46 protein-coding genes and 2 tRNA genes (1 of these 48 only partly in view) are annotated in these 52453 nt (G+C 63.8%); 23 read left to right on the top strand and 25 right to left on the bottom strand.

The features are described from left to right. From C4N04_RS24600 to C4N04_RS24585, 4 genes are all read left to right on the top strand, one after another. On the top strand, positions 1-2291 hold a 2291-nt coding region (locus tag C4N04_RS24600; protein WP_158775587.1), incomplete at its 5' end, for a cadherin-like domain-containing protein. 139 nt (positions 2292-2430) lie between these two features. After that, positions 2431-4182 (top strand): type I secretion system permease/ATPase, encoded by a 1752-nt coding sequence (locus C4N04_RS24595; RefSeq protein WP_106797235.1) that lies wholly within the window; start codon positions 2431-2433, stop codon positions 4180-4182. A 15-nt stretch (positions 4183-4197) separates the two neighbouring features. Then, positions 4198-5511 carry an HlyD family type I secretion periplasmic adaptor subunit gene (locus C4N04_RS24590; protein WP_106797234.1) on the top strand — a complete coding sequence of 438 codons (1314 nt, stop codon included), beginning with the start codon at positions 4198-4200 and terminating at the stop codon, positions 5509-5511. Positions 5512-5992: 481 nt separating this feature from the next. After that, on the top strand, positions 5993-6688 hold the full coding sequence (locus C4N04_RS24585) for a class I SAM-dependent methyltransferase (protein ID WP_106797233.1): 696 nt from the start codon (positions 5993-5995) through the stop codon (positions 6686-6688). Between the two features lie 49 nt (positions 6689-6737). Here the strand turns inward: C4N04_RS24585 and C4N04_RS24580 are convergent, their stop codons facing one another. From C4N04_RS24580 to C4N04_RS32250, 9 genes are all read right to left on the bottom strand, one after another. Beyond that, positions 6738-8312, bottom strand: coding sequence for a carboxylesterase family protein (locus tag C4N04_RS24580; RefSeq protein ID WP_106797232.1), 1575 nt, complete (start codon positions 8310-8312; stop codon positions 6738-6740). A 455-nt stretch (positions 8313-8767) separates the two neighbouring features. After that, complete coding sequence (locus C4N04_RS24575; protein WP_086156100.1) at positions 8768-9223, bottom strand: DUF2231 domain-containing protein; 456 nt, start codon at positions 9221-9223, stop codon at positions 8768-8770. Between the two features lie 514 nt (positions 9224-9737). Beyond that, complete coding sequence (locus C4N04_RS24570) at positions 9738-10331, bottom strand: hypothetical protein (RefSeq protein WP_106797231.1); 594 nt, start codon at positions 10329-10331, stop codon at positions 9738-9740. After that, complete coding sequence (locus C4N04_RS24565; protein WP_106797230.1) at positions 10307-10540, bottom strand: helix-turn-helix domain-containing protein; 234 nt, start codon at positions 10538-10540, stop codon at positions 10307-10309. Before C4N04_RS24565 ends, C4N04_RS24570 begins: the two co-directional genes overlap by 25 nt. After that, positions 10537-10827 carry a GcrA family cell cycle regulator gene (locus tag C4N04_RS24560; RefSeq protein WP_106797229.1) on the bottom strand — a complete coding sequence of 97 codons (291 nt, stop codon included), beginning with the start codon at positions 10825-10827 and terminating at the stop codon, positions 10537-10539. Before C4N04_RS24560 ends, C4N04_RS24565 begins: the two co-directional genes overlap by 4 nt. Next, a complete protein-coding gene (locus C4N04_RS24555; RefSeq protein ID WP_106797228.1) occupies positions 10824-11222 on the bottom strand; it encodes a hypothetical protein in 399 nt (132 codons plus the stop codon). The genes C4N04_RS24560 and C4N04_RS24555 overlap by 4 nt, the downstream gene beginning before the upstream one ends. Then, positions 11188-11556, bottom strand: a complete 369-nt coding sequence (locus C4N04_RS24550) for a hypothetical protein (protein ID WP_106797227.1) — start codon at positions 11554-11556, stop codon at positions 11188-11190. The genes C4N04_RS24555 and C4N04_RS24550 overlap by 35 nt, the downstream gene beginning before the upstream one ends. A 24-nt stretch (positions 11557-11580) precedes the next feature. Continuing rightward, positions 11581-11847 carry a hypothetical protein gene (locus tag C4N04_RS24545; RefSeq protein ID WP_106797226.1) on the bottom strand — a complete coding sequence of 89 codons (267 nt, stop codon included), beginning with the start codon at positions 11845-11847 and terminating at the stop codon, positions 11581-11583. Positions 11848-12071: 224 nt separating this feature from the next. Beyond that, complete coding sequence (locus tag C4N04_RS32250) at positions 12072-12305, bottom strand: hypothetical protein (RefSeq protein ID WP_096762549.1); 234 nt, start codon at positions 12303-12305, stop codon at positions 12072-12074. 83 nt (positions 12306-12388) lie between these two features. On the opposite strand from C4N04_RS32250, the gene C4N04_RS24535 reads away from it, so the two are divergent. From C4N04_RS24535 to C4N04_RS24515, 4 genes are all read left to right on the top strand, one after another. After that, positions 12389-13036, top strand: coding sequence for a S24 family peptidase (locus C4N04_RS24535; RefSeq protein WP_009995064.1), 648 nt, complete (start codon positions 12389-12391; stop codon positions 13034-13036). A gap of 794 nt (positions 13037-13830) precedes the next feature. Then, positions 13831-14094, top strand: coding sequence for a hypothetical protein (locus C4N04_RS24525; protein ID WP_009995067.1), 264 nt, complete (start codon positions 13831-13833; stop codon positions 14092-14094). Between the two features lie 255 nt (positions 14095-14349). Beyond that, the gene (locus C4N04_RS24520) at positions 14350-14601 is read left to right on the top strand and encodes a type II toxin-antitoxin system Phd/YefM family antitoxin (protein ID WP_086156438.1); all 252 of its coding nucleotides are present in this window, start codon (positions 14350-14352) and stop codon (positions 14599-14601) included. Continuing rightward, positions 14598-15047: a type II toxin-antitoxin system VapC family toxin gene (locus C4N04_RS24515; RefSeq protein WP_106797225.1), complete on the top strand. Its 450-nt coding sequence runs from the start codon at positions 14598-14600 to the stop codon at positions 15045-15047. Before C4N04_RS24520 ends, C4N04_RS24515 begins: the two co-directional genes overlap by 4 nt. Positions 15048-15060: 13 nt before the next feature. On the opposite strand, the gene C4N04_RS24510 is transcribed toward C4N04_RS24515, so the two are convergent. The 3 genes from C4N04_RS24510 to C4N04_RS24500 form a co-directional block, all read right to left on the bottom strand. Next, on the bottom strand, positions 15061-15300 hold the full coding sequence (locus C4N04_RS24510; protein ID WP_096762552.1) for a DUF982 domain-containing protein: 240 nt from the start codon (positions 15298-15300) through the stop codon (positions 15061-15063). 203 nt (positions 15301-15503) lie between these two features. After that, positions 15504-15962 carry a hypothetical protein gene (locus C4N04_RS24505; RefSeq protein WP_106797224.1) on the bottom strand — a complete coding sequence of 153 codons (459 nt, stop codon included), beginning with the start codon at positions 15960-15962 and terminating at the stop codon, positions 15504-15506. A 725-nt stretch (positions 15963-16687) separates the two neighbouring features. Continuing rightward, a tRNA-Pro gene (locus C4N04_RS24500) sits at positions 16688-16764 on the bottom strand. Positions 16765-17026: 262 nt separating this feature from the next. Here C4N04_RS24500 and C4N04_RS24495 point away from each other — a divergent pair. Together C4N04_RS24495 and C4N04_RS24485 are read left to right on the top strand one after the other, a co-directional pair. After that, on the top strand, positions 17027-17434 hold the full coding sequence (locus tag C4N04_RS24495; RefSeq protein ID WP_106797223.1) for a hypothetical protein: 408 nt from the start codon (positions 17027-17029) through the stop codon (positions 17432-17434). Positions 17435-17797: 363 nt separating this feature from the next. Beyond that, a complete protein-coding gene (locus tag C4N04_RS24485; RefSeq protein ID WP_106797221.1) occupies positions 17798-19729 on the top strand; it encodes an adenylate/guanylate cyclase domain-containing protein in 1932 nt (643 codons plus the stop codon). 140 nt (positions 19730-19869) lie between these two features. Here the strand turns inward: C4N04_RS24485 and C4N04_RS24480 are convergent, their stop codons facing one another. After that, on the bottom strand, positions 19870-22845 hold the full coding sequence (locus C4N04_RS24480; protein ID WP_106797220.1) for an NAD(P)-dependent oxidoreductase: 2976 nt from the start codon (positions 22843-22845) through the stop codon (positions 19870-19872). A 1135-nt stretch (positions 22846-23980) separates the two neighbouring features. Here C4N04_RS24480 and C4N04_RS24475 point away from each other — a divergent pair. After that, positions 23981-24265 carry a GIY-YIG nuclease family protein gene (locus C4N04_RS24475; protein WP_106797219.1) on the top strand — a complete coding sequence of 95 codons (285 nt, stop codon included), beginning with the start codon at positions 23981-23983 and terminating at the stop codon, positions 24263-24265. A gap of 698 nt (positions 24266-24963) precedes the next feature. Here the strand turns inward: C4N04_RS24475 and C4N04_RS24470 are convergent. The 3 genes from C4N04_RS24470 to C4N04_RS24460 all read right to left on the bottom strand — a co-directional run bounded on the left by C4N04_RS24470 (position 24964) and on the right by C4N04_RS24460 (position 29465). Further along, a complete protein-coding gene (locus C4N04_RS24470; RefSeq protein ID WP_106797218.1) occupies positions 24964-28359 on the bottom strand; it encodes an acyl-[ACP]--phospholipid O-acyltransferase in 3396 nt (1131 codons plus the stop codon). Between the two features lie 94 nt (positions 28360-28453). After that, positions 28454-28735: a YiaA/YiaB family inner membrane protein gene (locus C4N04_RS24465; protein ID WP_011424367.1), complete on the bottom strand. Its 282-nt coding sequence runs from the start codon at positions 28733-28735 to the stop codon at positions 28454-28456. Positions 28736-28778: 43 nt separating this feature from the next. Further along, a complete protein-coding gene (locus C4N04_RS24460) occupies positions 28779-29465 on the bottom strand; it encodes a PspA/IM30 family protein (protein WP_106797217.1) in 687 nt (228 codons plus the stop codon). A gap of 111 nt (positions 29466-29576) precedes the next feature. Here C4N04_RS24460 and C4N04_RS24455 point away from each other — a divergent pair, with 111 nt between their 5' ends. Continuing rightward, positions 29577-30191 carry a TetR/AcrR family transcriptional regulator gene (locus tag C4N04_RS24455; protein ID WP_106797216.1) on the top strand — a complete coding sequence of 205 codons (615 nt, stop codon included), beginning with the start codon at positions 29577-29579 and terminating at the stop codon, positions 30189-30191. A gap of 526 nt (positions 30192-30717) precedes the next feature. After that, positions 30718-31497, top strand: a complete 780-nt coding sequence (locus C4N04_RS24450; protein WP_106797215.1) for an SDR family NAD(P)-dependent oxidoreductase — start codon at positions 30718-30720, stop codon at positions 31495-31497. A 211-nt stretch (positions 31498-31708) separates the two neighbouring features. Here C4N04_RS24450 and C4N04_RS24445 read toward each other — a convergent pair whose 3' ends face one another. After that, positions 31709-31963 carry a hypothetical protein gene (locus C4N04_RS24445; protein ID WP_106797214.1) on the bottom strand — a complete coding sequence of 85 codons (255 nt, stop codon included), beginning with the start codon at positions 31961-31963 and terminating at the stop codon, positions 31709-31711. A gap of 31 nt (positions 31964-31994) precedes the next feature. On the opposite strand from C4N04_RS24445, the gene C4N04_RS24440 reads away from it, so the two are divergent. Continuing rightward, positions 31995-32723 (top strand): hypothetical protein, encoded by a 729-nt coding sequence (locus C4N04_RS24440; RefSeq protein WP_106797213.1) that lies wholly within the window; start codon positions 31995-31997, stop codon positions 32721-32723. 13 nt (positions 32724-32736) lie between these two features. Next, entirely contained in the window at positions 32737-33072 is a 336-nt protein-coding gene (locus C4N04_RS24435) for a Rap1a/Tai family immunity protein (RefSeq protein WP_106797212.1), read from the top strand. A gap of 164 nt (positions 33073-33236) precedes the next feature. Here C4N04_RS24435 and C4N04_RS24430 read toward each other — a convergent pair. After that, positions 33237-33311, bottom strand: a tRNA-Gln gene (locus C4N04_RS24430). 165 nt (positions 33312-33476) lie between these two features. Here C4N04_RS24430 and C4N04_RS24425 point away from each other — a divergent pair. From C4N04_RS24425 to C4N04_RS24415, 3 genes are read left to right on the top strand one after another with little or no spacing between them, the layout of a single operon-like run. Further along, positions 33477-34385, top strand: coding sequence for an MBL fold metallo-hydrolase (locus tag C4N04_RS24425; RefSeq protein ID WP_106797243.1), 909 nt, complete (start codon positions 33477-33479; stop codon positions 34383-34385). A gap of 20 nt (positions 34386-34405) precedes the next feature. Further along, complete coding sequence (locus C4N04_RS24420) at positions 34406-34855, top strand: DCC1-like thiol-disulfide oxidoreductase family protein (protein WP_106797211.1); 450 nt, start codon at positions 34406-34408, stop codon at positions 34853-34855. Beyond that, positions 34852-36573: a DUF4166 domain-containing protein gene (locus C4N04_RS24415; protein WP_106797210.1), complete on the top strand. Its 1722-nt coding sequence runs from the start codon at positions 34852-34854 to the stop codon at positions 36571-36573. The genes C4N04_RS24420 and C4N04_RS24415 overlap by 4 nt, the downstream gene beginning before the upstream one ends. Before the next feature lie 568 nt (positions 36574-37141). Here C4N04_RS24415 and C4N04_RS24410 read toward each other — a convergent pair. Further along, complete coding sequence (locus C4N04_RS24410) at positions 37142-38047, bottom strand: DUF1499 domain-containing protein (RefSeq protein WP_009991511.1); 906 nt, start codon at positions 38045-38047, stop codon at positions 37142-37144. A 615-nt stretch (positions 38048-38662) separates the two neighbouring features. On the opposite strand from C4N04_RS24410, the gene C4N04_RS24395 reads away from it, so the two are divergent. Then, positions 38663-39052, top strand: a complete 390-nt coding sequence (locus tag C4N04_RS24395) for a hypothetical protein (protein WP_039618348.1) — start codon at positions 38663-38665, stop codon at positions 39050-39052. A 17-nt stretch (positions 39053-39069) separates the two neighbouring features. Here C4N04_RS24395 and C4N04_RS24390 read toward each other — a convergent pair whose 3' ends face one another. Next, the gene (locus C4N04_RS24390; RefSeq protein WP_039618346.1) at positions 39070-39315 is read right to left on the bottom strand and encodes a hypothetical protein; all 246 of its coding nucleotides are present in this window, start codon (positions 39313-39315) and stop codon (positions 39070-39072) included. Positions 39316-39439: 124 nt separating this feature from the next. Between C4N04_RS24390 and C4N04_RS24385 the strand changes: the two genes are divergently transcribed. Both C4N04_RS24385 and C4N04_RS24375 read left to right on the top strand, forming a co-directional pair. Next, positions 39440-39637, top strand: coding sequence for a hypothetical protein (locus tag C4N04_RS24385; RefSeq protein ID WP_086156433.1), 198 nt, complete (start codon positions 39440-39442; stop codon positions 39635-39637). Positions 39638-40429: 792 nt separating this feature from the next. Next, entirely contained in the window at positions 40430-40705 is a 276-nt protein-coding gene (locus C4N04_RS24375; RefSeq protein WP_096762569.1) for a hypothetical protein, read from the top strand. A 23-nt stretch (positions 40706-40728) separates the two neighbouring features. On the opposite strand, the gene ppdK is transcribed toward C4N04_RS24375, so the two are convergent. Further along, complete coding sequence (gene ppdK / locus C4N04_RS24370; protein WP_096762570.1) at positions 40729-43395, bottom strand: pyruvate, phosphate dikinase; 2667 nt, start codon at positions 43393-43395, stop codon at positions 40729-40731. A 942-nt stretch (positions 43396-44337) separates the two neighbouring features. Between ppdK and C4N04_RS24365 the strand changes: the two genes are divergently transcribed. Continuing rightward, positions 44338-44871: an AAA family ATPase gene (locus tag C4N04_RS24365; RefSeq protein ID WP_096762571.1), complete on the top strand. Its 534-nt coding sequence runs from the start codon at positions 44338-44340 to the stop codon at positions 44869-44871. A 126-nt stretch (positions 44872-44997) separates the two neighbouring features. Continuing rightward, positions 44998-45648: a glutathione S-transferase family protein gene (locus C4N04_RS24360; RefSeq protein WP_096762572.1), complete on the top strand. Its 651-nt coding sequence runs from the start codon at positions 44998-45000 to the stop codon at positions 45646-45648. A 1068-nt stretch (positions 45649-46716) separates the two neighbouring features. Here the strand turns inward: C4N04_RS24360 and C4N04_RS24355 are convergent. The 4 genes from C4N04_RS24355 to C4N04_RS24335 all read right to left on the bottom strand — a co-directional run. Next, a complete protein-coding gene (locus tag C4N04_RS24355; protein WP_096762573.1) occupies positions 46717-50178 on the bottom strand; it encodes a chromosome segregation SMC family protein in 3462 nt (1153 codons plus the stop codon). A 294-nt stretch (positions 50179-50472) separates the two neighbouring features. Next, the gene (locus C4N04_RS24350) at positions 50473-51249 is read right to left on the bottom strand and encodes a DsbA family protein (protein WP_096762574.1); all 777 of its coding nucleotides are present in this window, start codon (positions 51247-51249) and stop codon (positions 50473-50475) included. A 225-nt stretch (positions 51250-51474) separates the two neighbouring features. Continuing rightward, a complete protein-coding gene (locus C4N04_RS24345) occupies positions 51475-51690 on the bottom strand; it encodes a TraY domain-containing protein (RefSeq protein ID WP_106797208.1) in 216 nt (71 codons plus the stop codon). Positions 51691-52242: 552 nt separating this feature from the next. Next, a protein-coding gene (locus tag C4N04_RS24335; protein ID WP_038692305.1) for a DUF721 domain-containing protein crosses the window boundary here: on the bottom strand, positions 52243-52453 show its final stretch. It continues 287 nt past the right edge of the window; only the last 211 of its 498 coding nucleotides appear in the window; its start codon lies beyond the right edge, outside the window — the gene reads right to left on this strand; its stop codon occupies positions 52243-52245.

Genomic DNA, 52453 nt, shown 5'->3' with positions numbered 1-52453 from the left:
AGCTGTCGGTCGCCGGCCTCACCGCCGAGCATGGCGCCCTGGTCGACAACAATAACGGCAGCTGGACATTCACGCCTGATGCCAACTACAACGGCCCGGTCAGTCTCAGCTACTCCGTCACCGACGGCAATGGCGGCAGTGTCCCGGCAAGCCAGAGCTTCACGCTGGCGGCCGTCAACGACGCACCGGTCCTCAGCGGCAATGCGGCGACAATGGCGGCAGGCAGCGAGGACACGGCCTATACGTTCAGCACCGCTGACCTGCTTGCCGGCTTCACCGACGTCGATGGCGATCAGTTGTCGGTCGCCGGTCTCACCGCCGAGCATGGCGCGCTGATCGACAACAATGACGGCACCTGGAGCTTCACGCCTGATGCCAACTACAACGGCCCGGTCAGCCTCAGCTACACCGTCACCGACGGCAATGGCGGCAGTGTGCCGGCAAGCCAGAGCTTCACGCTGACTGCGGTCAACGATGCACCTGTTCTCAGCGGTAATGCGGCAACGCTTTCGGCAGGCACCGAGGACACGCCCTATACCTTCAGCAGCGCCGACCTGCTTGCCGGCTTCACCGACGTCGACGGCGACCAGCTGTCGGTCGCCGGCCTTACCGCCAATCATGGCGCCCTCATCGACAACAATGACGGCACCTGGAGCTTCACACCTGATGCCAACTACAACGGCCCGGTCAGCCTCAGCTACACCGTCACCGACGGCAATGGCGGCAGTGTGCCGGCAAGCCAGAGCTTCACGCTTGATGCGGTCAACGACGCACCCGTCCTCAGCGGCAATGCGGCGACCCTGGTCGCAGGCACCGAGGACACGCCCTACACCTTCAGCAGCGCTGACCTGCTTGCCGGCTTCACCGATGTCGACGGCGACCAGCTGTCGGTCTCCGGCCTCACCGCCGAGCATGGCGCCCTCATCGACAACAATGACGGCACCTGGAGCTTCACGCCCGATGCCAACTACAACGGCCCGGTCAGCCTCAGCTACTCCGTCACCGACGGCAATGGCGGCAGTGTCCCGGCAAGCCAGAGCTTCACGCTGGCGGCCGTCAACGACGCACCGGTCCTCAGCGGCAATGCGGCGACAATGGCGGCAGGCAGCGAGGACACGGCCTATACGTTCAGCACCGCTGACCTGCTTGCCGGCTTCACCGACGTCGATGGCGATCAGTTGTCGGTCGCCGGTCTCACCGCCGAGCATGGCGCGCTGATCGACAACAATGACGGCACCTGGACCTTCACGCCTGATGCCAACTACAACGGCCCGGTCAGCCTCAGCTACACCGTCACCGACGGCAACGGCGGCAATGTCCCGGCAAGCCAGAGCTTCACGCTTGATGCGGTCAATGACGCGCCGACGGCGGTTGTGTTGTCGAACACAGTGACGTCGATGCCCGAAAATGGGGGCGTGATTAAAGTTGCCGATATCGCGGTGACGGATGTCGATTCCGGCAACAACGTGTTGTCGCTGTCTGGAAGTGACGCCGCGTCATTCACGATCCTGAACGGGGCGCTCTACTTCAACGGTGGCGCGGACTTCGAAGCGAAGGCCGGCTACGACGTGACCGTTGATGTGAATGACGCAACGGTTGGCGGCACGCCGGACGCCTCGCATAACTTCCATCTCGGCATCACCGACGTGATCGAAAGCGACAGCGATACGAGCAATGACCACGATACGGACACGGCGACCGCCACGACGACAAATTGGGGCGAAACCAACGGTATCGATACCAAGGTCGGAAATTCGGCTGACAATACAATCAGCGGCGGCAACTCTGGTGATACGCTTTATGGCCAGGCAGGCAACGACACGCTGAATGGCAATAACGGGGTCGATAAGCTCTACGGCCAGGCCGGTAACGACATACTGATTGGAAGCCAAGGCTTGGACACGTTGTACGGCGGCTCCGGCAACGACACGCTCAATGGCAGCGGCGAGCAGGATGACCTTTGGGGTGGCTCCGGCAATGACACCTTTGTGTTTACCTCAGCAGGCGACAGCACGTCCGTCTCCCCGGACACGATCCGTGACTTCCACCATGGGTTTGACAAGATTGATGTGAGCGGGCTCGACGCCTACACGGTCAACCCCAGCATCCCGGGCGATCAAGCCTTCGCCTGGGGTGGAACAACGGTGACGGCCCACGGTGCCTGGTACACGGAAAGCGGCGGCAACACGATCCTTCACTTCGATACCAACGGGGACGCGAATACCGACGAAACGACGATCGTCTTGACAGGCACGAACCTGGGCTTGACGGATTCGGACTTCCTCCTCTGATCAAAAGGGCGGCCAGCTTTCCGGCCATCTCGCCACCGCGGCGGTTTCATCGCGGTGGCGGGCCCACAGCCGATCTTTTCGATCGGCACCACGGAAGCACGGGTAAAAGCCGCCTGCGGTACTTGAAAGAAGAAGTATCATGTTTGCTTTCCTGAACCTCAGTGTTTTCGGCGGTCTTGTTGCCGCGAGCTTCGTCATCAACTTGCTGGCGCTGACCTCGCCGCTGTTCATGCTACAGGTCTACGACCGGGTTCTGGCAAGCGGAAGCGTTCCGACGCTGGTCGGCCTCGGTGTTCTCGCGCTCTGGCTTTACGGTTTTCAGGCGGCGCTCGACATCCTTCGCCAGCGCATCCTGCTGCGCATCGGCGAGCGCTTCGACCGGGACCTGTCCGACCGCGTGCATGCGGCGGTGACGCGCCTGCCGCTCATCGCCCGCATGCCCGGCGACGGCCTGCAGCCGCTGCGCGATCTCGATAATGTGCGCGGTTTCCTGTCGGGCGCCGGCCCGACGGCGCTCTTCGACCTTCCGTGGATCCCGCTCTATCTCGCCATCTGCTTCATCTTCCATTTCTGGCTCGGCATGACGGCGCTTGCCGGGGCGATCGTGCTGGTGTCGCTGACGCTGCTGACGAACATGCTTTCGCAGAAGGCGATCAAGGAGGCGACGGCCCACAACATGGCCCGCAACGGGCTGATGGAAGCCGCTCGCCGCAATGCTGAGGTCGTCCATGCGATGGGTCTTTCGCGCCGGATCGGCGCGCGCTGGCAGAAAGCCAATTCCGATTATCTCAAGGCGAACCGCCGGGCGGGCGATGTCACGGGCGGCCTTGGCGGCCTTGCCAAGGCGCTGCGCGCCATCCTGCAATCGACGATGCTCGGCGTTGGCGCATGGCTGGTCATCGATCAGGTCGCGACGCCCGGCGTGATGATCGCCGCTTCGATCATGATGGGCCGTGCGCTTGCCCCGGTCGATCTCGCCATCGCCAACTGGAAGCCCTTCCTGATGGCGCGGCAGAGCTGGGCCCGGCTGCAGGACATGCTGAAGACGGTGCCGGAACAACCGAGCGCCTTGCCGCTGCCGAAGCCGGTGCGGGAACTGCGCGCCGAAGAGCTCACCATCATTCCTCCTGGCGAACGCAGGCCGAATGTCGCCGGCGTCGGCTTTGTCATGCAGCGCGGAACCGCACTCGGCATCATCGGGCCGTCCGGCTCGGGCAAGTCGAGCCTCGCAAGGGCGCTGGTCGGTGCTTGGGCGCCGGCGGCCGGGAATGTCCGCCTTGACGGGGCGAGCCTCGACCATTGGGACAAGGAGGCGCTTGGCCGCCATATCGGCTATCTGCCGCAGGGCGTCGAACTGTTCGACGGCACCATCGCCGAAAACATCGCCCGTTTCGAGGAGGATCCCGATCCGGAGGCGATCGTGGCAGCGGCGATAGCGGCGGGCGCGCACGAATTGATCCTTTCCTTCGCGAAGGGCTATGAGACCCGCATCGGCGAAGGCGGCTCGGCGCTGTCGGCCGGTCAACGCCAGCGTCTCGGCATCGCCCGGGCGCTTTATGGCGATCCCTTCCTCGTGGTGATGGACGAGCCGAACGCCAACCTCGACGCCGAGGGCGAGGCAGCCGTGGTCAGGGCCATCGTCTCGGTGCGCGAGCGCGGCGGCATCGCGATCGTCGTCGCGCACCGGCCGAGCGCGATCAGCGTCGTCGACAAGGTGCTGATGATGGAGGCTGGCCGCCAGCGCGCCTTCGGACCGAAAGACGAGGTGCTGTCCAAGGTTCTGCAGGTGGCTCCTGCTCCGGCCTCCGCCGCAAGGAGCCGTGCAGAGGCAGGTAACAGGCTCCAGACGAATACGGGGCGCAGACAGCTTGGAACGCTTGAAACAAAATGATGGTGGGGGACATTCATGACCGGGATTGACAGGGACGGCGGCCTTTCCGCTTCCATTCGCCGGCACTTGCTCGCCAGCCTCGTGATCTGTGGCGGCCTTGTCGTCGGCATTGGCGGCTGGGCATCGACGACGAACCTCGCCGGAGCAGCGGTGGCGTCCGGCAGTTTCGTGGTCGACTCCTATGTCAAGAAGGTTCAGCATCCGACCGGCGGCGTGGTTGGCGAAATCCTGGTTCACGAGGGCTCGGAGGTAAAAGCCGGCGACGTGGTGCTCAGGCTCGATGCCACGGCGACGCGCGCCAACCTGGCGATCGTCACACGACGGCTGGATGAATTCCAGGCGCGCCTCGCGCGGCTCGGGGCCGAACGCGACGACCTGCCGGCGATCGTGTTCCCTGACAGCCTGCTCGCTCGGCGCGACGATCCCGAAATTGCCGCGATCCTGCGCGGAGAAAAACGGCTCTTCGCCATCCGCCGCGAGGCATTGCGAAGCAAGACGGCGCAATTGCGCGAACGCATTCTTCAGTACCAGCACGAGATCGAGGGCGTGAAGGCGCAGGAGATCGCCTATAGCGAGGGCATCGAGGTGCTCGACAAGGAAATCGCCTCCCTCACCTCGCTGCGCATGCAGGGTGCGGTGTCGGACCAGCGGCTGAACAGCCTCAAGACCCAGCGCGCCACCTTCGGCGGTGACCGCGGCGAGCAGATCGCCGCTCAGGCGCAGGCTGCCGGCCGCATCACCGAGACGAACCTGCAGATTCTCCAGGTCGATCAGGATCTGAAGGCCGAGGTCGGGCGGGAACTGCGCGATACGCAGGCGCAGATCGGCGAATATGTCGAGCGCAAGATTGCCGCCGAGGACGAGCTGAAGCGCACCGACATCGTCGCTCCGCAGTCCGGCATCGTCCATTCGCTGCAGGCGCATACGATCGGCGGCGTCCTGACGCCCGCCGATCCGATCATGCTGGTCGTGCCGGAAAATGACAGCCTGGCGCTGGAAGTGCGGCTCGCGCCGAAGGACATCGATCAACTGCAGATCGGCCAGAGGGCGGTGCTGCGCATGTCGGCCTTCAACCAGCGCACCACGCCGGAGCTGAACGGCCATGTAAGCCTCATCGCCGCCGACCTCACCACCGACCAGCGCAGCGGGCTTTCCTACTACCTCGTGCGCATAGCGGTGCCGCCGGAAGAACTGCAGAAGCTGGATGGCCTGACGCTGCTACCGGGCATGCCGGCCGAAGCCTTCATCCAGACCAGCGAGCGTACCGCGCTATCCTATCTGGTCAAACCGCTCACCGACCAGATCGCCCGCGCCTTCCGGGATGAGTAGGGTGTCGCAAGGCGCATCTGCCTTGCGGCCTCGCGGCGACCCTCCTGACATGCGACCCACTCCGGCAGCTGAAGGTAGTCGTCTTCCGATCGTCCAGCCCCGCCGGAGCTGATTCAATTCTGATGCAAGGAGCCGCGCAGGAGCATGTCCTTCGAGGCTCCGGCCTGGCCTGCGCGCTTCAGGATGGGGGAGGTTTGAGAGTGCCGCGCCCTCTCTCCGACCTCATCCTGAGGTGCCCCGCAGGGGCCTCGAAGGACGAGGCCGGCCACCGCCGGTTGGCAAATTATTGGGATCATGGTTTGGCTTACGCAAAATCCGCTTTTGGGAGCTACTCAAGCCGCTATCGCACGATGACTTGCCATTTTGCAGCGGCGCTCGCAAAGATGGCACTCTCCACCCCACTACCCGCCTGCCGATTTGGCGAAAACAACGACGCAACATGATCGAAGAGGGTCTTCGGACAATCTCTGGAAAAGCAAATATGGCCGAGAATGATTATGATGCCTTCGCGGCGGCCTATGACGCCGATAATGAAGCGAACGCCTGGAATGCCTATTACGAGCGTCCGGCAATCCTGTCCCTGGTTGGCGAAGTCGCCGGGCTTTCGGTGCTCGATGCGGGATGCGGCGGCGGGGCGCATGCGGCGGCGCTCGTCGAGCGAGGCGCCGTCGTCACCGGGATCGATGCCAGCGCCGGCATGCTCGAGATCGCAGAGCGGCGCCTGGAAGGGCGCGCCCGCCTGTTGTCGGCGGATCTGAACGAGGCCTTGCCGTTCGAAAATCAGGCATTCGGCCTGATCCTCGCCTCGCTTGTCATGCATTATCTGCCGGACTGGTCGAGGCCGCTCGCGGAATTCAACCGGCTGCTGCCGCAAGGCGGCCGGCTGGTCTTTTCCACCCACCACCCCTTCATGGATCACCCGTCGAGCGGCCACGAAAATTATTTCGAGACCTACAGTTTCGACGAGACCTGGCAGTGCGGCGGACAGGAGATCGCCATGCGCTTCTGGCATCGGCCGCTGCATGCCATGTTCGACGCACTGAAATCGGCCGGCTTTCACATCGATACCGTCAGCGAGCCCAAGCCCGATCCTCAAGCTGCCACGCTTTTTCCCAAAGCCTATCAGAGCCTGACGACTGCGCCGCGGTTCCTGTTCTTCTCGGTGGTGAAGGCATGACGATTTGGATGACGGCACTATGCCTGCCTCGCCCTGTGCATCGGGGCCGTCACTTCTTCTCCTCCCAATGGCTTTGCCAGAGGTCGAGCTTCGGCTTCAGCGGATCGGCTCCTACCGTCACGCCGTGATTGGTGAAGTCGATCAACCTGTCGACGGCCGCGTTGTGGTGGGGCCATTTGGGCCGCGAGCCTCCATTGGGGTCACCATTCGCAGCAAACCCCAGCCAGTAAGCACTCGCCAATGTGGCCATGGCCCAGTCGGCTGGCGTCACCTTGTCTTTCACCAGCGCGTTTGGCGCGTCGAAAATATAGGGAATTTCAAAGCCGTGCAGAGCGCCTTTCCATGTCGGATCGTTGCGCAAGGCCTCGGCGACATAGGAAAAACGATACCACCATGTCGGCTGCCCGGTGCGGGCGATCTCGTCAGCGAGGTGGCGGGATGGCTCGACAAGCGTCTTGTCGGCCAGAACCTGCTGCTTCAGCTCATCGAGGCTCTGCTGGCCGGTGGGATCGTAGAGGCTGCGGGCTTCGGCGGTACGGCTTGCGAACAGCGCGAAAAGATCGTCTTTCGTCGCTGCCTGACCGAGACCGAGATCGCGATCATTGGCCCCGATCATGACCGGAACGGGCGCCTGACGGCCTGCCGCAAAAGCCGCCTCCGGGGTTTCGAGCAAAAACCGTCCGTCAATCATCGGGCCTGAGATGCCGATGACGGGCTTGCCTGTCGCCATTCCCGCCAGCACCTCTTCTGCCGATGCCCCTTCGGTCAGCTTTTCCGCAGGCAGCGCCCGAAGGGCGGTGAGAGCGTCGGCATCGCTGCCGTTCATTCCCAAGGAAGCCGCATAGTCCAAGGCGGTTTTTTCTGCTTCCTTCAAAGGTGACAAGGGCGTGATCTCAGCACGCGCGGTCGGCAGGCCCGGTGATTGCAGAATGGCGCCCCGGAAAAGCCCCCGCGACAGTGGCGATATCATATGCGCCATCACCGAGCCGCCACCGGCCGACTCTCCGAATATCGTCACTTTTTTCGGATCACCGCCGAAGGCATCGATATTCTGCCGGACCCATTTCAGGGCGGCCAGCTGATCCATATAACCATAGTTGCCGACCGGCTCGTCAGGGGATTCCTTCATCAGCGCCGGATGGGCAAAATAACCCAATCGCCCCATGCGGTAATTCATGCTGACGAACACGACCTTCCGGGCGGCCAGCTGGGCACCGGGATACTGAACGGTGTTTCCATGGACAAGAGCGCCGCCGTAAATCCAGACCATCACCGGCATCGGTGTCGGCGGCCGCTTGGCGGGGGTCCAGACATTGAGGGTCAAACAATCCTCTGACTTCGGCAGGTCGTCGGTCTGCATGCAGGACGGACCGAAATCGCGGGCATCCCTGATGCCATCCCATGCCTCGATCGGTCTCGGATTGCGCCATCTGAGATCACCAACCGGTGGCGCCGCATAGGGTATGCCTTTGAAGCTGACGACCGTGCCCGACCTCTCACCCTTCAGCATTCCGCTGTCGATCGTCACGATATCGTCCGCCGCACCTGATCGTGGCGCGAACCCCATCTGACAGGATGCGACGACTAAAAGGAGCAGGAACTTGCGACGGCCGTCCATAAACACCGCCACTCTCCACCGCAAAGTTGAGACAGTTTGAGTGCAAAATACTCTGGTAGAGCGGCAACGAAAAGAGTTCGTCCGACCGCAGCGTGACCCCGCGGTTCCTTTTCTTCTCGGCGGTGAAGGTATGACGGGGGAAGCGAAGATACCTCTGTGAACGGCTGCAATCGGCGCCTGATGCGGCTGATCAGAATATTCCGTCAGTGCGGGAACAAGAAGCTCCGCCGATCGTAAGTATGGTGGGCCGTGCGGAGGTGCTGATAACACAGCCATGCACTTCGATACTCTGTGCGGCCCGCCCCCTCTAAAAACGGGGCCCCTCACCCGATCTCCGCCGCACCTATCAACCTTGCCGTAGCCAAAGCAGCGGCGGCATCAGGCGCAGTGTTTGCGTGGGAGCGCGGTGAAAGCAGCAAGCCCCTCAGCCGCTCGGCCGATCACATGCCCTCTGCCTCACCTCAGCGGATGTCGGTCTCTTCGCTGACGCCGACCCGGTGGCGGTAGACCATTTCCCAGCCTTTCCAGCCGTTGAACAAAAGAAGCGCAACGGCGAGCAGAGACAGAACCAGCCCGGTCGGCACGATGAAATCCGGGCCCTGGACGAGCCGGCGCCAGAGGCTGACGGCCTCGATCAGAACGACGACGACATTGCCGATCATGTGGAGCCAGGCATCCCGCAAGGCGCGGATGCGGGCATCCCCCAAAAAATCGGTCAGTCCGGCGAGTGCCGCCAGTGCCGCCATGACGAGGCCGGCTGCGAGCATCCAGTTGGACGCGGCCGGCCAGAACGGATTGTCGGATTGGCTGTGAATGATGTCGGTGACCAGCGTTCCGGCGAAGAAGGCGACCGGGAACGGGATCAACATCGGATGAATCGGATGGCCGGCAATGCTCAACGTGCTTTTCGGGTTCATCTGCTGCCTCCGACGGTTTCAGTTGTGCGCTTTCTAACAACCGAAGGCATCGTCGGTTCCCGGCCTGCCGCGGGTGCGCAGGCGCCCACTCTTTGTCATCCCAGGCATTGGGGAATCTATCGCCGCAGTCGACGATGGGTCCTCGGGTCGAGCCCGAGGACGACGGAGGAGGGGGTGGGCTCCGTGGCAAATCCAGCGGTGGTTGAGGGAATAGCAGCGGCGTCGTTGCGCCTCTTGCCGATGGCCCTTCCCGCGCTCCGCCGTTCCGGACCTTGAGCCCGAAAACCGTGGCCGCAGTCGACAAGCCCGGCCTGGAGATCGGCGAGGGCTGCCCCTCATCCGGCTGCCGCCACCTTCTCCCCGCCCGCGGGGAGAAGGGGACATGCCGCAACCTCTCGGTCTCTCTCCAGCCTCTTGCAAGGCACGTCCCCTCTCCCCGTCAGAACGGGGAGAGGGCTAGGGTGAGGGGCCAATCTGAGGACGACGGAGGGGGTGAGCTCTGCCGCAACAGGCTTCACCCACCCCTTGATTTCCGCAGCGCGATCAGCCCGCGGCGCAGCCACAGCACTTGCTGCGGCGACATGTGGCGCAGATGGTCGTAGTCCATCACCGCGACATTATAGACGGTGCTTCGCACCTGCGGGCCGTCCTCGCAGGCAAGCAGGATCGCCTGCAGCGCCATCATCCGGTTGCTGGCCTTGCGGGCGCGGTCGGCGAGGCTTTCGGTCACCTCGCCTTCATGGCCCTTGACGGCAAAGAGCGATTGGGCCCTCGGGCTCGGGGCCGGGATGCCCGTGGTCTTGTGGTAGCGGGCCATGGCTTCGGCATAGTCGTCGCCGGCCTGGCGTTGTTCGTCGGTGATCACACCGTCGAGGAACATGCGGCCGAGGGTATAGCCGGCATAGGGGCTCCTGACCGTCTCGTCATCAACCGTCCTGTTGAAGCCGTGGATGCGGCGGCGGGCGGCGACCGCGACACTGACATTGTCCTTCTCGGTCTCGAAGGGCTTGATCTTGCCGCAGGGGAAACGCTCGACATTCGCCTTGCGCGGCCGGCCGGCGCCTTTGTTTACCCGCTGTGTCTTCACCTTGGTGGCCTTGCCGCCCATGGAAATTCCTTCCTATCGAATGATGCCGTTCGGAGCGCTGCGGCGACCAGGGCGGTCTCCTTGAAGACGCTGAGTTTCGCCTTGGCGTTTGAAATGTGGGTGTTGACGGTAATCGGCGAGATGCCGAGGATGGCGCCGATCTCGGCGGCGGTCTTGCCTGCCGCCATCCAGCCGATGATTTCGAGCTCGCGCGGGGTGACGGCGCTCATGGCGCCGGCCCGTCGATGGTCGGCACGCGCGGCATCGTCACATGGGCGCCTGAGAGCGTCACCCGCGTCACCCGGTCGGGATGGCGGGTCGGCGCGGACACCTCAGCGTTAGGCGGCCTGGGCGCCAGCTGGCGCGAGGGAAACCGGTCGCGGTTGCGGTGCGCCATGTTGATGACGGTGTTCTTCTTCGAGCCGAACAGCTCAGCGATCTCTCGTGCCGAAAAGCCCGCCTGCCAGAATTTCTGCGCCTCGGCGATCTTGTCTTCGGTCCAGAACAGCTCTCTCATCCCATCGTCTCCTGTGCGTCTCGTGCGGCCCTTGCGATGACCGGGTTGTCGGGAAACATGCTGGCGAGCTGCCGCCTGGCGTTGAGGCTGCCGTTCGCCGCCTGTCTCAGCAGCTGCATCTTGTAGGCCGCGACCTTCGGCTGCGGCGGTTCCGGCCGCACTTCGATCGGCGGCCGGCTTTCCCTTGTCATCACCGCCTGCTGCTGGCGGGCCAGTTCGGCAAAGCTCGCGGCACTGGGGGCGAAGGCGCGGTTGTGATCCCTCACCTTTCCGGCGAGGAACAGCTTGGCGGCGCGCCAGACCGCCTCGGCCGGAATGCCGTCGATGGCGACGAGATAGGCGCGGATCTGCATGTCGGGATCAATGCCGGCGGAGACCGGAAAGCCCGAAAGCATCCCCGCTATGATCGTCACCGGAGAGGAAATCTCGTGCGGCATCGACCAATGTCCTTCTGCCCCTGCTTGCATCACCCGATCCCGCTTCCCTCGCCTTCTCATTGAAATACCAATCCGATTTGATCGCCCGCCAGCCGCGCAGGATCTGCATCTCGGCGGCCTCGACCGGATTGCCGGTCTTCAGATATTCCTTGACCTGGATCTTCGCCGCGTAAGCCGTCAGCGGCTTCTTCAGGGTGCGGCTGCGATGCTCGATGATCGCCGCCGCCAGCTCCTGCCCCAGCACCGGGCTGAGGATCTCCATGATGTCCTTGTCCATCGCTGCCTTTTCCATGCGCATCCCTTTCCGCTCGCCCACTCAGACCGGCAGCCGACGCCGGCCGCCGGCGAAATTGACTGCAGCGCCCGGCCGGGCGGCGGGGCCGGCAAACCGCCGGACCCTGCCGGCGGCGTAATCCTCCTGGGCGGTGTCGCCCTTCTCGGCGCTACGCAGCCGGTGGATCTCCATTTCCACGGCCGGCACCGACAGGCCAAGAATGGCTGAGATTTCGATATAGTCGCGGCCGGTGCGGAAGAGCTCGAGGGCGTTCATGTATGTGCCCTGACAGGCTGGGGCGATGCTCATCGCGTGATCCTCTTTCCCTCGGACACGGCCGGATGCTCCCGGCAAAGAGGGCCTTGGCCGTGCTTCATTTTTCGAGTTCGCTGCTGACAACAGGAGCCGGCTCTGTTGCGGGAGCAAGGCTCCGGTCGTCGTCTCAGGGCTGTTGCCCTATGGCCGCGACGAGTCGCGTCCTGGAGATGCCGGCGTCGCCGAGGGAGGGCAGCGACGCCGGCGACCGATAGCCGTCAGGGAGGAGTGAGGCTGTCGGATCTGGTGATCGGCAAGGAAGAGGGCAAGATCGTCGTCTGCCGCATCTCTTCCGGATTGGTCTGCCGGCCGCAATTTTCGCAATGGCGCTCGATCACCTCGGCGATCGACAGCGCCCTGCCGCAGCTCGGGCAGCCGGTGTAGCGGGCGCCCCGATGATTGGCGAAGCCCGAAAGCCGGGGCCGGTTGTTGATGATATGTGCTTGTGTCATGGCGATAAGGGTACGCAAAATACCTCGCACGTCAAGCGATTTAGGGGATTACATGTACCTTTTTTTAGGGTATAATTTATATCATGTTGAAAGATCAGGAACAATTTGAGCGCGAAGAACGCGCAAAGCGTCTGGTCATGGCCAGGAAGAACGCCGGCTTTGCGGGGCCGAAGGCGATCGTCGATCGGTTCGGCTGGAACGCCAATGTCTACAAGGCGCATGAGTCGGGCCGCAACGGCTTCGGCATCGCCGACGCGAAGAAATATGCCAAGGCCTTCAAGGTCAATCTCAACTGGCTGCAGTTCGGAACCGGCGACGCGCTCGATCCGGAAGAGCGGCCGGTCTCCGTCGCCGACGTGCCGAAGATCTCCTGGGTCAGCGCAGGCCAGCTGACCGAGCAGGCGCCGATCACCGACTTCTCGGAATTCCCGACGGTCGCCGCCCTCGATCTGCCGGACGGCGACTGGATCGCGCTCGAGGTCGAGGGCAATTCGATGAACAAGATCTCGCCGCCGGGCTCGATCATTTTCGTCAACCGCCGCGATAAGCGCCTGGCGCCGAACGCGCTTTATGTCGTCGCCGACGAGACCGGGGCTGCGACCTACAAGCGCTACCGCCCGAACGACAATCCGCCTTTCCAGCCCGCCTCCTACGAGGATGTGCCGCCGCCGGAATTCCAGGGCGCCGTCACCATTATCGGCCGCGTCCGCCGCTCGGTGATCGAGATGTGAGGGTCCCAGCTTTTCTCGAAAAGCATAATTTATCCCGGGACATAGAACTCATAATTCCAGCAAAATGCCAATCTCTTGCGAAAAAGAATCAAGATGACGCCCTTCCTCACACGCCGGCGGAGCTTGGTTCTATATCGTGAGCCTTCCCGTGCTGCTCATCGCTTTCGGCGCCGCGCGGGCGATGCTGCATTGAAGGAGCCGCGAAGATCGAAGCGCATCGGGCGTCTCGCCGGCGCTTCAAATCACCGCGCGCAAAGCCCTGCGGCGCGCTTGCGACACCGGCCCGCCTGGCACCCAGCTTTCGAGCGTAAGCATCGAAACTGAAAGACCGCGACGCGCCTCCGAGCTCGGTCACCGCCGCCGCCCGCGCGTGGTATCCTGATCTCTCTTTCCTCCTTCTCTCTTCCATCTCTTTCCCGTTCCTGAAGGCTGGTGAGGGAGGGTTCCGGCCAAAGCTTCCCCCTACCCCATGAGCAGAGCCCATGAAGCCGGGGGAGCATTGGCCATGTCCTGAAGGCCGGAGCCGGGATGGGACACGTGCCAGAGGGGCCATTCGCTTCGCCCTCGTCCTGATTTTCTGACAGCGCACTTAAGGACTTTCGCTTCCCGCGCCGCTGGGCTTCGTCAGCTCGGGAGTTGCACCCGGTCGCCCAATCACTGCACCCACCCATACGCCTATGATTCGTACCCCGTCAACATGTGAGGTATTTTTTATATCCCGATCTGTTGACGCGTAGAGGTATTATATATACCTTGACCTCACCTGCCATCAGCCAGCATGAGAGGGCAAAGCAATGCAGCATTTCCGCAAGATCGAGACCGAGCAGAGCCTCAGGGACGCCCGCTGGAATGCCGCCCGCGGGCTCGACGACTGCGCCGCCTATATGGCGAACGAAGCCCAGCGCATGGGCGCCCTCGGCTTTGCCTATCTCAGCCGCCCCGAACATTCGGTTCGCGGTCCGTCCTGGCTGCGCGGCGCCACCGCCAGCGTCGAAACGCATTACCGCTATGCCCGCGAGATCATGGGCATCACCGACCGCGATCAGCTCTACGCCTGAGGGAGGACGGAGATGTCGGCCGATTGCATCATCAAGGCCTTTTCCGGCTGCTCCTGCCCGCCCGGTCATTGCGTGGAAAAGCCCGCCACCCCGGCGCCGCTCACCTTCGTCTCCTGGCGGATCCAGGCCCTCACCTGCATCGCCTTCGGCGTCCTCGCAGCGATCGTTTCGGCCGCCTGGATGGGTATTTCCCTTGATTCCAACGTCCGCAAACCTATTATGACCATAAATGGTCACATCAATCGGGAGAGCGTCATGTCGACAATCAGCGTGGCAGAGGCAAAGGCCGGTTTCGCCAGCCTGGTGGACGAAGCCGCAAACGGCGAATTCGTGACGATCACCCGCCATGGCAAACCCGCCGCCGTGCTGGTGTCGGTCGAAGCCGCCGAGGCTGCCATGAAGGCTTTGAACAAACCGCGGCCGAATTTCGGGGATTTCCTGTTGACCTTCCCGGGCGGCGTCGAACTGGAGCGAAACCCCTCAAGAATGAGGGGCATCGATTTGTGACGGCTTACCTTCTCGACACAAATATCATTTCGAAGTTCGCGCCGGGCAAAGCGCCACCGTCCGATCCGGTGCGGAGATGGTTCCACGGACAGGGACAAGCCGAGGCTCTCTTCCTTTCGGCTCTCTCGGTGGCGGAGATCGAGAAGGGAATGCGCAGCCTTCACCGCCGCGGCGGGATCGAGCGGGCAAAGCGGCTTGCGGAATGGCTTGATGTCGTCACCGACACATTCGGGGATCGGATATTGCCGATGGATACCGTCGTCGCGCGGGTCGCCGGCGCTCTGGAAGATGAGGCGGAAAGCAAGGGCTGCCATCCCGGCCTCGGCGATCTCATCATTGCCGCGACGGCGCGGGCCTATGACCTCACCGTCGTCACCGAAAATCTGCGGCATTTCCAGCCGCTTGATGTGCCCGTCGATCTTCCGGCCGCTTTCCGGCCGGCGTGATCGGCTAAACCGTTCATGAACTGAACTTGATGTCGCTCGCCTTGGCCGCCGTTATGAAGGCGCGGCGCACCTGCTCGGGCCCGGCGGCATCGTTGAAGACGTCAAGCACAAGCAACTCGGCAGCCTTGGCCGCTGGCGTCTGCTCCGGCCACTCGCTCAACAGCATATTGCCGGCCTGGACGACGTTATAAACGGTCCTGGTCTTGCCATTAATGGTGATCTTCACCGGTTTGAAGCTTCGCCGCTTGCTCATGGCCCAGTATCTCACACGGAACGCGACTCAACGAATCACTTTGGGACTCGTTCCGGTTGATTCGGAGTGCGGCGCATAAAGCTGATGTCCACTCTCGCCGAGGGCATTGACGGAAATCGGCGAAGATCCCGTTCGTTACGGTGCTTAAACAGAGAATGACGGAATTCACGCACGTGATAGGGCGGGCTATGAAGCGCGGTCTTTTACACGCCTGATCGTCCGAGAAGGGACTCATGTTGCTGCTCGTTTCGATAGCTCGCGCCCAACCCAAACAAACCACCAAGACCCGCAGAGCTAGGCTGGCGATTAAGCGGCGTGTCGTGACCGTTGCGCAGATCGGTTTCGATCGAGAAGCGCTCTGCCTTAGTTTTCGCCAGTAGATGAACGTGGAGTTCGTTGCCGCCCAGGCCTATTGCCCGCAGCACATTAACATGCAAGTGCTCCTCCATCCGCCGCGCGGTGTCGGATGTTTGACCAACGTAAAGCGGGTGAGCGCGACCCTCAGCATCTCTCCGAACCATTAGATAGACCGACGCGTCGCCAACGTGCGACGATAGCAAGGGGAAGACTGTGGTGATCCACCATTGACCCGATCGTCCTTGCCAATAATGGAATCGGTCGCGCGCTGGCGCCGAGAGAAGTCCGAAAATGCCAGTGCTCATTTCAAAGCTCCGACGGTTCGAATCAACCCCTCCTGAAACAATGGTGACAGAACATTAGAGAAACGCAATAAACGGCGTGTTCTGTTCCGATGCTAGATGTAGCAGGCCGGCATTCGCGCCGGCCCACTTCCTACATCAAAAGCTGGATCAGTGTGATCGCAGCGGTAATAAATGCCGGCTCGACTTCAATCTTGAAACCTTTGCCGCGCAGATATGTGATGCGCATGTTCTATCCTCGGAGAACATGCCTGAGCACCCAGGCTGTTAAAGCCTAAGACAGATCTGTCAGTTCAATGGCAATGCGAATGCCGGTCGAAGCGGTGCATACGTTCACCGCGAACGAAGCGCCTGTATCGGAAGCGCGACCGGATTGCTCTCCGGAGATCTCTCGGCTTGCTCCTTGGGGAGTTCGAGTCGGGCCGGGTGGAGTTCACCCGGAAGTTTTTCTGATTCTCTCAGTGCAGTCAACCGTACGCCGTCGGCAAGGGGACTACGCAGATCTCCGCCACGCCCCCAACGGCCTGCGCCCGGCATTAGTTCCCCAATGGTAGACGGAAATGGAGCTCCGCGACGACCGCTTGCAGTTCTTTGTTCGCGGCCGGCATTTTACTTCATCTCTGGCTGCGCAGGGGAAAAGAAGTGGCCATTCATTGCCACCGTCGCTGCCGGATATCCAAGGCTGCATCAGCGAAAACGAAAAACCCCGCCGGAGCGGGGTTTCTAGCTGGTCGGAGTGGAGTGATTCGAACACTCGACCCCCACGTCCCGAACGTGGTGCGCTACCAGACTGCGCTACACTCCGTGACCAGCGGCGCTTCTATAGAACAGCCTATCTGGTTGCACAAGCGCCAAATTTCAAAAATCCGAGGGAATTTTTGACGGGTTGATGACAGGGGCCGGAAGGAGCTGCTGCAGCAAAAAGACACACCCTGGGCAAATTAATCGGAAGTGCGAAAGCGGCAATTTTCTTTTGCCGGGTTCCGCGCTAAAGGGCTCGGCGGGACAGGCGAAACCGCCGCGACGGCGGCTTCGCAGCCACTGCGCCAGAGATCAGGGACGACACAATGAAACTCCGCACCATCACCGCGGCCGGGCTTGCCATTGCGCTTGCCGGATGCACGACCATTCCTTCCGCCGGCAATCCGATCGAGGCCCGCTGGGTCGGCAAATCGGCCGGCATCTTCTTTGCCGCCTACGGGCCGCCGATCAGCGACCGCGAGGAAGGTTCGAGCACTATCTATACCTGGCGCGGCGGCTACAAGACCGTGCGCATTCCGGCCAAATATGCCGAGGGCGCCGACGGCAAGCGCGGCAAGCAGATCGCCGCCGCCCGCACCGCCTATCTGCGCTGCCACGCCGAAATCACCACCAACTCCGACTACACGATCCGCGACATCCGCACCGTCGCCGACATCCCCGGTGTCAACGGCCCGTCCTATTGCGCAGAGTTCCTGGCGCCCGAACAGAAGTAACGGACGGTTCGTATGGGATGAGAGCATGATGCCGAAAAGTGTGAGCGGTTTTCGGACGACATCATGCTCCAACTCTTTAATATAGAACAGGATTCAGATTTTAGGCCAACCGGGCCTAAAATCATCCTGTTCGAGCAGCAGGCGGCCCGAGTGCCGCCTCGAGCCACAATAAGCTCAGCCATCCCCCTTTCCTCGTTTTTGAGCTTGTCCTGTCCGGTTCGACCCGAGATTTGCCGAGGCCGAAGCCAGTTCGTGGCCATTTTCCGCCGCAAGCGGACATGCCGTTTTGGCGATGTGCTGGTTGCGGCGCTTCCTCGGGTGTAGACTGCCGACACTGTTGCATGTTCATGCAAGGCAACGATGATGAGCACCCTCGCACTCGATCGGAAGCTGCTCGCGATCCTGGCGGCGGACATGGTCGGTTACTCCCGGGCGATGGAGGCCGATGAGGCCGGCACCATCAGGCGACTGAAGGCCATCCGCGCCGAACTGATCAATCCCGCCATTTCCGAGCGCCATGGCACCGTCATCAAGCTGATGGGCGACGGCACGCTCGTCGCCTTCGACAGCGTGGTTGATGCAGTTGCCTGCGCCGCGGAGTTTCAGAAGAGCGTGGCGGAACGCAATGCCGACCTGCCCGAAGCTGAGCGTATCGTGTTCCGCGTCGGGATCAATCTCGGCGACGTCGCCCTGGTGGATGGCGATCTCTATGGAGATGGGGTGAATGTCGCCGCGCGGCTGGAGCATTTGGCTGATCCGGGGGGCGTCATGGTGTCGGGCACGGCATATGATCATCTCCAGGGCAAACTCGACTGGCCGCTCGATTTCGCCGGCGAGCAGCAGGTCAGGAACATCAGCCGCCCGGTGCGGATGTATCGGCTGAGGCTCGACGGCAAACGGGCGCATCGCCCGTTTCTCGCAATGAGATCGCGCTCGGCCAAAACGGTTGCGGCGGCGATCGTCGCCTTGGCTCTGGCAGGCGGCGGGGCCGCCTGGTGGTTCCTCCAGCCGGAACCTCTGAGCGGCAAGCCGTCGGTGGCGGTGCTGCCCTTCAACAATTACGGCGGCGACGAAGCGAGCGGGCGTCTGGCCGATGGCCTGACCGAGGACGTCATCACCGACCTCGCACGATTTCCCGAATTCGAGGTGGTGGCGCGCAATTCGACGGAAGCCTATAGAGGCAAGCCGGTGGATGCCCGCCAGGTCGCAAGTGCGCTCCATGTCGGCTTCGTCATGGAAGGCTCGATCCAGCGGCAGAGCGGCCGGGTAAGGATCACGGCGCAGTTGATCGATGCCAAAACCGGCCGCCATCTTTGGTCGGAGAATTGGGACCGGCCCGCTGAGGACGTGTTCGCTGTTCAGACCGAAATCGCAGAGCAGGTCGCCAACCGCCTCGGCGGCGGCATGGGACTGATTCAGGAGGCCGGGCGGGCTGCAGCCAAACGCAAACGGCCTGAAAACCTGAATGCCTATGATTATTATCTTCTCGGTACCGAGAAGATTGAAAATTTCACCAAGGCCGATTTGGAGGAGGCCGTCACCTTTCTCAGCCGCGCCGTCGAGCTGGACCCGGGGCTGGCACGGGGCTGGGTCGAACTTTACCACGCTCATCAAATATTGGGCGTGTTTGGCGTCGATTACGAGGGCAACCGCAAGGCGGCTGCCGATGCGGCCGAACGCGCGGTGCGCCTTGATCCGCGCGATGCTGAAGCCCACGTTGTGTTTGCCATGAGCCTTGCCGACAAGGGCGACATGGGCCGTGCCAAGTCGGAATTCGACACCGCCCTTCGCCTGGCGCCGGGCTCGTCCGAGATCCTGACGTTTTACAGCGGCTTTTCCGCCCGCTTTAACGAGCCGGAACGCGGCGCTCAAATGGTCGACAAGGTCATGCGGCTCGACCCGAACTATCCGATGTGGGCATCCAACTTCTTCGCACCGGCCTATTTCATGGCCGGGCGGCATCAGGACGCGGTGACGATGCTGGATCGTATGACGCCCAACAACTACCAAAGGTGGGCCTGGGTAGTCCGCAGCAGCGCACTTGCGGCACTCGGGCGAACCGATGAGGCCAAAGCTTCAGCCATGGAAGCTCTGAAGCAGCACCCGGACGTGACCGTCGAGAGCATGATCAACGAACCCGGCCTCAGCACAATCGAGCGCAACCGCTTCATAGAGACGATGCCGCTCGCCGGCTTCCCGGCATGCGCCAAGCCCGAGGCGCTGGCGAAACTCGCCAAACCCGTGCGACTGCCGGAATGCGAGGCGGAGAAGACCAACCCTCCCCGCAAACCATAGAATAGCGCTGTGCAACCCGCTTGCGAGCCGCTGGTGGCTGTTGCTGCATAAGACCGGAGTCGTCGCGCCCGGAGGCCAATGGCCTCGAGCACAGAGGCACGGAACGAATGTGTGACGTTGTGCCGAGCCGCCGCTAAAGCTCACCCCTCCGCCGGCCCATAGAGGCCGAGCTGGTCGAACAGCGCCCGCTGCCGGTCGGCGCTTTCAACCAGCAGGCCGGTGTAACGCTCGACGATCTGCGCCTGGTGCCCCCGGTCGGAAACGGCCGAGAGCGCACCGGTGATGGCGGCGATCTTTTCCGAGACCTGGCGCAATTCCTCGAGCAGTTCCGCCTTGCCGCCGGCTTCAGCCACGACCTGTTTCGTCACCTTGCCGATGCCGACCGGGGTGCGGCTGCCGCCGGAGACGTAACCTTCCGGCAGGTCGCCCTTGAGATTGACGACGGATTTGAAGCGGATGACGTCGAAGATCTGGTCGACCGCCTGCTTGGCGCCGGTCACCCGCGACGGGTGGTCGGTGTCGGCGGCGGCATGGGGCAGGAGCTCCAGCCGGCCCTTGTGACGCTCCTCGAGCGGCAGGTAGGGCAGCATCGGGCCGCTGAGCTTGCCGGTCGCGGCATCCCTGAAGAGGTCGGCGTCAATCGCGGCATGGGCGATCTTGCCGGAGGCAAGTGCCGCATCGAGGGCATAGGGATCAACGACTTCGCCGCGGTCGTAATTCACGAGCACTGCGCCGTCCTTCATGGCGCCGAGCACCTGCGCATCGACGGTGCCGGCATTGGAATAGGTGCCGGTCGCGGCGTCCAGGCGGCCGAGGCCGATATGGACGGAGAGCACGTCGGCGCCGGCTGCCGCTTCGAGCGGGCTTGCGGCATAGTCGAAGCCTTCGGCCTCGATCCAGCGCTTGTGATGCTCGCGGGCATAGATCGCCACCTTCATGCCGAAGGCCTTGGCGAGCTTGGCGACTTCGCGGCCGATATTGCCGTAGCCGAGAACGGCAAGCTTGCGGCCCTCGAGCTTTGCCGTCGGGAAATCCTTGAGCTGGCGGCCGGTATCGAAATCGCCGCCGGCGACCATCCGGTGCAGCCGGTCGACCGGCAGGTCGGGCACGACCTTCAGGATCGCCTTGAAAGCCATCTGGGCGGTCGCCCGGCTGTTGATGCCGGGCGTGTTCATCAGGGGCGCATCGCCGCCCTCGCCATTGCCGCCGCCCCAGGAGGCCGAGCCCATATTGCCGGTGCCGGCGCCGATGCGCACGCCGCCGAGCGGGAAGACGGAGGACTTCGGGATAAAGGTCGCCGCCGCGATCAGCGCGTCATACTGGCCCTTGTCGGTCTGCGGCAGGATCTCCGCCTCGGTGCTGAGGTTCGGCTGATAGAAGAAATGGATGCGGCCCTTTTCGAGGCTTGCACGATCACCGATCGGGCCGAGATGGAAGCTGCCGCCCTTCTCCTCGATATAGGCCTTGACCTCGCTGTAATCAGGCTCGCCGTCGGCGCCGAAACGCAGGCCGACGAGATCGGCGATCAGCACCGTATAGGCGCGGTTCGGATCGTCCTTGCGCACGGCGCCATCGGCCTTGGCGGGGGCCTCGAAGGTGACGCCGTGTTTTGCCAGTTCCTCCTCGAGCACGACGATCTTGGCTCTGAGATAGGCATATTGCAGGTTTTCCAGGAGCGCCACGACATCGTCCGGCTCGCGGATGCCGCCGACCCAGGCGCGGTAATCGCCGGGGGTGCCCGGGAAGGCGTTGACGTAGCGGGCGGCGTCGAGGCCGGGCTCATATTCGCCGTTCGGATGGGTGATGCCCTCATAACCGAGCAGCTGCTTGGAACGGGCGATGATGCGGGCGTGGATGCCGGCATCGGTGATGCCGTCGTCCTCGACCTTCAGCAGCGTCACGGCGGCGCCGCGGCGCTCGGCATCGGTGACGGTCAGCGACAGCAGCGGGTGCGACTTGACCCATTCGTCGATCACCGCCCGATTGGCGGCGGATCGGCGGTTGAGCTCGACAACGGAGCCGACCCGGGCTTCCGACTGCAGCAGGCCAAAGGTCGTCTCGGCAAAGGCGAGCGCGCTATAGGTATTGATGACGCCGCCGAGCATGCGGTCTTCGGCCGGATCGTAGAACGGGCCGGCATCGACGGAGCGCTTGGCCGAAAACGGCTGCCGGGGATCGATCGGCGGCGCGATCTTCAGCTGGCGCGGGATCGCCCAGGCCGGATCCTGCTGGTTTTTCTCGATCAGCGCCAGAGCATGCGGGGTGAAGGAGGCGACGAAATAGCCGGAGATGCCGCCGATCGCCTTCTGGAAGGGCATGAACAGGCAGCACTTCGCCATCACGGCGCTGACCAGCTCAGGCTCCCACGGCATGGCGCCGAGCATCGAGGTGGCGTCGAACACCGCATGGCGGTTGGCCGGATCGCCGTCGAGCCAGTTCAAAAGTTCGTGGATTTCGGCGCTGGTATAGGCATTGGCGCCTGTCGTCTCGTGGCCGACGCCGACGAAGATCGACACGCCAAGCGCCGACAGCTCGGCCGCCGTCGGGATCACCCCCTCGGAGGCGGCGAAATGGATGCGGCTCTCGCAGCCCTTTTCGGCGAAGCGCTGCATCTCGATCAGCTGCGTCGCCCAGGACTGGCGGAAGAAGCCGGCGGCCTTGGACGGATCGCTCTCCGGCCGCGGCGTATCGACATAGATGCGCTGGCCGGCGTCGTTGGCATTCATCAGGTGCTGGATGCAGACGGTGAAGCCGCTATGGCCGCCGCCGAGCCCGACCGCCATGCGGTTCGTCTTGGGAAAGCCGAAATAGCGATGGATCGCCCGCATCATGTCGGTGAGGATCTTATCGGCCGGATAGCCACGATGCATGCTGCGGGAAATCTCGGCGGTGGTGAAGCCGCCGATATCGTTGCCCCTGTCGTCGAACTTGCGATAGGTCTTCTCGATCCAGGCGTCGAAGGCGATGCGCCGCAGGCGGCTATCGCCTTCATCCGTCGTCGCATCGGTGATCGGCCCGACGCCGAAAAACGGGTTGGACGGCAGCTTCGGCGCGCCCGACGCAGTCTGTCGAAGGGCGTTCAATCGCTGTTCCTGCATCTGCGCGATATCTGTCATGGCCTGCCTGTCTGTTTGCGGAGCTGAAGTTGCCTTCATGGTGAAGCGACTGCTCGGGCGAGACAACCTCATATGCGCCGCAGGAGAGGCGAAACGCGTCATTGGGGGCCGTATCGTTGATGATGGCGCGTATGGGCAGCGGGACGCGACGCGCTTTCCTGCCTGGAGATCGGCGGTCCTGGGATGACGGAGGATAAGTGGCGCCCGGGACGGCGCGGCAGAGGTGGTGCCGCAAGCTGCATCGCCGGTGCGTCTGGCAACAAAGCCAACCACACCCTCCGTCATCCCAGGGCTTGACCCTGGGATCCACAACCAAGCACGCGGACTTCTATTTCTCCGCATGGAACGCCTTCACTGTTCGCCCGGTGCCTGCCGCATGGATCCCAGGGTCAAGCCCTGGGATGACGGAGGAGAGGTGATGCTTGGATTGACGGTGGAGAGGTGTTGCCGCGTTGGGGGGTGGAGAGGTGGTGCTGGGACCAAAAGCCGCGCCGGACGCGATGAAACGAACCGCGAGCGCGGCGCCGCAAACTGCGTTGTCGGTGCGTCTGGCAACAAAGCCAACTACACACTCCGTCATCCCAGGGCTTGACCCTGGGATCCACAACCAAGCACGCGGACTTCTATTTCTCTGCTGTGGGGCGCCTTCGCGATCCACCTAGTGCCAGCCGCATGGATCCCAGGGTCAAGCCCTGGGATGACGGAGGAGAGGTGGTGCCTGAATGGCGCGGGAGAGGTAGTGCCGCGTTGGGGTGGAGAGGTGGTGCTGGGACCAAAAGCCGCGCCGGACGCGATGAAACGAACCGCGAGCGCGGCGCCGCAAACTGCGTTGTCGGTGCGTCTGGCAACGAAGCCAACTACACACTCCGTCATCCCAGGGCTTGACCCTGGGATCCACAACCAAGCACGCGGACTTCTAATTCTCTGCATGGAACGCCTACGCTTTTCACCTGGTGCCTGCCGCATGGATCCCAGGGTCAAGCCCTGGGATGACGGAGGAGAAGTGGTGCTCGCGATGGAGGGGCAGAGGTGGTGCCGCCGGCTGCATCGCCGGTGCGTCTGGCAACAAGGCCAACCACACTCTCCGTCATCCCAGGGCTTGACCCTGGGATCCACAACCAAGCACTCTGCCGGCATGGCGGGATATGTCTACATCGTCACGAACCAGAAAAACGGCACCCTCTATATCGGCGTGACATCCGATCTGGAGCGCCGCATCTATGAACATCGTGAGGGGCGGACGCCCGGCTTTGCCTGGAAATATGGCTGCACCCGTCTCGTCTGGTATGAGGAGCATTGGGACATCGGCAGTGCGATACAGCGCGAGAAGTCGTTGAAACGCTGGAACCGGCAATGGAAGATTGATCTGGTCGAGTCGCTCAATCCCCTATGGGATGATCTCTATTTGACGCTCTGGTGATGCCGCTTTCGTCTCCTGTCGTGCCCCTCCCATGGATCCCAGGGTCAAGCCCTGGGATGACGGAGGAGAGGTGGTGCTTGGCTTGATGGAGGCGTGGTGCCGGGGTCGACGGAGCAGAGGTGGTGCTGGGACCCACAAGCTGTTCCGGGCGCGATCAAGCGAGTGAGGCGCCGCCAACTGCGTCGTAAGTGCGTTTGGCGACAACGCCAGCCACACTCTCCGTCATCCCAGGGCTTGACCCTGGGATCCACCGCCCAGGACGCGGACTTCTATTCCTCTGCAACGGGGCGCCATCGCGGTCCACTTGGTGCCAGCCGCATGGATCCCAGGGTCAAGCCCTGGGATGACGGAGGAGAGGTGGTGCGTGGATGGCGCGGGAGAGGTAGTGCCGCTTTGGCGGTGGAGAGGTGGTGCTGGGACCACAAGCTGTTCCGGGCGCGATCAAGCGAGTGGGACGCCGCCAACTGCATCGCCGGTGCGTTTGGCGACAACGCCAGCCACACTCTCCGTCATCCCAAGGCTTGACCCTGGGATCCACGACCAAGGACGCGGACTTCTATTATTCTGCAACGGGGCGCCATCTCAGTCCACCCAGTGCCAGCCGCATGGATCCCAGGGTCAAGCCTGGGATGACGGAGGGAGGTGGTGATCCGGTTGACGCAGGAGAGGTGGTGCCCTCCCCTGCATCCCACTCACGCCTACGCCGCCTCCCCCTTCTCGGCCACGCTCTCCGCCAGCTTGCGCGCCGCGACGAAATCGACCTTGCCGGAACCGAGCACCGGCACCTTGCCGATGGTGATCTCTGCCGGGACCATCATGTCCATCGCACCCTTCGACTTGGCAAAGGCGAGGAATTCGGCGCGGGTGGCGGTTTCGGCTTCGGTGAGCAGCACCAGGCGTTCGCCCTTTTTGGGGTCGGGCAGCGAGGAGACGACCGACAGCGCCCCCGGCCAGAGTTCGGCGGCGAGCGTTTCGACGGCGGCGAGCGAGATCATTTCGCCGCCGATCTTGGCGAAGCGCTTGGCGCGGCCGCGGATCTTGACGAAGCCGTCCTCGTCGATGGTGACGATGTCGCCGGTATCGTGCCAGCCATCGGCGAGCGGCTCGAGCACGCCGGGTTTTTCGGCGCGGAGATACCCGGCCATGACATTGGCGCCGCGCACATGCAGCCTGCCGCCCTCATCGATACCGGGCACCGGTTCGAGCTTCCATTCCATGCCCGGCAGGATTTTGCCGACCGTGCCGGAGCGGTTGTACATCGGCGTGTTGATGGAGATGACAGGCGCGGTCTCGGTGACGCCATAGCCTTCCAGGATGCGCAGGCCGAATTTTTCCATATAGGTGTTGCGGGTCGAGGCCTTCACCGGCTCGGCGCCGGAGAAGATATAGCGGATCGAGCGGAAATCGTAAGGATGCGCGGTGCGGGCATAACCGTTGAGGAAGGTGTCGGTGCCGAAGATAATCGTGGCGTTGGAGACATAGATCAGCTCCGGCACGATGCGGTAATGCAGCGGCGACGGATAGAAATAGACCGGCACGCCCGAGATCAGCGGCAGCACGGTGCCGGCCGTCAGCCCGAAGGAATGGAAGACGGGCAGGATGTTGAACACCTTGTCGCCGCTGTGGAAATCGATGCGGGCGGCGGCCTGGGCGGCGTTCGACAGGATGTTGCGGTGGGTCAGCACCACGCCCTTCGGCGTGCCCTCCGAGCCCGAGGTGAAGAGGATGACGGCCGGATCATCCGGCCGGCGTTTCACCAGCGGCCGGCCCTTGCGCAGCAGCCCGCGGATCTTGTCGAGCGCGCCGATCTCGGCTCTCAGATCATCGAGCCAGACGATCGTCACCTGCTTTTGCAATTCCTCGACAACCGCGCCGAGCTTGGCCTGGGCGACGAAGGCGCGCGAGGTCAGCACATGTTTCACCTCGGCAGCCCTACAGGCGGAGAGGATATTGGCGGCCCCCGCGGTGAAGTTCAGCATGGCCGGCACCTTGCCGGCGCTCATGACGCCGAGAATGGTGGCGGCGGCGCCATTGGCATTCGGCAGCAGGACGCCGATGTTTGCCTCCGGGAAACGGTCGCGGAACTTGGCGCCGAGCACGGCGGCACCGGTCAAGAGCTTGCCATAGGTCAGCCGGCCGGTGACTGGATCTTCGACCGCAAGCTTGCCCATGCCGAATTCGTGGCCGGCCCGGATGACGCGTTCGAGCACGGTCGAGGAAGTATCGGCGGTGCGAAACAACAGGTTCGACATCACCTGATAGAGCGCGGCGCCTGCCGCCGTGCGGCGCTTGCGGCCTTTCAGCTCCGGCGCTACTTCGAGCTTCACCGGCTCGAGAATGGTGACCTTGACCTTGGGGAACAGCCGGCGGCGGATCTTGCCGTCGCCGAGATAGGAGAGATAGCTCTTCTCCAGCCCGTCGATCTTGACCGGCACGACCATGGAGCCGGTCTTGTCGGCGACCATGGCGGCGCCGTCATAGACCTTCATCAGCGTGCCGGTCACCGTCAGGCGGCCCTCGGGGAAGATGCCGATCGGGCTGCCGTCCTGCACCACCTTGATCAGCGAGCGCGTCGCCATCGGCTTGGTCGGGTCGAGCGGCAGGAACTTGCACATTTTCAGGAAGGGCCGCACCCACCAGGCCTGGGCGATCTTGTAATCGACGGCGAAGGTCGGCTCCTCCTCGGTGATGGCGAGCGCCAAGGCGCCGTCGAGCAGGCTGACATGGTTCAGTGCAATGATCGGCGCGCGGCCGGCCTTCTTGATATTCTCCAGCCCTTCGACCTCGAGGCGCATGAAGGCGCGGAACAGGATCGAGATGAAATCGCGGAAGGGATTGGTCGGCAGCGTCTTCAGCATCAGCCAGGCGACAGCGAAATTGAGGATGCCGAGGCCGATCAGGATCTGAGGGATGGACGCGCCGAGCGCCTGGATGACGGCGACGAGGCCGAGGCCGACGGTGATGAACAGCGCCGAGAGCACATTGGCGGCACCGATGACGCGGGCGCGGCGGTCCTCATGCGCCCAGGTCTGCAGCGCGGCGAAGGTGGGCACGGCGATGAAGGCGCCTGCGATCGCCATGCCGGCGAGATCGATGGCGACGCGGATGGTGTTTTGACCGGCGAAGAAATCGAGGATCGTCGTTGCATGGGCGGTCGAGGCCAGGCCCCAGAGGTTCCAGGCGAGATCGAGGCTGAATAGGCCGAGCAGCGCCGTGCCGACCGGGGCCGGCAAGAGCACGATGCGGCCGGACGACATCCAGGCGGCAATGGCCGAGCCGACGGCGACGGCAATGGCGAAGACGGTGAGATAGGCCGGCACGACGAGCTCGGAGCCGCCGAGCAGCTCGGTCACCATGGTCGGCAGGATCGACAGCACGAAGGCGCCGACCAGCCAGAACCAGCAGTTCATCAGCGCCGACCGCCACAGCCGCTTGTCCTCGCGGATTTCCCGGACGAGGGTGTAGCTGGAGCGGATGACATTGAGGTCGATCTGCAGATCCGGCGCCTTGGAGCCGGTCGGCGGGATCATCCGGCTGGCCAGCCAGCAGAGCAGCGACAGCCCCATCATCATCGAGCCGAACAGCAGCACATTGTCGCCGCTCGAAAACGCCAGTGCCGCGATGATCGTGCCGGCGAGGATGGCGATGAAGGTCCCGCCCTCGATCCAGGCATTGGCCTTCGGCAGGTCGCGGCGATCGAGATGATCGGGCAGGATGCCGTATTTGATCGGCCCGAACAGCGCCGAGACGGTGCCGAAGCCGAAGAGCGCGACCATCAGCACAAAAATCGAGGAGAAGCCGAGGCCGACGACGGCAAGGGCGGCAATGGCGATCTCGCAGCGTTTCAAGAGTTCGGCGATCTTCGCCTTGTCGTGCTTGTCGGCAAGCTCGCCGCCGAGCGCCGAAAGCAGCAGGAAGGGCACGATGAGGATGACGCCGGCAAGCGTCACCAGCGCAGCGCCTTCGCTCGCCGACATCTTGAAGAGAATGAGGAACACCAGCGTGTTCTTCAGAAAATTGTCGTTGAAGGCCGTGAGGAACTGGGTCCAGAACAGCGGCGCGAATTTCCTAGACGTCATCAGATTGTGTTGCACGGGCTTGGTCCCTCTTTCGGCAGCTCGAGAAGGCCACAGAGTTGTTACCCATTGGTTGAATGCGGCAACAACTCTGCGCTGTGGTTAAGGAAGATCAATCTTCATCGCTACGATTGAATTTGACGAGCAGTTTTTCCGTGCGGGCATCCTCGACCTTGCGGATCAGCTTCTCGGATTCGGCATTGTCGCGCAGCGTCTTGGTGATGTTCACCGTGGTCTGCACCAGCATCAGGATGCCCATGGCGAGATAGCCTTTGCCCCAGAGATCGAGCGGCATCATGTAAAGGCCGAGCGCCAGCATGAAGGCGGCGGCGCCGAAGGAGATGTAGGAGAAGCTGACCCAGCTGGCGGAGTGTTTCTGGAAACTGTCGTTCATAGCAGTGACCCTTCAATTTTTAGGGGTGAATGGATGGATGAAATCAGGCGGCCGGCGTGATGCGGCTCTTCAGCCGGGCAAGCACGTCATCGGCCGATGCGGTGAGCGGCGCGCCGCAGCCGGCATTGGCGAGCTTTTCGATGATGCCGGCCGGCCGCGTGGTGCTTTCCATGTCCTTCAGTGCGGCCGCCGTCAGCTCGTTCTGGCTCTGGCGCAGACGCAGCCGCGCGAGCGTCTCCTCGGCCTCGTCGAGGGTGGCAAGGCCGGGGCCGGCGACGACGACATCGAGCTTCTGCGCCTGCTCGGTGGCCCGCGCCAGCCGCTCGCCGCGCTGCAGCTCCTGCAGCCGCGCCTCGGCCGCGCGCACGATTGATTTCAGCTTGCCGATCGATGTGGTGAACTGGGCCTGCGCCGCCACCGAGGCATCACGCTCGGCCTCGAGAAAGGCGATCGCCTCGGCCGCCTCGCGGGCCAGGCCCTCATTGCCCTTATCCAGCGCCGCGCAGGCGCGGCTCTCGAGATCGGCGATGCGGCCGACGATCGTCTGATGCTGCGCCTTTTCCTGCTCGTTCTGGGCGATGGCGACGGCGACGCTGCGGCGCGCCGACTGGATCGCCTGGGCGGCATCGCGGATCTGCTGGGCCAGCAGCGGCACGGCGTGGCGATCGGCAAAGGCCTGCTCGGCATCATGCGCCCTGCCCCGCAAAAGAATGGAAATCAGTTTGAACATTTCTTGCCTCCGGTTTATGAACGTTGTTCACGAGTGCTGTTATGGCAGAATCATGAACGACGTTCAAGATAAATTTTGAACGTCGTTCAAAAAATCGAAGTGGAATGGTGAATGGCCGGCAGGCGAGAAGAAAAACGCGAGGATTTGAAGGCGCGGCTGATCGAGGCGGCGCGCGAGCGCATCGCCCGCGACGGGCTTGGTAATCTGCGCGCCCGCGACATCACCCAGGACGCCGGCTGCGCGCTCGGCGGCCTCTACACCGTCTTCACCGACCTCGCCGAGCTCGTCATCCACGTCAATTCCTCGACGCTGAAGGCGCTGGAAGCCAGGCTGACGCTTCCCGAAGCCCGAGACAAAAGCCCGACCGACCGCCTGCGCAACCTCGCCCAGGGCTACCTCGCCTTCGCCGTCGAGCACCGCAACCTCTGGAAAGCGCTGTTCGACCACTTCCCCCCCGACACCAGCCCGACGCCGCAATGGCACCTCGACGAACACCTCTTCCTGATGGACGTGATCGCCGAGCCGCTCGCCGAACTGCAGCCCGACATGCCGCCGCAAGACCGCGCCATCCGCGCCCGCACCCTCTTCGGCGCCGTCCACGGCGTGGTCAGCATCAGCCTCGAGGGCCGCTTCGTGGGATTGCCGCTGGAGCGGCTGGCGCGCGAGGTGGACGAGCTGGTGCAGACGATCGCGGCCGGGGCGGAGCGGCGAAGGGAGCGGGAGTGAGGTCGGTAGCGGATCTGACGGCGGGAAGTGTGAGTGCGACCGGCGAGCTGACGGCCGGAAGTAGGCGCGTGAGCGGGGGGGTTTGGCAGCAACGCTCCCCCACCCTCCGTCGTCCTCGGGCTTGACCCGAGGACCCATGCCGGCTGCTTGGGGCCCGCCCCTCATCCGCCTGCCGGCATTGCGGCTCCAGCCGAAGCCTCACCCCACTCTCCGTCATCCTCGGGCTTGACCCGAGGATCCACACGGAGCACTCGACGTGCACACGTTCACGGATAGGATGCCCCCTGCCATTCCCAGTGCCGACGGCCAACACCGCACTCGCAGCATGGATCCTCGGGTCAAGCCCGAGGATGACGGAGTATGTGGGAACCGGCCTGCAAAAACCGCACCCGCACTCTGGCCGGACTCGCTCCACTTCTCGCCTCCATCCAATCCCCCTCCCCACCCTCCGTCACCCCCGGGCTTGACCCAAGCACCCCCACCCAAGCACTCTGCCCCCACCCCGCCGCACGCGAAAGGAACCCCCATGAGCCGCATCTTCATCACCGGTTCCACCGATGGCCTCGGGCTTGCCGCCGCCCGCACCCTCATCAGCCAAGGCCATGACGTCGTCCTCCACGCCCGCTCCCGCGAGCGCGCCGCCGCCATCGCAGAGACATCAGCCGCCGCCCTCGGCCTGGTCATCGGCGATCTCGCCAGCGCCGCCGAGACGCGCTCCATCGCCGAACAGGTCAACGCCATCGGCCGCATGGACGCCGTCATCCACAATGCCGGCATCTACCTCGAGCGCAGCCGCGGCGAAACGCCGGATGGCCACGCCAAGACGCTGGCGGTCAACGTGCTCGCCCCCTATCTCCTCACCGCCTGGATCACCCGCCCCGACCGCCTGATCTATCTCACGAGCGGCATGCACCGCAGCGGCGGCAGCAGCCTTGACGATATCGACTGGAAGCGGCGGCCATGGAACGCCAGCCAGGCCTATTCGGAGAGCAAGCTCTACATCGCCACCCTCGCCGCCACCCTCGCCCGCCACTGGCCGGATGTCCTCAGCAACTCCGTCGACCCCGGCTGGGTGCCGACCAAGATGGGCGGCGGCGGCGCGCCGGATGATCTGGAGATGGGGCATCTCACGCAGACGTGGCTGGCGACGAGCGATGATGGCGCCGCCAAGGTGAGCGGCGGGTACTGGTATCATCGGCAGCGGCGCGAGGCGGCGGCGGAGGTGGGTGATGTCGGGTTTCAGGATGCGTTGGTGGGGAGGCTGGCGGAGCTGACGGAGGTTCGGCTGTTTGCGGAGCGGGGGTAAGGCACGAGACAACTTCGATATTCAGGATGGCAATTCTCATCGAGGCTGCCGAAATCGCAGCGGCCACAAATGCTTCTCGCGGGCGTGAACCGCGTGAGGCCCGACACCGAGTGCAGCCGAAAATCAATGCTACGATAGCGACCTACAAAACGGATCTCGCGCCAAGGAGCTCCACCGCAAATCCGAAAAGACTTCGCATCGGCCCTTTTGTTCATGCCCTGGAAGTCATCCAGGGAATGATAGCAGTCAATACGGCTAAGACGACGGCAATAATGCTGAACACGCCCGCGATCTTTGCCCAGCATAGCATTCTGTCGCTGTCCCGCTTGGCGCGCCGGGCAATTTCTCCCCGAGCTTTCAGCGCTTGAGGGCTATCGTTCATGTAGGCGATTTCAGCGAGCTCGCTGTCTGTGAGCTCGCGCGCCTGATCTTCCATTTGCTTTGAAGTGCCGGTTAAAGTCGCCATTGGTTTCCCCGCCTCGAATCAAGGGTATCATATGGCCAAAAAGAAAAAGACGGTGCTATTGTCCAAGGCCGACGCAATCGCCCGACTCGATACGATGATTCCAATTCTATATCGCAACATCGTCAATGCGATCCGAATTGAAGCGACGATGGAAGCCGGCAATGCGCTTATACAGACGTTACCCGAAAAGGCGCTACCCGGCGCCGACGCCTTCAATACCATCATGCAAAGCTTGGCTTTCGATCTAGCCATGCACCTCGCTCGGCTCTACGACGTCGGGAATCGGAGCAGGCATGCCAACGAGCGGGATGTTGCATCAATCCCGCTTGCGATCCGGTTACTTAGGCAGAAGCGTTGCCAAACAGCTCTCAAAGCCCGAGCCCGCAATTGGCTTGACTCGCATGCCTATGCCGGTATCTTCGAGCGTGATTGTGAGAAGGCGCTCGAACGCGTTTCCGCCAACTATTCCGAAACGTTCAAGGGAAAATTCGGGCGCGGAGGCCTCAAGACCTTGAAGGCTTTCCGCGATATATTCATGGCGCATTCCCTTATGAAGGAACTGGACGCAAAGCCGATGTATAACCATCTCTTCCGTCTTACGGACAGCGCAAAGGCATTCGTTGAGGACGCACGTCTGGCCGTAAGCGGTGGCAATTCCAGCCTAGACGACCAGGAGCGGATCTTCTTGAACAGCGCAAACGAGTTTTGGCGCATGGCCTTACTCGGCGAGCGCTTCGATGAGTGGGCAATGTCCAATTGACCAGGAGGACAGCTTGCAGAGGTTACTATTCCGTGTCGTGACCGGGTTTGCTCTGTGTGTCGGGAAAGTGCAAGCGCAACAGGAAATGCACCCGTCGGCGCTTTATTTGCTCGGGCTTTGCGATGGGAAGGAAGATGCAGCCCTTGCTTACATCGTAGGTTGGGTGGATCGTCAGCAACACGACACCGACCCGCATGGCATCTGCTATCCGAACGGAATGAGACCGCAATGGGCTCGTGATGTGCTGTGCGAGTATATAGCAACTAAAGCGAAAAACCTGACGCTGAATATGAATGCGGATCAGGCCATGTGGTCCGCGATGCACGGCACTTGGCCTTGCAATGAGTGATAGCCAAAACGCCATTGACTCGGTGACGCATGGGACGCTGCCAATGCGGCGAAAGGGAAAATAGTCTCGCGCAGGCCCACCCCGTTCGGGCGTGCAGCGGAAAACCGATGCGGTTAACGCTGGCTAATTTATTTCTACCTGGTTGTTTTATGTAAATGATAGTGTGGCTGGGGCGCCTGGATTCGAACCAGGGGATGGCGGTACCAAAAACCGCTGCCTTACCGCTTGGCTACGCCCCACCAGAGCTTTCGGCGCTAAGCGCCGGCTCAAATCGACGCCTGATTAGCAAAGCTCTCCGTCTGTCACAATGACTAAGTTGCCCCTCGCGCAGATTTATGCGCTGCAGAGTGCCAAGGCCCGTGCTAGGAATGGGCGACGTCATCGGCCGCGAGATCATCGCCTTCATGGAAAGCCCCGCATTCGACCTTGCTTTCGAGCCGGCCTATGGGCGCGCCGTGCCGGTGGCGCCCGGGGTCGAGCGGATCACGGCGGAGAATCCCGGGCCTTTCACCTTTTACGGCACCAACAGCTATATCGTCGGCGCCGCCTCGGTCGCGGTCATCGATCCCGGGCCGGAGGACGAGGCGCATTACCAGGCGCTGATTGCGGCTCTTGCCGGCCGTGAGGTGACGCATATCTTCGTCAGCCACACGCATCGCGACCACTCGCCGCTTGCCCGCCGGCTGCAGGCGGCAACGGGGGCGGTGACGGTGGGCCAGGGGCCGCACCGGCCGGCACGGCCGCTCCGGGATGGCGAGATCAATCCCTTTTCCGAAAGCTCGGATCTTGCCTTCGTGCCGGATATCGCGCTCGGTGACGGTGAGACCCTATCCGGCGATGGCTGGGCGCTGACGGCGGTGCCGACACCGGGGCACACGGCCAATCATGCCGCCTTCGCGCTCGAAGGCCGCGATATCCTGTTCTCGGGCGATCATGTCATGGCCTGGTCGACCTCGATCGTGGCACCCCCGGATGGTTCGATGGCCGATTACATGGCCTCGCTCGAGCGGCTGATGGCGCGCGCCGACCGCCTGCTGCTGCCCGGCCATGGCGGGCCGGTCACGCAGCCCGCCGCCTTCCTGCCAGCGCTGAAGGCGCATCGCCTCAGGCGCGAGCGGGCGATCCTCGAGCGCATCCGGGCGGGCGACCGCACGATTGCCGAGATGGTGAAGGCGATCTATCGCGATACCGATCCGAAGCTGCATGGCGCGGCCGCACTTTCCGTGCTCGCCCATATCGAGGATCTCGTCGAGCGCGGCGAGATCGCCGCGGATGGGCCGCCTTCGCTTGCCGCCACCTACCGGCTGTTGTAAGCGGGAGTGGGGAGATTACCATGACGCGCGCCGCTTACAGCTATCGCAACGATCCCGATGTGCCTGACTTTGCCGATGACCAGCCGCTGATCATCTTTGATGGCGAATGCGTCTTCTGCTCCGGCTGGGTGAAATTCGCGCTGAAGCACGACAGAGAGCGGCGATACCGCTTCCTTGCCGCCCAGACGCCGCTCGGCGCAGCGCTCTACCGGCATTATGGGCTGAATGAGCGCGATTATGAAACCAATATCCTCATCGAGAACGGCCGCGCCTTCTTCAAGTCTGACGGTACGATCCGCATGGTGGCCGGCCTCGGCTTTCCCTATTCGCTGGTGAAGGTCTTCCGCCTGCTGCCGCGCCGCCTTGCCGATGTGCTTTATGAATTCATCGCCCGCAACCGGCTGAAGATCGCCGGCCGGCAGAGCTGCATGGTGCCGACGGCGGAGCAGCGCAGCCGGTTCATCACATGAGCGCCGGCCGGCTCTCGCTGCTGATCATCGGCGGTTACGGCACCTTCGGCGGGCGGCTTGCCCGACTGCTTGGCGATGAACCCAGGCTCAGGCTGTTGATCGCCGGACGCTCGCTCGAAAAGGCGGACGATTTCGTGGCGGAGCTGCGCTCGCCGAGAGGTTGGGCCGGGCGCCTCGGCGGCAACGATCTCGGCGCGTGGCTGCAGGCGGTGGCCTTCGATCGTGACGGCGATCTCGTCGAGCAGCTGACGCGGCTGCGGCCGGATCTCGTCATCGATGCCTCGGGGCCGTTCCAGAGTTTCGGGGAAGACCCCTATAAGGTCGTGCGCGCCTGCATCGGGCTCGATATCGATTATGCCGATCTTGCCGACAGCACCGGCTTCGTCGCCGGCATCAGCGGGCTCGATGCCGAGGCGAAGGCGAAGGGCACCTTTGCGCTCTCCGGCCTCAGCAGCCTGCCGGCGCTCTCCTTCGCAGCACTCGCGGCGATGGCGCCGCAGTTCTCCCGCATCGAAAGCGTGGCGGCGGGCATTGCCCCGTCGGCGCATGTCAAGCTCGGCCTCAATGTCGTCAGGGCGATCGCAAGCTATGCCGGCAAGCCGGTGGCGCTGCTGCGCGAGGGGCAGCCGGCCGCAGGGTCGGGGCTGATCGACGACATGCGGGTGACGATCGCGCCGCCCGGCGTGGCGCCGCTCGCCAGCCGGAATTTCCTGCTGGTCGATGCGCCCGATCTTGCGCTGCTGCCGCAGCACGTTCCCGGCCTGCAATCGACCTTCACCGGCGTCGGCACCGAGCCGCAGGCGCTGCAGCGGCTGCTTGGGCTTGCCGCCCGGCTGGTGCGCCTCCGGCTGCTGCCGTCGCTTAGGCCGTTTTCCAGGGTGCTGCAGGAAGCCAGCCACCGCTTCGCCCTTGGCGCTCATCGCGGCGGCATGTTCGTGCGCGCCGGCGGGCTCGATCGCGAGGGGCGGCGGATCACATCCAGCTGGGACCTGATTGCCGAAGGCGATGACGGGCCGTTCATCCCGGTCATCGGCGTCGAGGCGCTGGTGCGCCGGCTGCTTGAAGGCATCCGGCCCGAGAGTGGCGCGCGGCCGGCGGCGGGGGAGTTGTCGCTTGCGGATTTCGAAGCGGCCTTCCGGCGGTTCAAGATCACCTCGGGCATCCGGCTGCACTACGAGGAGGAGCCGCTGCCGCTCTACCGGCGCATTCTCGGCAGCGCCTTTGAGCAGCTGCCGCCCGCCCTTGCCGCGATCCATGCCGGCGGCACGCGCCTCGCCTCCGGCCGGGCGCGGATCGAGCGCGACGGCGGGCTGCTCGCCCGGCTCGTCGCCGGCGTGATCGGCTTTCCCCCGGCGGGCGAGGATGTGCCGGTCGCGGTGCGCTTTGCCGCCGATGGCGACGGGGAGATCTGGACGCGGTCTTTCGCGGGCAAGACATTCCGCAGCTGGCAGGCGGCGGGCACCGGCCGCGAGCGCCAGCTGCTCGCCGAGGTGTTCGGGCCGTTCCGGGTGCTGCTGGCGCTGGTGCCGGAGGGCGACAGGCTGCGGCTTGTAGTGCGCGGCTGGCGGTTTCTCGGCATCCCGCTGCCGCTATCCCTGGCGCCCGGCGGCGATACTTACGAGGAGGAGCGCGATGGCCGGTTTCATTTTCATGTCGAGATCGGCGGGCGGCTGACCGGGCTGGTGGTGCGGTATTCGGGGTGGTTGGTGCTGGAGTGAGCCCTCTCCAGCCTCATCCTGAGGTGCGTAGCCCACAGGGCGAAGCCTCGAAGGACGGGGCTGGCCACTGGTGCCACCCGCCCTCGTCCTTCGAGGCCCCTGCGGGGCACCTCAGGATGAGGGCTGATCGTTGTGCGTGGCACCTGCCAGCCTCTCTGCGGTGTGCCGTGGCAGCCACGGCGCGCCCTCTCTCCAGCCTGATGGCGCGCCCTCTCTCCAGCCTCATCCTGAGGTGCGTAGCCCATAGGGCGAAGCCTCGAAGGACGGGGCTGGCCACTGGTGCCACCCGCCCTCGTCCTTCGAGGCCCCTGGGGGCACATCAGGATGAGGGCTGATCGTTGTGCGGGCGGCCCTCTCCTCCTTCATTCCTGTGACATCCCTCGGGCAAAGCCCTGAGGACACGGGAATGGAGGAGGTTAGTTGGGTGATATGCAGGAGCGTCGAGTTTGCGGTGCTGGAAGTGGGTTGAGTTTGCCGCACCCTATCCCGGCCCTTCGCTTGGGCTCAGGGCGTTCGCAACTGCAATCGATTCACTGGATCGATTGCTGGCGCTTTGCGCCACCGTTGCTCACCCACCCGCAAGCCCCAGCAGTTCGGCGTCCAGCGCCTTCAAATAATCGCCGGCGATTGCGGCGCTGAAGCCGAGGTCGTGTTGGCCGTAGCGGGAGGCGACGCGGATGTCGACGAAGGTGGTTTCGGCCTCTTCGCGCAGGCGGATGAGGATATCGAAGCGCAGGCCGAGGATCAGCGTGCGGTTGGTCGCCTGCAGCATCACGCCGTTGGCGCCGCGGATCAGCTTGGCGACGTCGTCGTCATAGGGGCGCGGCGTCGGCACGGGGATGATGCCGGGCGCATCGGCGACGGCCTCGTCGCCGGCTGCCGGTTGTGCCGGTCTGTCTTCCGGGTCGCGGTCCGGCTCTGTCGTGCCGGTGCTCCTGACGATGGTAAAGCCGCTCTGCTTGGCGACCTTGCGCACCGCCTCCAGCACCCGGTCGAGCGCGCCCTCATAACGCCGGCCGGTGAGCTCGGGATAGGCGGCGAGCTGCTTTTCGCGGTCCTCCGGTGTCACGAGGTTGCGCTTCAGCCAGATCTGATCGGCCTTCGGGGTCGAGAGCCAGTCCGGGGCCGAGATCGGATCGGTGGAGACGTCGTAGATCGCGGGCAGCGTCATGTAACGCTCGGCGGCAAAGGCGCCGATGCCGAGCGGAAAGGCGGTATAGATCAGCGCGGCGAGCGCGGCCAGCCCGCCTTCGGCCCCCGTCATCCAGAGGCTGCGCAGGCCGACGGCGGCCAGCAGCGCGGCGAGCAGCGCGAAGCCGGCGGCGGTGAACAGCAGCAGCACGAGATAGGGGGTGGCAAGCCCGCCGAAGCGATGGGCGATCAGCACCGCCAGCGCCAGAACCAGGGAAAACGCCCCGAGCAGCCGCGAAACGCGGGCGGCGCTGGAAACGGGACGGTCGTAACGGATGGCCATCAAACTTACCGGTTGCTCGTCAGCGCCGCGCCCTCAACCACGCAAATCGCCATATCCCTGTTTAGAGCATGATGCCGAAAAGTGTGAAGCGGTTTTCGGACGACATCATGCTCTATTTCTTTGATTAAGAGCCTTTCCTGGTTAGATTGAAGCATTCTGCCGGAGCAGGTTTTCGTCAGGGCAGAGGCGATTGGCGATGGGCATACCCCTTGGTACGTCCGAGCCGATCGCCTCTGATCCTGGCGGAAACATGCCCGGCCTTTCAGGTTGGCTGAAACGGGCCGGCTGATCGACCGGCCGGCTTGGCCGTAGAACTGGGCTACGACGCGCGCCGGCCGGTCGACCATCCGACTCCGTTTGAGCCAACAGAATGCTTCAATCTAACCAGGAAAGGCTCTAGATCCGGATTCAGATTTTCGGCCAGCCCGGCCTAAAATGATCCGGATCTGGGCAAGATTCGGCTGAATTGAAACTGTTGTCTCGGAATATCCGATGGAATTCTCCTGACATGGTCGAGCCGATGGCCGGCCCGATTGATCAGCCCTTGCTGATATGTCGAAAACAGGTCATTCTGCCGCGGTTTCATCTCCTGATTTAAAGGCAAGGAGAGGCGGGATGATTTCACCCGAGATAGCAGCAAGGCCGCAGGCGTCTGCGCTTGGCGGGATCGACCACAGCGAACCGATGCTGCCGATGGAGCTCGTCGAGCTCGAACTTTCGCTCGAAGGTTATGCCGACGGCGATGCCGGTTTCTGCGAGGCGGTGCGCCAGGCGGCAGGCCGGGCGGGCGGCGAGCTTCTGTTCGACCTGCCGGCCGCAGGCCTTGTCGCCGATTGCCGGCGCATCGCGGTGCTGCGCATTCCCGATGGCGAAAGCGAGATGCGCGTCGTGCTGGCGCTGCTCGATTATGCCGGCACCGAAATCCGCATGCAGGCGCCCGACGCGGAGACCGCGCATCTGGTGCGCTTCGCCGATGCCTTCGTCGAAGTGCTGGAGCGGATCTGAAGCCTCGAAATGATGACCTACCGCCGCTCGGCCGCGGCCTCCGCCAGGCTGCGGAAGGGAAACTTGCGGCCGCATTCGCATTTCAGCATGAAGCTTTCCTGGTGGTTGGAAGCGCGCTGCACGCCAAAACCGCGCGGCAGCTGATCGACCTTGAAATCCGGATGCTTGCGCTTGGCATCGTCGATCTCCGAGGCCTCGGCAAAGCCTGTGTTGCCGCATTGCGGGCAGCTCAGTTTCTTCGAAAATCGATCGCGAATGGCCATGCTGGTTTCCATGCTTGAGAGGCTTCCTCATACAGAGGAATGCCCTTCATGCCTAGCAAGGTGGGCAGCGAAAGTGGAACCATCTATCCGGCATGCCGTTCCCTTTTTGGAAAAGGAGGCGATCATGCCGAACAGAGATCCGATCCCGACACCGACGACCGACACGCCGCGCGGCCCGACGCCGACACCCGGCATTCCCGACCCCACGCAGCAGAAGCCGCCGCTGACGCCGGCGCAGGACCCGTCCGATACGAAGAACCCGCAGGATCCGCCGCTCGATCCGGCGCTGCTGCCGATCGGCGATCCGGCCGGGGCGGCTTAGCCTCCCCTTCTCCCTCTGGCAGCGCATTTGGCGAAAACTGCCCACCACACTCTCCGTCATCCCAGGCCTTGAGCCTGGGATCCATGCCACTGCCGCTGATGGATGCGGCGTGGATGCTCGGCTCAGGGCCGAGCATGACGGAGCGAGGGGCGGACACACTCGCTCGTCCTTGTGCGGAGTCTCCCTACTTTGGCGGCTTTGACGAAAACGCCAGCCACACCCTCCGTCATCCCAGGCCTTGAGCCTGGGATCCATGCAACTGCTGCCGATGGATGCGGCATGGATGCTCGGCTCAAGGCCGAGCATGACGGAGGTTGGGGCGGATACACTCGCTCGTCCTTGTGCGGAGTCTCCCTACTTTGGCGGCTTTGACGAAAACGCCAGCCACACTCTCCGTCATCCCAGGCCTTGAGCCTGGGATCCATGCAACTGCTGCCGATGGATGCGGCGTGGATGCTCGGCTCAGGGCCGAGCATGACGGAGGGTGGGGGGTTCGCTCGTTCTTGTGCGGAGTCTCCCGACTCTGGCAGCGCAGCTGCCGAAAACGCCAACCACACTCTCCGTCATCCCAGGCCTTGAGCCTGGGATCCATGCGACTGCTGCCGATGGATGCGGCATGGATGCTCGGCTCAAGGCCGAGCATGACGGAGCGTGGGGTGGGCAGAAGAACCATTTATAAGTCGGCATCCCTGTCAGCCATCCGCCAGCGAAACCAGGGGCACGCCCCGCGCCTACAGCTTGACGCCCGCAGCCGAATGGCATTTCCTCAGGGAAAAGCAAGGAATAGCCCCGATGCGCATCGCTCCCCTCATCACGATTGCCACCCTGGCCGCCGGCCTGTCCGCCTGCCAGACGATGACGCCGGAGGAGCGGCGGGCGGCGGATGAGCGGCAGTGCCTGAGTTATGGCTTCCGCCGCGGCTCGGATGGTTTTGCCACCTGCCTGCAGCGCATCGATCTCGACCGGCGGGCTGAATCACGGGCGCAAAGTGCCGAGATGATGAACCGCATGGCCTGGGATCTGAACGGGCCCTATGTCTACCGCGATCGCTGGCGGTATCGTTACTGACCGCCGCAGCCGCCGACGGCTCTTTACCTCGCCGCTGAAATCACCGCCTGCGCCGCCGCGAGCCTCGCGATCGGCACGCGGAACGGCGAGCAGGAGACATAATCGAGGCCGATCGTCTCGCAGAAGCGGATCGAGGCCGGGTCGCCGCCATGTTCGCCGCAGATGCCGAGCTTCATGTCGTTGCGGGTGCGCCGGCCGCGTTCGGCGGCGATGCTGATCAATTCGCCGACCCCGTCGAAATCGAGCGAGATGAACGGGTCGTGCTCGATGATGCCCTTGCGCTGATAGGTGGGGATGAAGGCGGAGGCGTCATCGCGCGAGATGCCGAACGTCGTCTGCGTCAGGTCGTTGGTGCCGAAGGAGAAGAATTCGGCGGCTTCGGCGATCACGTGGGCGCGCAAGGCTGCGCGCGGCAGCTCGATCATCGTGCCGACGAGATAATCGATCTTCATGCCGGCCTCGCGCATGACGTCGCCGGCGACGGCATCGATGCGCGCCTTGACGTAATCGAGCTCCGAGCGCAGGCCGACCAGCGGCACCATGATTTCGGGCACGACCGCCGCCCCCGTCTCATGGGCGGCCGCCACCGCCGCCTCGAAAATGGCGCGCGCCTGCATCTCGACGATTTCGGGATAGGAGATCGCCAGCCGGCAGCCGCGATGGCCGAGCATCGGGTTGAACTCGTGCAGCGCATCGACGCGCTGGCGCAATGCGAGTGGCTCCATGCCCATGGCGAAGGCAACTTCGGCCACCTCGTCATCGGTCTTCGGCAGGAATTCGTGCAGCGGCGGATCGAGCAGGCGGATCGTCACCGGCAGGCCGTGCATGACGGTGAACAGGCCGGTGAAATCCGAGCGCTGCATCGGCAGGAGCTTGTCGAGCGCCAGCCGCCTGCCCTTCTCGTTTTCGGCGAGGATCATCTCGCGCATGACATGGATGCGCTCGCCCTCGAAGAACATGTGCTCGGTGCGGCAAAGGCCGATGCCCTCGGCGCCGAAGGAGCGGGCGGCGCGCGCATCGGCCGGCGTATCGGCATTGGTGCGCACAGTCATGCGGCGGGCGCGGTCGGCCCAGCCCATGATGCGGCCGAAATCGCCGGATAGTTCCGGCTGGATCATCGGCACCTCGCCCTTCAGCACCTGGCCGGCCGAGCCGTCGATGGTGATGATATCGCCCTTCTTCAGCGTCACGCCGATGCCGAGCAGCCGCTCGTTGCGTTGATCGATGCGCATGGTGCCGGCGCCGACAACGCAGGGCGTACCCATGCCGCGGGCAACGACCGCCGCATGGCTGGTCATGCCGCCGCGGGTCGTCAGGATGCCTTCGGCCGCATGCATGCCGTGAATGTCTTCCGGGCTGGTCTCGACCCGCAGCAAGATCACCTTGCGGCCCTCGGCCTCCGCCTCCACCGCCTCTTCGGCGGTGAAAACGATGGCGCCGGTCGCAGCCCCCGGCGAGGCCGGCAGGCCGGTGCCGATCACCTGGCGGGTGACACGCGGATCGATCGTCGGGTGCAGCAGCTGGTCGAGGCTGGAGGGCTCGATGCGCAGCACCGCCTCCTCCTCGGTGATCACGCCCTCATCGACCATGTCGACGGCGATCTTCATCGCCGCCCGGGTCGAACGCTTGCCGGAACGGGTCTGCAGCATCCACAACTTGCCGCGCTCGATGGTGAATTCGATATCCTGCATGTCGCGGTAATGGATCTCGAGCTCGGAACAGATGCGGCTGAGTTCGTGGAAGGCCTCCGGCATCAGCTTTTCCATCGAAGGCTTTTCCGAGCCGGAGGAAATCCGCCCCTCCTCGGTGATGCTTTGCGGCGTGCGGATGCCGGCAACGACATCCTCGCCCTGCGCATTGACGAGGAATTCGCCGTAGAGCGCCTTTTCGCCGGTCGAGGGATTGCGGGTGAAGGCGACGCCGGTCGCAGACGCATTGCCGAGATTGCCGAAGACCATCGCCTGGATGTTGACGGCCGTACCCCAGCCGTCGGGAATATTGTGGAGCTGGCGGTAGGTGACGGCGCGCGCGCTCTTCCAGCTGGAAAAGACCGCGCCGACCGCGCCCCAGAGCTGAACCTCCGGATCCTGCGGGAAGTGCTGCTCCAGCTCCTCCTCGATCAGCCGCTTGTAGAGGGAGACGATGTGCTGCCATTCGGTGGCGCTGATCTCGGTATCGAATTCATGGCCGAGCCTCGCCTTCTCGTCTTCGAGGATTTCCTCGAAGGCGTCGTTGCCGAGGCCCATGACGACATCGGCATACATCTGGATGAAGCGGCGGTAGCTGTCCCAGGCAAAACGCGCGTCGCCGGCATCGTGGCCGAGCGCCTGCACGGTCTCGTCGTTGAGGCCGAGATTGAGCACGGTGTCCATCATGCCCGGCATGGAGACGCGGGCGCCGGAGCGCACCGAAAGCAGCAGCGGCTGACTGACCGAGCCGAAATGCCGGCCGGTGATCGCCTCGATCGCCGCTATGCCGGCGCGAATTTCGGCCTTCAGCCCGTCCTCGATATGGCCGCCATTCTTGTAATAGGTCTCGCAGGCCCGGCTGACGATCGTCAGCCCCGGTGGAACCGGCAGACCGAGCGCGCACATTTCGGCGAGATTGGCGCCCTTGCCGCCCAGAATTTCGTGATCGCGCGCGCCGCCCTCAGCCTGTCCGTCGCCGAACCTATAGACCCACTTGGTCATCTTCCCCCCAACACCACGGAGGGATCAGCGTGATCCCTCAGACTGCCGACAACGCCGAGTAAAAGGCGACGTCCGTCAACAAACTTAGGGACTAGCTTAATCCCTTGGAGTTCAAATGAAAATCGACAAATGCGGCAAAATGTTGCGTTGCACAATAAATCTTGCACGCCGCCAGCGGTCGAGACGATGAGAAGGAAATGAAGAAGGCACAAAAAAAGCTTTGCGGGGCTGCAACATTGCCCCGCAAAGCCTTGTTTCCGTCCGGCCAGGAAAACCGGACGGGGGGTCCCGCAACCCGGAACGGTTCCTGGAACCGCTCCGATCCTTGTTTTCCGCAATGCCTGGAAAGCCGCCTTACGCCCCCGTCATTGCTCAAAACAGCTCCCGGATTCTTGCCCTCTACCCGGAAAGCGCATCGCAAATTTCGACATCCGCAACGCTGAGCGCCCGCCTTTTTCAGCGAAGTAATCAGGTTGCGTTGAAACAACTTCTAATGCAAGTCAGCGAAAAGAGCATCACCCAAATGGGGTACGGGGCGCAAGACAGCCGACCTTTTTTGGTGTTTATCGCCGAAAGCGCGAAAAATGCGCGCGATTTGTTGGCTCGAGGCCCTCAAGGCCGGGCTAATCCTTGTTACCGGTCGGCGGATGCGGCCCGACCAGAGATGTCCTCTTGATTTCGATAGACGGCGACGGAATTGGCCCACTCTCGGTCGTCGCAGGCCTTCGACCTGGAGTCACACCACGGGCGGCGATCTGCATCTTCCGCCGCTTGAGGGGAGACGAAGGTTGGCCGCCTCCCTTTTTATCGGGGTGGCTTCATCTCGGCCTGAGCAGGATGCCGCCGGTGCCGGCCGGCGCTGCCGGCCGTTTCGGAGCGGCGGCAACCATGTTAAGTCAATCGCGCCGTTGCATGAGGACGGCTGTTTCAGAGATCAACGAAATGGGCGTCAGAAACTATCTGATCGAAGGCGTTTCCGGCGCCGGAAAGACTGCGGTGGCCGAAGAGCTGCAGCGGCGCGGTTACCATGTCGTCCATGGCGACCGGGAGCTTGCCTATTGCGGCGATCCGACGACCGGGAAACCGGTGGACGGGCCTGCCGACGAGCGCGTGGCGGACCGCAGCGCATGGGTGCACGCGCATCACATCTGGGATGTCGGGAAGGTCAGAGCCATGATCGTCGATCGGCGCAGCCTCATCTCTTTCTTCTGCGGTGGCTCTCGCAATCTTCCCAGCTTCGTCGATTGGTTCGACGCGGTCTTCGAGCTCGATGTCGATCTCGACACGCTGAAGCGCCGACTTGCCGCAAGGCCCGAAGACGAGTTCGGCGGACGACCGGCCGAACGGGCGCTGATCATGCGATTGCATGCGACGAAAGAGGATGTCCCGAAGCATGCGCTGCGCATCGACGCCACGGCGCCGCTTGCCGTCGTTGTCGACGAGATCCTGTCGAAATGCGGCGAGGCAGAAGGCTGACGCTCGGCGCCGGTAGCGTGCATCGCTTGCGCCCTATGCGAAGCTGCGGCGAGGACTATCTCGAATATCGATGTCGGAATCCCGTCCGGCCGGACGTCTTCAGGACAGACAGCGATGGAGGAAGCGATGACGATTACCATTACCGCCTTTGAACGTTCGCCCGATCGCGGCCGCGGCCTGGCGCGCGACATGCGGATTCGCTGGGCGCTCGAGGAGGTGGGGCAACCTTACGAGGTTCGTCTCGTCTCCTTCAAGGCGATGAAGGAGCCGGCGCATCTGGCGCTCCAGCCTTTCGGGCAGATCCCGACCTATGAGGAAGGCGATCTCACCTTGTTCGAATCCGGCGCGATCGTCCTGCATATCGCCGAGCGTCACGGCGGCCTGCTGCCGGACGAAACCAATGCCCGGGCGCGGGCGATTTCATGGATGTTTGCCGCGCTCAACACCGTCGAGCCGCCGGTCTTCGATCACAGCCTCGCCAGAATCCTCGAACGTGACCAGCCCTGGTACGAGCAGCGCCTGCGCGCGCTCGAGGAGAGCATCCGCAAGCGGCTGCACAGCCTTTCCGCCCGCCTCGGCGATGCCGACTGGCTCGATGGCGCCTTCAGCGCCGGCGACCTCTTGATGGTCACGGTGCTGCTGCGGCTGAAATCATCCAACATCCTGGATGAATACCCGAACCTCGCCGGCTATGTCGCACGCGCCGAAGGGCGCCCGGCCTACCAACGCGCCTTCGCCGCGCAGCTCGCCGTCTTCCAGGCGGCATCGAGTGGATGATCGGGGATCATGCCGGGTCGGTGAACAGTCCCACGGTAGCCGAGTGGCTTGGTTGTGGATCCCAGGGTCAAGCCCTGGGATGACTGAGAGTGTGGTTGGCTTTGCCGCCAGACGCACCGGCGATGCAGCTTGCGGCTCCGCGCTCGGTTGATCGCGCCCGGCGCGGCTCGTGTCTCCTGGCACCACCTCTGCTCCGTCCACTCGGATATTCTCTCCTCGGTCGAGCGGAGCACCACCTCCGCCGTCAATCTGGTACCTCTCTCCTCCGCCACCCAGGCACCACCTCTCCGCCGTCATCCGGGCACCACCTCTCCTCCGTCATCCCAGGGCTTGACCCTGGGATCCATGCGGCTGGCACTAGGTGGACCGCGAAGGCGCCCCACTGCAGAGCAATTAGAAGTCCGCGTGCTTGGTTGTGGATCCCAGGGTCAAGCCCTGGGATGACGGAGAGTGTGGTTGGCGTTCTCGCCAGACGCACTGGCGATGATGTTTGCCTCGCCGCGCTCGCGGCTCGCTTCATTGCGTCCGGCGCATTGTGGTCCCGGTACCACCTCTGCTCCGTCCACCGATACTTCTCCACCGCAAGCCAAGCACTACCTTCTCCACGGCCAACCCAGCACCACCCTTGCACCGTCAGCCCGGCACTACTTCTCCTCAGCCAATCCGGGCACTACCTCTCCGCCGCCATCCGGGCACCACCTCTCCTCCGTCATCCCCGGGCTTGACCCTGGGATCCATGCGGCTGGCGCTGGGCGAACGGCGAAGGCGTCCCACTGCAGAGAAATGGAAGTCCGCGTGTTGGTCGTGGATCCCAGGGTCAAGCCCGGGGATGACGGAGAGTATGGTTGGCTTTGTGGCCAGACGCGCCGGCGATGCAGCTTGCTTCGCCCCCGCCTGCCGTAGCTTGATCGCGCCGGCGCGCCCTATTTGCCTCGCCACCCTCCCCGGTCAAGTCGGTACCATTTCTTTTCCGTCGCCCCGGCAACACCTCTCCTCCGCCATCCAGGCACCACCTCTCCTCCGTCATCCCAGGCCTTGAGCCTGGGATCCACAGCCGCCACGCAAACCTCAGGCGATCTCGCGCAGGCGTTCGGCGGTTTGCAGGTCGACGGAAACGAGGGTGGAGACGCCCTGTTCGGCCATGGTGACGCCGAAGAGGCGGTTCATGCGGGCCATGGTGATCGGGTTGTGGGTGATGATGACGAAGCGGGTTTCGGTGGAGGCCGCCATTTCGTCCATCAGGTTGCAGTAGCGCTCGACATTGTGGTCGTCGAGCGGCGCGTCCACCTCGTCGAGCACGCAGATCGGCGCCGGATTGGTGAGGAAGACGGCGAAGATCAGCGCCATTGCCGTCAGCGCCTGCTCGCCGCCGGAGAGCAGCGTCATGGTCTGCGGCTTCTTGCCGGGCGGCCGGGCCAGGATTTCGAGGCCGGCTTCGAGCGGGTCGTCGGATTCGATCAGCTGCAGCTCGGCAGTGCCGCCGCCGAAGAGATGGGTGAAGAGCCGCTGGAACTGGCCGTTGACGACGTCGAAGGCGGCGATCAGCCTCTCGCGGCCCTCTCGGTTCAAGCTCTGGATGGCGCCGCGCAGCTTGCGGATCGCATCGATGACGTCGTCGCGCTCCTTGATCAGCGCTTCTAGCTTTTCGCTCAGTTCCTTCTGTTCCTCGTCGGCGCGCAGGTTGACGGCGCCGAGCCGCTCGCGCTCCATCTTCAGCCGCTCCAGATCGCGCTCGACCTCGCGCGGATCGGGCAGCGCCTGCATCGGCTGGACGCCTGTGAGCCGCAGCGCCTCGTGCGGCGGCACGTTCAACACCTCGCGGATGCGGCTTTCGCTTTCCTGCCGCTTCTCGCGGGCCGAGACCAGCCGCTCCTCGGCGCGGCCGCGGCGTTCGCGGCATTCGGCAAGTTCGGAGAGCGCCGTTGCCGCCTTGTGGTCGGCCTCGCGCTGGATGCGTTCGGCCTCGGCCAGGAGATCACCGGCATTGCGGCGCGCCTCCTCGGCCTTCTGCAATTCGGAGAGCAGAGCCCGGCGCTTGTCGTCGAATTCATCCGGCGCCATTTCCAGCTCGGCCGCCTCTTCGCGTGCCTCTTCCTCGCGCTCGCGCAGCGTGGCGACATGATCTTCGCCGCTTGCCGCCCGCTGGCGCCAGGTCTCGCGCTCCTGGCCGATCGCGACGATGCGGCGCTGGCGCGCCTCGTTTTCCCTCGCCAGGCTTTCATGGCGGGCGCGGGCTTCGGCGAGCGCGCCGCGATCGGTCGCCACCTCCGCCTGCTGGAAACGCAGCCGCTCGTCGATCTCGCTCAGATCGGGCGCATCCTCCAGCTCGATGCGGGCATTTTCCTCCTGGACGCCGATCTCCTCCAGCTGCGCGCCGAGCTGGCTGGCAGCCTCGCTGACGACGTCGCGGCGGCGGATCAGATCGCCGGAGGCACGCTCGGCCACGGCCAGCGCATCGCGCGCCTCGGCCAGATGACGCGCCGACAGCCGGCTCATATCGCGGGCCTCAGTGAGCTTGCGTTCTTCCACCCGGATCGCCTCGGCGGCCGCCGCCTGCCGTTCCTCGGCCTCAGTGAGCATGTCGCGGGCGATCGCCGCTTCGCCCTCGAGCTCGGCCAGCCGGTTTTTCTGGGCAAGGCGCAGGGCGGCAGCGCTCGGGGCATCGGCGCCGGCGACATGGCCGTCCCAGCGATAGACAGCGCCTTCTCTCGTCACCAGCCGCTGGCCGGGTTTCAGCGCCGCCATCAGCGCTTGCGCTTCGGCCTCGTCGACCAGGCCGATCTGGCGCAGGCGGCGGGTGAGCGCGGCGGGGGCGCGGACATGGGTCAGCAGCGGTGTGGCGCCTGCGGGAAGCACGGGATCGCCGGCGCCATCGCCATTCTCCGACCAATGGGCCGGCGCCTCGGCATCGAGCGGCGATTCCAGATCGTCACCGAGCGCAGCTCCCAGCGCGGTTTCGAAGCCGCGATCGACCTTCAGCTCGTCGGCGACGGGCGGAAACTTGCCGGCGGCCGCACCGGCGGCGAGCATGCGGGAAATAGTGCGGGCCTCGGTTTCGATAGCATTGAGGCCAGAACGAGCCTGCTCGACCGGTGCACGAGACAGCGCTTCGGTCTGGCGGGCGGCGGCCAGCGCCTGCTCGATGCCCTGGACGGCGGCTTCGGCATCGGCAAGCGCGATTTCGCCGGCCTCGACGATGGCGCGCTTCTCCTCGGGATCGGGCAGGCCGGCGATCTTCTCGCCGATAGCCGCAAGTTCCTGGTTCGCCTCGTTCATCTGCCGTTCGAGACGCATGCGCCGGTCGGCGAGATCGCGGATGGCGCGCTCCAGCTGGTTGCGGCCGGCAGCAGCCTCGGCGCGCTCGGCGGTCAGCTGGGTGAAGACGCGTTCGCTGTCGGCAAGTTTTGCCGCCGCGCCCTCGAAGGCCTCGCGGGTTTCTTCGGCATAACGGCCGGAATCGGCGAGGATTTCCGCTATTTCAGCCTCTTCGGCGTCGAGCTTGGCGAGGATGACGGCATTGTCGGCCACCAGCCGTTCCTCGCGGCGGATGTCTTCCGCCAGCTGGGCGAGACGGCGGGTCAGCTCGTCGCGGCGGCGCAAGATGCGGCCGGCATCTTCCTCCAGCTGGCTGCGGGCGATCTGCAGGCGCTGCAGCGCGGCGGCGGCGCGGGCCTCGCCCTCGCGCAGTTCCGGCAGCTTCAGGCTGGCGATACCCTGGTGTTTGGCCGCCTCCATCTGGGCTTGCGCCTTTTCGGCGACGATGACGGTCGCCTGGTTGAGCGCGCTGTCGGCCTCGGCCTCGGCCTCCTTGGCCTGCACCCAGCGGATATGCAGCAGCATCGCCTCGCGGGCCCGGATTTCGGCCGACAGCGTCTTAAAGCGGTTCGCCTGGCGGGCCTGGCGCTTCAGGCTCTCGATCTGGCTTTCGAGCTGCGAGGTGACGTCATCGAGACGCTCGAGATTGGTTTCGGCGGCGCGCAGGCGCAGTTCTGCTTCGTGGCGGCGCGAATGCAGGCCCGATATGCCGGCCGCCTCTTCGAGCAGCTGGCGGCGGGCCTGCGGCTTCGCCTGGATCAGCTCGCCGATGCGGCCCTGGCCGACCATCGAAGGCGACCGCGCCCCGGTGGAAGCGTCGGCAAACAGCAGCTGCACGTCCTTAGCGCGGCTTTCCTTGCCGTTGATGCGATAAAGCGAGCCCTGTTCACGCTCGATGCGGCGGGTGACCTGGATCTCGTCGGCATCGTTGAAGGCGGCGGGCGCGGTGCGCTCGCCATTGTCGAGATAGAGCGCCACTTCGGCGGTGTTGCGGGCCGGGCGGTTGCCGGAACCGGAAAAGATCACGTCATCCATGCCGGAGGCGCGCATGTTCTTATAGGAATTCTCGCCCATCACCCAGCGCAGCGCTTCGACGAGATTGGACTTGCCGCAGCCGTTCGGGCCGACGACGCCGGTCAGCCCCCGCTCAATGATGAATTCCGTCGGCTCGACGAAGGATTTGAAGCCGACCAGGCGCAGCTTGTTGAACTTCATGCGGAAAAATCCACGGCAGGAAGCCCCCTCATCCGCCTGCCGGCACCGACCGGGGTTGAGCCACTGGTCTCAACCCGTCCTTCGGACCCCCGCTGGGGAGAAGAGACTCGGGGTCGATGCCGTGCCCAAATCTTCCCTCGAATAATGGGAAGGAAAGGCAGGCGGCGTACCCCTTCTCCCCTCGGGGAGAAGGTGCCGGCAGGCGGATGAGGGGGCCACACCCGCAAACTGCGTTGAAAACGAAAAACGGGCGCACGGCTTTCGCCGTCGCCCGTCTTCGTCAAACGGTCCGGTTCAGATGAGGCTGTCGATGAGCTTCGACATGGTGTCAACCGGCATGTCTCCAGAATAGCGCTTGCCATTGATGAGGAAGGTTGGCGTGGCGTCGACGCCGAAATCCTTGGATCCCCTTTCCCGCGTGGCGTTCACTTCATCCAGAAGCTTCTGGTTCGTCAAGCATTTCGTGAAGCTATCCTCAGTAAATCCGGCGAGCTTCGACATCTGCAGCAATGCGGCGCGGCCATCATCGGCGGCGGCCCAGACCTGCTGCTGCTTGAACAGCATCGAAACCATCGGGAAATACTGCTCCGGCGTGCTCATCTCCCCCGGATTGGCGGCGCTGCAGCGGGCGAGCATGAAGGCGGCGGCGGCGCGCGGATCGAAGGGGAATTCGCGGATGATGAACTGCACCTTGCCGGTATCGATGTATTTCTGCTTGATCGTGTCGAAGGTGGTGTTGTGGAAATGGGCGCAATGCGGGCAGGTCATCGACATATATTCGACGATCTTGACCGGGGCGTCGGCCTTGCCCAGCGCCATCTCCGGCAGCGCGCCGGGTTTCAGCACCTCGGCCATGTCGACATCGCCGTCGGACTGAGGCATGTCGGTCGCCGACGTCGCAGCCGTCTCGATGGTATCGACATTGGTGCCGTCGGCCATGGTCTTGCCGGAGGACGAAGCATCGGCAGCGTCCTTGCTGTCGTTGCAGGCGGCAAGCGCTGCGGCAGCTGCGGCGATGGCGATGCCACCCAGGAGGCGGCGTTTCGTCAGTTGCATTTCGGACATCTGCATGGGTTCCCCATAATAATGAGAGTGACGGCGTGACTGTGCGATATAACGCCTGACGGCCGCTCACAAGCCACGGTGAACCAACTTCCTTCAAAGAATTGTGACCGTGATGGGACCGCCAGACAAAACTGTGATCTGTCGGCTTGCTGATTATCGATAGACATCGCGGCGGTTGCCGATGGCAGCATGCCCACGTTTCCAAGCTCACCCTCGGCTGCTCGGTGAAAGTCAATTCTCCATACCATGGCACTCGACCAGCTCGGCCAGCGGCACACTATCGCTCTCGCCCTCGCGAAGCTCGTCGAGGCGTTTTTCGGCGAGATAGATATCCTCTAGATCTTCGATGATGGCTTGACGTGCATAAAAGCTTTTGCTGCGCCCCGTACGCCTGGCAAGCTCATCGAGCCGCGTTTCGATATCAGGTGGCAACCGCAAGGCCAGCATGATTTTTCTCCCGTCCGCTATTGGGTATAGCGCTCAGAAGCTCCCATCGCCAGTAGGCCTTCGCTTGGACGTCCGTGGTTTTCGAGGACCGCTGGATCAGCCATGCAGCCGAGCCCTGACGCGTGGATCCCAGGCTCAAGGCCTGGGATGACGGAGGTTGAGGAGATTGGCAAGAGGCGGACGCCTTATCGCCTGGAAATGTGCAGCAGTTCCGCGACGCTCGCGCACATCGCTCTTGCCGCGACGGGTGAAGCGCATCCAGCATTGGCGCCTCCAGCCTGTCGCCCTCCTCGATCTCGTCATCCCAGGCCTTGAGCCTGGGATCCATAGCCCGCTGATGAATGCGCGGCGCGGGCTAAGCGACGGAGTCCTCAGCCTTCATCCGCTCAGCGTGCAATCGCTCCAATCGCTCAAAAACCGCATCGACATCGATATCCGTGCTCGGATCGTCTATAGCCTCCCGGATTTGTCGACGCGTGATTTCATCGCTCGCATCCCTACGCCGATCACAGCCAGTCTCAGCGTTTCGGACCAATTCAGGCATCTTGCTCATCAGCGCCCACTCCCCCGCTTCCCCATCACCGCCGTGCCAAGACGCTGGATCGCCTGGCGCAGCTTGTCGCCCTCTATCCCTTCCATCATGCCTTCCAGCTTGCGGGCGGCTTCGCCCTTCAGCGGCGGCGGGGTGCGGGAGCGGCGCACGGCCTGGGAGACCGGCTTCTGGACGATGCGGATCTGGTGGACGGCGGCGAAGCCGAAGAAG

The sequence above is a fragment of the Rhizobium sp. H4 genome, from assembly GCF_003013335.1.
GTDB classification, from domain to species: domain Bacteria; phylum Pseudomonadota; class Alphaproteobacteria; order Rhizobiales; family Rhizobiaceae; genus Rhizobium; species Rhizobium sophoriradicis.
The sequence above is the reverse complement of the archived record's forward strand: the minus strand, read 5'-3'. Positions and strand labels throughout refer to the sequence as shown.

Coding starts and splice junctions, on each gene's coding strand:
- C4N04_RS24595 (WP_106797235.1), top strand. CDS start 2,431: ATGTTTGCTTTCCTGAACCTCAGTGTTTTCGGCGGTCTTGTTGCCGCG.
- C4N04_RS24590 (WP_106797234.1), top strand. CDS start 4,198: ATGACCGGGATTGACAGGGACGGCGGCCTTTCCGCTTCCATTCGCCGG.
- C4N04_RS24585 (WP_106797233.1), top strand. CDS start 5,993: ATGGCCGAGAATGATTATGATGCCTTCGCGGCGGCCTATGACGCCGAT.
- C4N04_RS24575 (WP_086156100.1), bottom strand. CDS start 9,223: ATGAACCCGAAAAGCACGTTGAGCATTGCCGGCCATCCGATTCATCCG.
- C4N04_RS24570 (WP_106797231.1), bottom strand. CDS start 10,331: ATGGGCGGCAAGGCCACCAAGGTGAAGACACAGCGGGTAAACAAAGGC.
- C4N04_RS24565 (WP_106797230.1), bottom strand. CDS start 10,540: ATGAGCGCCGTCACCCCGCGCGAGCTCGAAATCATCGGCTGGATGGCG.
- C4N04_RS24560 (WP_106797229.1), bottom strand. CDS start 10,827: ATGAGAGAGCTGTTCTGGACCGAAGACAAGATCGCCGAGGCGCAGAAA.
- C4N04_RS24555 (WP_106797228.1), bottom strand. CDS start 11,222: ATGCTTTCGGGCTTTCCGGTCTCCGCCGGCATTGATCCCGACATGCAG.
- C4N04_RS24550 (WP_106797227.1), bottom strand. CDS start 11,556: ATGGAAAAGGCAGCGATGGACAAGGACATCATGGAGATCCTCAGCCCG.
- C4N04_RS24545 (WP_106797226.1), bottom strand. CDS start 11,847: ATGAGCATCGCCCCAGCCTGTCAGGGCACATACATGAACGCCCTCGAG.
- C4N04_RS32250 (WP_096762549.1), bottom strand. CDS start 12,305: ATGACACAAGCACATATCATCAACAACCGGCCCCGGCTTTCGGGCTTC.
- C4N04_RS24535 (WP_009995064.1), top strand. CDS start 12,389: ATGTTGAAAGATCAGGAACAATTTGAGCGCGAAGAACGCGCAAAGCGT.
- C4N04_RS24525 (WP_009995067.1), top strand. CDS start 13,831: ATGCAGCATTTCCGCAAGATCGAGACCGAGCAGAGCCTCAGGGACGCC.
- C4N04_RS24520 (WP_086156438.1), top strand. CDS start 14,350: ATGTCGACAATCAGCGTGGCAGAGGCAAAGGCCGGTTTCGCCAGCCTG.
- C4N04_RS24510 (WP_096762552.1), bottom strand. CDS start 15,300: ATGAGCAAGCGGCGAAGCTTCAAACCGGTGAAGATCACCATTAATGGC.
- C4N04_RS24505 (WP_106797224.1), bottom strand. CDS start 15,962: ATGAGCACTGGCATTTTCGGACTTCTCTCGGCGCCAGCGCGCGACCGA.
- C4N04_RS24495 (WP_106797223.1), top strand. CDS start 17,027: ATGAAACTCCGCACCATCACCGCGGCCGGGCTTGCCATTGCGCTTGCC.
- C4N04_RS24485 (WP_106797221.1), top strand. CDS start 17,798: ATGAGCACCCTCGCACTCGATCGGAAGCTGCTCGCGATCCTGGCGGCG.
- C4N04_RS24480 (WP_106797220.1), bottom strand. CDS start 22,845: ATGACAGATATCGCGCAGATGCAGGAACAGCGATTGAACGCCCTTCGA.
- C4N04_RS24475 (WP_106797219.1), top strand. CDS start 23,981: ATGGCGGGATATGTCTACATCGTCACGAACCAGAAAAACGGCACCCTC.
- C4N04_RS24465 (WP_011424367.1), bottom strand. CDS start 28,735: ATGAACGACAGTTTCCAGAAACACTCCGCCAGCTGGGTCAGCTTCTCC.
- C4N04_RS24460 (WP_106797217.1), bottom strand. CDS start 29,465: ATGTTCAAACTGATTTCCATTCTTTTGCGGGGCAGGGCGCATGATGCC.
- C4N04_RS24455 (WP_106797216.1), top strand. CDS start 29,577: ATGGCCGGCAGGCGAGAAGAAAAACGCGAGGATTTGAAGGCGCGGCTG.
- C4N04_RS24450 (WP_106797215.1), top strand. CDS start 30,718: ATGAGCCGCATCTTCATCACCGGTTCCACCGATGGCCTCGGGCTTGCC.
- C4N04_RS24445 (WP_106797214.1), bottom strand. CDS start 31,963: ATGGCGACTTTAACCGGCACTTCAAAGCAAATGGAAGATCAGGCGCGC.
- C4N04_RS24440 (WP_106797213.1), top strand. CDS start 31,995: ATGGCCAAAAAGAAAAAGACGGTGCTATTGTCCAAGGCCGACGCAATC.
- C4N04_RS24425 (WP_106797243.1), top strand. CDS start 33,477: ATGGAAAGCCCCGCATTCGACCTTGCTTTCGAGCCGGCCTATGGGCGC.
- C4N04_RS24420 (WP_106797211.1), top strand. CDS start 34,406: ATGACGCGCGCCGCTTACAGCTATCGCAACGATCCCGATGTGCCTGAC.
- C4N04_RS24415 (WP_106797210.1), top strand. CDS start 34,852: ATGAGCGCCGGCCGGCTCTCGCTGCTGATCATCGGCGGTTACGGCACC.
- C4N04_RS24410 (WP_009991511.1), bottom strand. CDS start 38,047: ATGGCCATCCGTTACGACCGTCCCGTTTCCAGCGCCGCCCGCGTTTCG.
- C4N04_RS24395 (WP_039618348.1), top strand. CDS start 38,663: ATGATTTCACCCGAGATAGCAGCAAGGCCGCAGGCGTCTGCGCTTGGC.
- C4N04_RS24390 (WP_039618346.1), bottom strand. CDS start 39,315: ATGGCCATTCGCGATCGATTTTCGAAGAAACTGAGCTGCCCGCAATGC.
- C4N04_RS24385 (WP_086156433.1), top strand. CDS start 39,440: ATGCCGAACAGAGATCCGATCCCGACACCGACGACCGACACGCCGCGC.
- C4N04_RS24375 (WP_096762569.1), top strand. CDS start 40,430: ATGCGCATCGCTCCCCTCATCACGATTGCCACCCTGGCCGCCGGCCTG.
- ppdK (WP_096762570.1), bottom strand. CDS start 43,395: ATGACCAAGTGGGTCTATAGGTTCGGCGACGGACAGGCTGAGGGCGGC.
- C4N04_RS24365 (WP_096762571.1), top strand. CDS start 44,338: ATGGGCGTCAGAAACTATCTGATCGAAGGCGTTTCCGGCGCCGGAAAG.
- C4N04_RS24360 (WP_096762572.1), top strand. CDS start 44,998: ATGACGATTACCATTACCGCCTTTGAACGTTCGCCCGATCGCGGCCGC.
- C4N04_RS24355 (WP_096762573.1), bottom strand. CDS start 50,178: ATGAAGTTCAACAAGCTGCGCCTGGTCGGCTTCAAATCCTTCGTCGAG.
- C4N04_RS24350 (WP_096762574.1), bottom strand. CDS start 51,249: ATGCAGATGTCCGAAATGCAACTGACGAAACGCCGCCTCCTGGGTGGC.
- C4N04_RS24345 (WP_106797208.1), bottom strand. CDS start 51,690: ATGCTGGCCTTGCGGTTGCCACCTGATATCGAAACGCGGCTCGATGAG.